Consider the following 51,923-nt stretch of genomic DNA (forward strand, 5'->3'; position numbering starts at 1 on the left):
ACTCCCTGGGCCAGTCAACTGCCGAGGCCGGCTGGCTGATCGGCGAAGGTCTCTTCACCGACCAGGTGCAGGGGGTCGCGCTGCGCTCGCTGAAGGCTCCCGGCACCGCCTACAACGACGATGTACTCGGCAAGGACCCCCAGCCCGCGGACATGACCGGCTACATCGAAACCGAGGACGACAACGGCGGGGTGCACCTGAATTCGGGCATTCCGAACCGGGCGTTCTACCTCGTGGCCACAGCTCTCGGCGGAAACGCCTGGGAGACGGCCGGCCAGATCTGGTTCGACACCCTCACCTCTGGCACGCTGGGCCGCACCGTGGACTTCGCCGGGTTCGCGCGGGCGACCTCGCGGGCGGCGGTCACGCGCCACGGCGCCGGGTCCCGAGAACACGAGGCCGTGATCGCCGGCTGGACCGCCGTCGGCCTCGGCGGCGGGCTCGGCACCGGATCCCGGCCCCGGTCCGGCACGAGACCAGGAACCGGCGTCCGTCGCGCCACCGTCGTTCCTGCCCCTCGGCCGGAGTAATGTCGGCCCCATGAAGGTCGTCGTTTCGCGCAGCGGTGGCTTCGCCGGCATCCGCACCACCTGGGAGGTCCAGGTGGAGGAACAACCCGATCGGTCCGCCTGGACGGAACTTCTCCGTGGGCTGCCCTGGGACGAGGTGTCCGCGACTGCTCCGCAGCCGGACCGCTACGTCTACCGCATCCGTTGCGCACCCCACGAGGTCGTGCTCGGCGAGCAGCAGGTCTCTGGGCCGTGGAAAGATCTTATTGACCGGGTCAGAGGCGTGAACGAAGGGCGTTGACCCGTTCCTCGTCGTTCGCACCCGAGAATGCCCTGTTAGAGTTGCCCTAATAAGGGGGCCTCCATCGCAAATCTGCCGGCTGTTACAACTTCACGTACATTCTTTCGCTCGACGGCACTGAACCGTTCGATTGTTCTGGCCCTCGGCCTCCTCCTCTCGGCCTTCGTCCTGACCGCTTCGCCGGCGGTTCCCGCCTCGGCTGCTGCGGTCGACGGCACCGTCGAACAGTGCAACGATGTCGCCGGAGTCGGCGGCGGCACCGGCGCCGTCGAATGCAGCGTCACGGTCGACAATTATCTCAATCTGGCCACCGGCGCGACAAGGTCGACCACCAGCACCGTCGTCAGCATCCACGCGGCAAACACCGAGGTGGAGCCCCCCGCAGCGACGGTCGTGAACTCTTCCAAGCTGATCCACACAATCACCCAGTGCAACGGCTCGATCAACGTCGGCGGCGGTAACACTATCTGCACGGTGACCGTGAACAACCACATCACCGGTGCGACCACGGCAACCCCAGCCACGGTCAACCAGTGCGTCGGCTCCGGAGCCAGCACGGAACTCGACTGCGTGCCCCTTGAGAACACCACCGGCGCGACCGTCACGCAGTGCAACAACGCCGGGAACGGCGGCGGCGCCGATGTGCACTGCCGGGTGAATCCCTCGGCAACGGTGACGACAGACATTCCCGTCACCATCAACCAGTGCAACTATTCCAGCAACGGTGGCGGCTCGACCGTGGAGTGCGCGACCGAACTCAACACGATCGCGCTCCCGGCCGAGGTCACGCCGACGCAGACACCGACCGAGACCCCGACCCCGACCCCGACCGAGACGGCCCTCCCGATCGCCGCCGACACGATCACGGCCGCTCCCGAGCTGGCCGCGACCGGCGTCGACTCGGCTCCCTTGCTGATCTCCGTGGCCGTCGGCACTCTGCTCCTCGGACTCGGCGCGCTCCTCGCTCTGCGACGCACCGTCGAACGCGTCCGTCGGGACTGATCCGACTCGCTGTCAGGCCGAAACGCGCCCACCGCCCCTCGGGGAACGGTGGGCGCGTTTTTCGTTTCCGGCACCTGCTCGCGCCGGACCGGACCGCGTGGGACTATGAGTCATGGAAACCAACGACCTGTATGCGGTTCAGAACCTCAGCGAGGACGACTGCTGGGATCTCCTGATCTCGTCCAGTTTCGGAAGACTCGCGATGAGCATTTCCGGTGAGCCGGACATCTACCCGGTGAACTTCGTCTCCGCAGACCGGCGGCTCGTTTTCCGCACGGCCGAGGGCACGAAGCTCCTCGAGCTCACGGTGAACAACCGGGTCGCCTTCGAGATCGACGGCATCGGCCGTAGCGAGGCGTGGAGCGTCGTGGTGCGAGGCGAGGCCCGAGCTCTCGACAAGCAAGCCGAGATCGAGGCCGCGGATCAACTGCCGCTGCGCCCGCTCATCCCGACCCTGAAGTACATCTACGTCGAGATAACGCCGACCAGGATCACAGGCCGCCGGTTCCAGCTCGGCCCGGAACCCGACCGGTACTAGAAGCCTGACTCACGCACCGGACTCCAGCGTCGTTCTGATCACGGGGACCTCCTCCGGTATCGGACTCCACGCCGCCATCGCCGCGGCCCGCGCCGGCCACACGGTGGTAGCCACCATGCGCAACCTCGAGGGCACCCGCGCTCTGCGGGACGCGGCCGCCGACGCGGAGGTGAGTCTCGACATCCGTCGCCTGGACGTGACTGAACCGCAGGCGGCCATGGATGCCGTGGCCGGGACCATCGACCGGCACGGCCGGCTGGACGCGCTCATCAACAACGCCGGGTCGGGGAGGCTCGGCACCATCGAGAACGAAACGGTCGACGACGTTCGCGCCGTGATGGAGGTGAACTTCTTCGGGGTGGTTGCCCTCACACGGGCCGCGCTCCCTCTTCTTCGGGGCAGCAGGGGCCGGCTGATCACCGTCTCGAGCGTGGGTGGAGCCATCGGGCAGCCCTTCAACGAGGCGTATTGTGCGGCGAAGTTCGCGGTGGAGGGATTCATGGAGAGCCTGGCCCCGGTTGCCGCCACGGCCGGTGTGTGGGTGACGGTGGTCGAACCCGGCGCCGTGGCATCCTCGTTCGTCGCCAACGTCGGCCGCGACCTCAACCAATCCGGCCTGGCCAACGACCCGTACGCCGCGGCACTGGAGGCGTACCTGGCCCGCGCAGCGTCATCCTTCGGCTCGGCCCAGTCGGCCCGGAGCGCCGGCGAGATCGTCGCCGCCCTGCTCGACGGCGACCGCCCCCCGTTTCGGGTGCAGACCTCGGAGGCGGCGCGCCAGTTCGTGGGGGCCAAGCTCGCCGACCTCGACGGCGGAGTCGTGCAGCGGATGACGGCGACCTGGCTGGCCTGACGTCGGTCCCCGGCTGATGAACGTGCGCCCGGTCGGCGAGGTCCACGTCAGCGTGCCGTACGGCAGGTGCACGTAACTCCACCGGGTCTCGGACTTGAGCGCATGGTCGACCGGGCACAGATGCGCGAGGTTGTCGTGCGCGGTGATCCCGTCGAACTAGCACCCCGGACTCCGGATGGGTCAGGATTCGGATGAAGCCGGGTGCCCGAGCGGCGATCTCGCGGGCGGTGTCGGGGTCGATCGGCCCGTACCCCTCGAGGTGGCCGGGTTCCTCGAGGTGGCCGGGTTCCTCGAAGTGGCCGAGGAGCGTCATCACCGGGACGGTGACGTGCACCGAGCCGCGGATGCCCTGGCCGACGCCATTCGCGGTGACCCCATTGAGGATGAGGTCTTCGAACACGTCCGCCCGCAGTTGGGTCAGCGTACGGGTCTCGTTCGGGCCCTGCAGGCTCATCCCCATCACGGTGAGGCGGTCGTACCCGGCCTTCATTTTCTCCGCCGTGGCGTATCAGTGGAGCGACGCCGTTCCGTCGGTCTCCGGCTCGAAGATCACCGTGCGGTCCCCACCGACTTCTGGTGCCGGGCCGTGATCGCCTGCGCCTGCCGGTAGGTGATCGACCCATCCTGCAGGGCCGCCCGGGTGCCGGTTAGTTCATTCATCAGGGTGCGGCTCTCGGCAAGGGGGGTCGGCCGAACGCACGGGCAACCGCAGGGTGTGCTCACTGTAGGAGGGCTTCATGAGACTCACGTTACGGCTGACCACTGACATTCCGTGCTCCAGATCGGCACCCATCAGCACGCATCCGTGTCACGTAACTTCGGAGTTTTTCGCAACACGCCGTCCTGGTGGGCTGGGGTGACCCAGTGTTTCCGGACAGTCCTCCTGACTTCGGGATTGGATAGACAAATGGAACACGAGAAACACCAACACTTCAGCCCGGAGTTTCGGGCTGCCGCGGTGGCCCGCGTCGCGGAGGGCGACAAATCGATCGTGAAAGTCGCCGCAGCGCTCGGGATCAACCACCGGACTCTGTGGACTTGGGTCAACGCCGCGAGGCTGAAGACCATCGATCCTGCTGGTGAGCTCACGCCGCAAGCCCGGAAACGGATCCGGGACCTGGAGAAGGAAAACGCCCTGCTGCGGAGGGATCTCGACTTCGAGAAAAAAGCGAAGGCCCTCTTCCTGGAACTCGATCAAAACGACAACGGTTCGAAATGATCTCCCGGATGAAGGCCGACTTCCCCATCACCTACCTCTGCCGCCGGCTCAGAGTATCAACATCAGGGTTCTCCGACTGGTCGCACCACGTCACCGCGCCCGCGCAGAGGCGGCATGAAGACCTCACCGCGCAGGTGATGATCGCGTTCGCCGAGTCCAAGAGCGCGGCAGAACGCGCCTTCACGATCCGCTACCAGCGGGCCTCCCGACTGGCCGACCCGGTCGATCTGCTCCTGCGGGACTTCACCTCGCTGAGCGTCGGCACGATCCTCGTCGGTGATATCACCTACATCCACACCCAGGAAGGCTGGCTCTATCTCGCCACCGTCATCGACCTAGCCTCCCGCTCCATGGGCGCGAAGATGCAGTGTTGGGACAACGCCGCCGCCGAAACGTTCTTCTCCAAACTCACGAGCGAAAGCCTCAACTGGCAAACCTTCACGACACGGCGCAAGGCCCGCACCGAAGTCATCAACTACATTCACCACTTCAACACCGTTCGCCTGCACCAAACTCTCGGCTACTCAACACCCACCGAACGCCTCATCAAACTCACACTCGCCGCCTAAAATGAAACCAAGGACCCCGTCCGAAAAGACCGGGTCGCCCCAGGCCGGTTGCCCGGCGCGTTCCGAAAAACTTCGGAGCTAGCGACGGTGACGAACGCCGATGGGCGGATTCGAGGGCCCGGTCACCGGGTCTCGGCAGGCTCGGCCACCGGCGGAGCCGGTGAGAGAGTGGGTGTTCAGGCGAGGGAGTCGGCGGACAGGCTGATCAGACGCAGGAGCGCGTTGCCGTAGGCATCCGCGGGGTCGGCGGCGTCGAAGAATTCCGGCGTGCCGTTCAGCTCCACCGTCACCCGGTAGCTGTCCTCGCCCTGACGGGTGAGCGAACGGAACGTGCTCCGCAACAGATCGCGCAGCTGGTCCTCACGCGGCATCCACAGGGCATCCTCGAGGGCCAGTGAATCGAGGGCCCACTCGGTGGTGCCGTTGAACCCGAGGATCGTTCCCGTGTCGAACTCGTGCGGCTCGATCGTCATGTCACTGACCGTGAACACGTCGCTTTCGAAGCCGGAGCGCTCGATGCGGAAGGCGTCACCGGAAACAGGACGCCACTGCAGCCCGGCTTCGGCCAGGGCCCGCGCACTATCGATTGAGATCATGAAGACGACTCCGCCCACTAGCGTTGTGAAGAGAACTATATTCCCGGAGGACCGGCGTGACGCGAACGGTGAACTTGACGGTGCATGTGAAGCCCGGTAGCCGGAAGGGACCGCTGGTCTCCGGGGGAGGGCCGGGTCGGGAGCCGGGCGACGACGCGCCCCGTGCTCCGACGGATGCCGCGCTCACCGTGTTCTTGCAGCAGCGGGCTGTTGAGGGGGCCGCCAACGATGCGCTGGTGAAGCTGCTGGCCAAGCACTTCGGCGTGTCCAAGAGCGCGGTGACCATCGTGCGCGGCCACACCTCCCGGATCAAGCACGTGCGAATCGAACACGATTCGTAGCGATGCGCGACTCGCACGTGCTTCCGGCACTGCGGATTTCTAGCGGGTTCCGAGCAGGTCGATCACGAAGATCAGGGTCTGGCCGGAGAGCTGGTGTCCTCCGCCGGCCGGTCCGTAGGCCAGGTGCGGAGGGACGACCAGCTTGCGGCGTCCGCCGACCTTCATGCCGGGGATGCCCTGCTGCCAGCCCGCGATGAGCTGAGCAAGCGGGAAGTTGATCGACTGCCCGCGGCTCCAGGAGGAGTCGAATTCGTCTCCGGTGTCGTAGGCGACGCCGAGGTAGTGCACGTTGACGGTGGCGCCGGGGGTTGCTTTGGCTCCCTCGCCCACCACGATGTCGGTGATGGTCAGTTCGGTAGGCGCGGGGCCCTCAGGAGCGTCGAGTTCGGGCTTGATGTTTTGATCAGTCATTCCTCTATCCAATCGGATTGCGCGCTCGCCCGCACACCGAAAATTCCCCCTTGCGCGAACGCGGCCGTCGGGCGCACCATGGGAACAGAACTCGCCGCTCCGGGAGAGTCGTCGGCACTGCCACACCACCGGGGCGGCGAGTCCCTGTGCGTCAGGGCATCAGCGTCCGGTGATCACGCCGGCACGGTCGCGCTGGATCAGCCCCAGCAGCTCCGTTTCGTCGGCCCGGTCGACGTTCGCGGCCGTGCCGTTCACCATGCGTTGACGGGCGAAAGCGAGGCGGGTGGAGTTGTGGATGAAGTGGTGCATGGCCCGTTTCCGGGTGTGGGGCTGCCGCGCGGCCCAGGATCGAGCCTGCCGACGGCCATCGCGGGTGGCGAGCATGCCCACCTCGGCCGGGCTGAACCAGCCGGCCGCGGCATACTCGCTCAGCCGGAGCACGGTGACGCGTTCTTCCTGGCGCCGCAGCAGCACGACAACCATGATCGCGCCGAGGAACAAAGGCACCTGCACGGCGAGGTAGTACGCCACCAGCGAGCCACTCTCGACCAGGTAGAACGCCCCGTTCCAGACGAAGTGCAGAAAGATCGCCGAGACGAATCCGAGCAGAATCGTGGCAAAGGCCAGGAACGGCCGGTACCGGACCGCCAGCCCGCACGCCAAGCCGATGCAGGCGGTGAACAAGACATGGGCGAAGGGCGACAACACCCCCCGCACCAGGAACGTGAAGCCCAGGTTCTCGGCGCCGCCCTCCATCATCGCCACACCGAAATATTGGATATTTTCGGTGAAGGCGAATCCGGCGGCGATCGTCGCGGCATAGACCACGCCATCGACCGGGCCGTCGAATCTGCGACGCAGCACCCAGAAGAGCAGCAGCACCCCCGCGCCCTTGGCAGCCTCCTCGACGAGGGGCGCCTGGAAGACGGCGGCGGCGAAACCGTCATCCGTTTCGATGGCTCCGGCGCCGGCCCGGGCCAGCTGCACGCCGAGGTCGAAGAGCAGCGCCGTCACGATGGAGACGCCGGCGCCCCAGAGAAACGCGAACCAGAGGGCCGGGCGGGGTTCGGGCTCCCACCGATCGATCCAGCCCACGGCGAGCAAAATCCCGATCAGCGGGATGAGCGCCAGGATGAGGCCGACCAGCAGTGTGCCGGCACCGAGGAAGGTGGCCAGGTAGACGAACACCAGCAGCAGCGCGGCGCCCCCGATGACGAGGCCGGCGACCGTGAGCGTGACGATGCCCGCCCGGGTGCGACGAACGGGGGCGGTCCAGACGGGCTGCACGGGCTGGGCCGCGGGCTGCACCGGGGCAGGCTGGGCTGCGGGCTGGGTTCCGGCCGGATGAGAATGGGCGGCGGCGGCGGAGTGCTCCGGGGTCGGCTCGTGGGTCATGCCCAACAGACTAGCGGCGCGCTCACGCCTCGAACATGGTGCCCGGGTTGAGGATGCCCAACGGGTCGAACGCCGCCTTGATCCGACGCTGCAAGGCGAAGCCCGTGTCGCCGAGCTCCTCGGCCAGCCAGCGCCGCTTGAGCACGCCGACCCCGTGCTCGCCGGTGAGCGTGCCGCCGAGTTCGAGCGCGGCACGGAAGAGCTCGTCGGCCGCCAGCCAGACCGCCTCCGGCACGACCGGCTCCGCGCCGCCCCGGGCCGGATCGAACGGGATCAGGAAATTGGGGTGCAGATTGCCGTCTCCGGCGTGGGCCACCGTGGGGATGGGCAGGCCCGTGCGGGCGCTGATCTCAGCAATCCGGGCGAACATCTCGGCCAGCCGGGAGCGGGGCACGCAGACATCCTCGATCAGAACCTCGCCGTGGGCGGCCAGCGCCGGGTGCGCGGCCCGCCGCACGGCCAGCAGTCGATCGGCGGATTCGGCGTCGGTGGAGACGCGCACCTCCCCGCCCGCAGCCAGCAGCACGGCCACCACCTGGTCCGCCTCCGCCTGGCTCCCCGGTCCATCCGTCTGCACCAGAAGGAACGCTCTCCCGGCCGGAACTCCCTCGAACAGGTTCGGCCCGAGGTACGCCACGATCAGGGCCAGAGCCACCGGGTCGATGAGTTCCATCACGGCCGGGCGCAGCCGGGCCGCCGTGACGAGACCGGATGCCGCGGCCGCCTGGGCCACGTCGGGGAACGTCGCGCCGATCGTGACGGTCTCGCCCAGGGTGATGGCGCGCGCCCGCACGGTGGCCTCGACGATCACGCCGAGGGTGCCCTCCGAGCCGGTGAGCAGCGCGGTCAAATCGTAGCCGGTGACGCCCTTGACGGTGCGGTGCCCGATCTCCAGCAGGCTCCCGTCGGCGAGCACCACCGTCAACGCCAGCACCGCCTCCCGGGTGACGCCGTACTTCGCGCAGAGCAGCCCACCCGCGTTGGTGGCGATGTTGCCGCCGACCGAGGAGATCGCCCGGCTTGCCGGGTCCGGCGTGAACCACAGCCCGTGCGCGGAGAGGGCCATGTTGAGGTCGCCGTTGAGCACGCCCGGCTCGACCACGGCCAGTTCATCCTCCGGGCGGATCTCGAGGATACGGTTCATCCGTTCCAGGCTCAGCACAATGGCGCCGTCCGTGCCGCACGCTCCCCCGGCAAGGCCCGTTCCGGCTCCGCGGGTGATCACCGGCACGCGAAACTCGGTCGCGATGCGCAGCGTGGCCTGCACCTGGTCGACGGATGCGGCGTAGACGACCGCCAGCGGCATCCCTGGGGCAACCCAGCCCGATTTGTCGCCCCGAACGGCCGCGAGCCGGCGCGGATCGACGCTGACGTGGGTGCCGAGTTCGGCCTGCAGACGCTCCAGTGCGGTCATACGCCCAGAGTACCGGGCCGGGTGCCGGAGGGCAGGCCCGAACGCAGGCCGGCATGGCCCGCGGCCGCTGCGGCCGGCACCGGCGATGGCCGATTCCCGCTGGTGCGCCCGAGCTAGCGGTGGCAGGCTGGCCGGGTGACCATCCCTCCTGCCGGGCTCGATCCGGTCTTCTTCGAGCGCTACCGGGCCATGTCCTCCCGAGACTCCCGCTTCGACGGTCAGTTCATCACGGGCGTGCACTCCACCGGAATCTACTGCCGCCCCAGCTGCCCGGCGGCCACACCGAAGCCGGCCAATGTGTCGTTCTATCTCACCAGCGCGGCCGCGCACGAGGCCGGCCTGCGGGCGTGCAAACGCTGCCTTCCTGATGCCGTCCCCGGGTCGCCGGACTGGAACATCCGTGACGACCTCGCCGCCCGCGCCATGCGCCTGATCAGCGACGGCACGGTTGAGCGGGAGGGCGTGCCCGGCCTCGCCCGCCGCCTCGGCTACAGCGAACGGCACCTGACCCGCGTGCTCGTGACCGAGCTGGGCGCCGGCCCGCTCGCGCTCGCCCGGGCGCATCGAGCGCAGACCGCCCGCGTGCTGCTGGCGAGCACGGATGTCCCGATCACCGAGGTCGCATTCGCCGCCGGTTTCGGCAGCGTGCGCCAGTTCAACGACACCATCGCCGCCGTCTACGAGCGCACCCCCACCGAGCTGCGCCGCGCCCGTCCCGCCCGCGCCCAGCCCCGCGCCCAGCCCCTCAGCGTCGGCGGGATCGGGGAGGCCGTCTTCGGGCTCGTCGACGGGACGGGCATCGACCTGCTGCTGCCGGCGCGCGCGCCGTTCGACGGGGTGGGGGTACTGCGGTTCCTCGCCGCGCGAGGCCTCGCGGGGGTGGAGCAGGCGACGGATGCTCGTTACGCGCGCACGCTGCGCCTGCCACACGGACCCGCGACGGTGGAACTGACCCTGTCGGGAACGGCGGCCGCGCCAGGCGTCGCCTGCCGCGCCCGCCTGGCCAGCCTCGCCGACCTCGCGCCGCTCGTCAGCCGGGTGCGGCGCCTGCTTGACCTGGACGCGGACTCCCGGGCGATCGACCTGGCGCTCGGGCGGGACCCGCAACTCGCGGCCGGAATCGCGGCCACCCCCGGCATACGCGTGCCGGGCAGCGTGGACCCCGAGGAGACCCTGTTCCGCGCGCTCATCGGCCAGCAGGTCTCGGTGGCTTCCGCCCGAACGGCACTCACCCGGCTGGCCGCTGCGCTCGGCGACGACGTGTACCCGGGTGCGGGCGACAGCGAAAGCGCCAGCGCCACCACCGGCACCAGCCCCTTCATCCACGACCCCACCACCGCTCCCCTGACCCGGCTGTTCCCCACCGCCCAGCGGATCGCGACCGAGGGCCGCGGCGTGCTTCGCGGCCCGGCCGCACGCATCAACGCGATCATCGGCGTGGCGGAGGCGCTCTGCTCCGGCGATCTGGTGCTCTCTTACGGGCAGACCCGGGAGGATCTCGAGTCCCGTCTGACCGCCCTGGCCGGGATCGGACCGTGGACGGCCGGATACGTGGCTCTGCGCGTGCTGGGCAGCCCGGACATCCTGCTGACCAGCGACCTGGCCCTGTTGCAGGGCGCCGGGCGGCTCGGCCTGCCCGCGGAGGCCCGGCAACTCGCCCGCCACGGTGCCGCCTGGGCGCCGTGGCGCAGCTACGCCGGCATGCACCTGTGGCGCGCGGCAGGCGCCGCGGCTGCCCCGCGCACCGCGACCGCTCCCGGGCCAGATAGCCTAAACAGGTGAAATTCGCCCACCTGAGAGTTGAAGGTCAAACCACTCCGCGGCTCGCCGCCGTCTTCGACGACGCAGCGCTGTTCCTCGACGAGATCATGGACGACGCCCCCCGCGATCTGCAGGACCTGATCGAGAAGGACTCTGACGAGTACGACCGGGTGCGCGCCCTGAGCCAGAACGCCGCCGCGCAGGGAGCAACGCTCACCCCGCTGGGCGAGCTGCGCTACTCGTCGGCCGTGCTGCGTCCGCCTCAGATCATCGCGATCGGCGCCAACTACGCCGCCCACTCCTCCGAGCTCGAACTGCGCGTCGAAACGGCCGCGACCGTGTTCTCGCTCTGGCCCAACTCGCTCACCGGGCACGAGTCCACGATCACCTGGCCGACCGATCTGACCAGCCAGGTCGACTACGAGGCGGAGCTCGGCGTGATCATCGGCACGGCCGCACACCACGTGTCGGTGGCGGACGCTCTCGACCATGTCTTCGGCTACACGGTCGTCAACGACATCACGGCGCGCGACCTGCAATTCTCCGAGGCGCAGTGGTCGCGCTGCAAGTCCTTCGACGGTTTCACGCCCACCGGGCCGGTCGTCATCACGGCAGACCAGATCGCCGACCCGCAGGACCTGTGGCTGACCACCCACGTCGACGGCCGCATCCTGCAGGATGCCTCGAGCGGCGACATGGTGCGCTCGGTCGCCGAGATTATCTCCTACCTCTCCAGAACCTCGACCCTGATGCCGGGCACGCTCATCTCCACCGGCAGCCCGGGCGGCGCCGGCTACAGCCGCAAACCGCCGGTATTCCTGCGCGACGGTTCGACGGTCACGATCACCATCGACAAGATCGGGTTCCTCACCACGCACTGCCGCGCGATCTGACCGTGACCGCCAGATGGAGGATCAACGCGACAGCTCACTGCGCGCGGGAAAGGACGCAGCGATGATGACGATCTCGGTCGTGATCCCCTGCTACAACGACGCCGCCTTTCTCCAAGCCTGCCTCACGGCTCTGGCCCGGCAGCAGCGGGTGCCCGACGAGGTGATCGTCGTCGACAACGCGAGCACGGATGCTTCGGCAGAGGTCGCTCTCTCCGGGGGTGCGCGGGTCGTGCGGGCGACCCAGCGGGGCATCTGGCCGGCGGCTGCGGCCGGCTACGACGCGGCATCCGGTGACGTGATCGCCCGACTCGACGCCGACTCCGTGCCGCCGGCCGACTGGCTGGCGCGGATCGAGTCCGCGCTGGCGGAGTCCCCCGGGAGCGACATGGTCACCGGCCCCGGCGATTTCTACGGCTGCAGCCCCCTCGTGGCCTGGTTGGGCGGGACCTTCTACATCGGCGGTTATTTCTTCTGGATGCCGTTCTGGTTGGGGCACCGCCCGGTCTTCGGCTCGAATTTCGCCATGCACCGGGCGGTCTGGCTGGAGGCCCGCCTCCGGGTGCACCGCGACCGCGACGACATCCACGACGACCTCGACCTGAGTATGAACCTGAGCCCCGCGGTGCGCGTGCGCTACGACCCGACCCTGCGGGTGGCCATCTCCGGCCGGCCCTTCGATTCCTGGAGCGCCATCGCCCGCCGGGCGCGGTGGGGCGGGCGCACCCTGCTGCAGGGCTGGCCGGAGAACAACCCGTGGCGCCGGCATGCCGCCCGGTACGCGGTGCGGCGGCGCCGGGCCGGGCGTCCCACGATCGGGCGCTGACCTGTCTCGCGGAGGCGTCGGATCAGCCCGGCGGTCTCCGGTTCAGCCGGCCGCGCGGTAAAGCGCGGGCATATCGCGCGCCAGCTGGTTCGGGGTGGTCTCGCACGGGCTGTGGCCGGTGCGGTACACCCGGATTTTGGCCCCAATCTGACGGGCGAACTCCCGGTGGAGTGCCGTGGGCCAGACGTCTCGGTCGCCGACTGCAACGAGACACGGGATCGGCGCGCGCCGAAGCAGGGCACGTTGGGCGGGCATCCGTTTCATCAGCCCGACGATCTCGTCGACGCTGTGCCGGTTCGTGACGCCGAACCGGCGCCGCACGAAAGCGAGTCGGCCCAGGGGCACCCGGTTCACGTTGGAGACGATGGCCCAGATGGTCAGTCCCGCGATCTGCCTCGGCGGGAGCACCCGGCTCAGCGGGCCAATCCAGCGCACCCGCCGGAACGCCTGGCCGGGCTGTGGCGGCACACCCAGCAGCACCAGGCTCGCGAACAGCTCGGGGCGTTCGGCTAGGGCCAGCTCGGCGACGATCCCAGCGAACGAGTAGCCGAGCACGTGCACCGGGGTGGACCCTGCGTCGAGGAACGCGATCAGATCGGCCACGAACAGGGCCTAGTCCCAGGGCTCGGAGCGGCCGGGTCGCCCAGCTCGAAGGTGGCGAGGTTCCCGCTCGGCACCGGGAACCAGAAGGCGCGGCTGCCTGCGGGCAGCACCGTCCAGTCCCGGTCGGGGAGGGTGTGGTCGCGCAGCACCATCACATCGGCCGGGTTCCCTACCGGCCGAGCGGCCGGCGCGGAACCCGGTCGGCCGCGGGAACGCCGCTGCCAGACGCACATGGCGTCACAGTAGCGCTCCCGCCCCGCAGCCCGAGCGAATTCAACGGAGATTTCGCCGAAAACGGACCTCACCACGGCGAACTGAGTGTTTTCCTCGAGAATCTCCGTCGAATTGGTTCAACACCGGCCGGTCGCTCGGCCGGTGCTGAACAGCGTCCACGCGGGTGCGTCAGCTCTGACCGGCGGAGGGCGACCCAACCAAGCGATCGAAAATCGCTCGGCTACTGTGCGCGCTGGTCGTCCCGGCCGTCGAGAGCGAGCAGTTGCTCCTCCACGGCGCCGCCGTAGCCCTCCTTCTGCGGGTCGCCGTGCAGGCCGCCGGACACCGCGTATTCTTCCTCCGGGGAGAGCACGAGGCGCTTGCGCCCGTAGAGCGCGAAGATCAGCAGCATGACCACGTAGACCACGGCGATGGCCGCGATCGCCGGGCGGGCCGGCTCGTTGATGAAAAACCCGAAGAAGATCGCCAGCGAGAGGATGCCCGCGATCACCGCCCCGGGTACGCCCCACGGGCTGCGGTAGGGCCGGTTCGCGTTCGGGTACTTTCGGCGCAACACGACGAACGAGATCATCTGCAGGATGTAGGCGATCACGGCTCCCCATACGGCGATGTTGAGCACAATCGCCCCGGCCACGCCGCCGGCGCCGCCGAGCGAGTCGACGAGGATCAGGGCCACGAAGCCGATCAGGGCCCCCACCAGCAGCGCCACAGCCGGAGTCTGGCGGCGGCCGGTCAGGGAGAGGAATTTCGGGTAGTAGCCGGCCCGCGACAGGGAGTACATGTTGCGCCCGTACGCGAACATGATTCCCTGCAGGGAGGCCAGCAGCCCGACCAGGGCGAACAGGGCCAGCACAGCGGCCGCCTCGTCGCCGACCATCGCCCGAAAGCCGTCGAGCAGAGGCTCCCCGGCGGTGGCGATGTTCGAGGCCCCGACTATCCCGGTGTTGAGCACCAGCACCAGGAGCCCGGTCACGATCAGGGTCGTGCGGGCGATCAGACCCGCTCGCGGGATGTCCCGCACCGGGTCGTGAGATTCCTCCGCGGCCAGCGGCAGCTCCTCAATTCCGAGGAAGAACCACATGGCGTAGGGCAGGGCGAACAGGATCGGCACCACGCCGAAGGGCAGGAACTCGGACTGGCCGGCCTCCGGGGCGATATCGAAGAGGTTGTCCACACTGAAGAGCCCGGAGAAGGCCGCCATGGCCGAGAACACCAGCAGGATGCCGATGGAGATGATCGAGACCACGATCGCGAATTTGAATGAGATCGCGGCGCCGGCCGAGTTCAGGCCGATGAATACGGCGTAGAGGATGGCCCACCATGCCCAGGCGGGCAGTGAGACTCCGAGCAGTTCACTCGTGATGCCGTCGGCGTAGGACGCCGAGAAGTACACGATCACCGCGGTGGTCGCGACATACTCGATGGTCTCGGCCAGGCCGGTGACGAAACCGCCCCAGGGCCCGAGCGCCGCCCGGGCGAACGAATAGGCGCCGCCCGTGTGCGGCATGGCCGACGCCATCTCCCCGATCGCGAAGATCATGCCGTAGTACATGACGATCAAGAGGGCGAAGGCGATCAGCATTCCGCCGAACCCGGCGAAATCGATGCCGAAGTTCCAGCCCGAGAAATCGCCGGAGATGACCGCGGCGACGGCGAGGCCCCACAGCCCCCAGATCCCGGCGCTGCGGCGGAGCTTGCGTTTCTCGAAGTACCCTGCCTCTGCCGTCGTGTAGGTCACGCCCGAGACGTTCAAGGTGTCTTTGGACATCCTGGATTCCTTTGCGCTCTGGTTGCACACCTCAGCGAACGAGCGGCAACTCCGGGAGTTTACGTTGGCATGACTATAGGGCTCCAATGGTGGCTTGTACATACCTTTACGTCCCGATTACTGAGTCGAGCGGAACAAAAATTGGCCGTTACGCCGCGCTCGATCTGTGGTCTAATGGTCGAATGTTCACCCTTTGACCGGCTCGATGAGGAGAAGTTGATGACACCCCGCTCCGGAAATCTCTCGCTCGAGGACCTCACCTCCCTGGTTCGCGGCGGCGACATCGACACGGTCGTCGTCGCATTCACCGATATGCAGGGGCGGCTGGTGGGCAAGCGGGTCTCCGCGCGGCTCTTCCTGGAAGACGTGGCCGGCCACGGCGCGGAGTGCTGCAACTATCTGCTGGCCGTCGACGTGGAGATGAACACGGTGGACGGCTATGAGATGTCGAGCTGGCGACGCGGCTACGGCGACATGGCCATGATCCCCGACCTTGCCACGCTGCGACGCGCGCCCTGGCTGCCCGGGGCCGCCCTCGTCACCGCGGACCTGCAGTGGCTCGACAAGACACCCGTCGTGGCGTCGCCGCGCCAGATCCTGAAAACCCAGCTGGCCCGGCTGGCCGACCGCGGGCTGGTGCCCTATGTCGGCACCGAGCTGGAGTTCATCGTCTTCGACGACGGCTATCGGGAGGCGTGGAAGAAGGGCTACCGCGACCTGACCCCCGCCAGCGACTACAACATCGACTATGCGCTGCTCGCCTCCACCCGGATGGAACCGTTACTGCGGGACATCCGTAACGCCATGGACGGCGCCGGAATGTACTGCGAGGGCGTCAAGGGCGAGTGCAACCTGGGCCAGCAGGAGATCGCGTTCCGCTACACCGACGCCCTGGCCACCTGCGACAACCACTCCATCTACAAGAACGGCGCCAAGGAGATCGCGGATGCCCACGGCAAGAGCCTGACCTTCATGGCCAAGTTCAACGAGCGGGAGGGCAACAGCTGCCACATCCATATCAGCCTGCGCGACACCGACGGATCCGCGGTCTTCGCCGACAAGGACGCCGATTACGGTATGTCGACGCTGTTCCGTCACTTCCTCGCCGGCCAGCTCGCGGTGATGCGCGAGCTGACCCTGTTCTCGGCGCCGAACATCAACTCCTATAAGCGCTATGTCAGCGGCAGTTTCGCGCCGACAGCGATCGCCTGGGGGCTCGATAACCGCACGTGCGCCCTGCGCGTGGTGGGGGCCGGCCTCGGCCTGCGGGTGGAGAACCGAGTGCCCGGCGGCGACGTGAACCAGTACCTGGCCGTGGCCGCGCTGATCGCGGCCGGCCTCTACGGCATCGAGAACGAACTCGAACTGGACGATGTCTTCGTCGGCAACGCCTACGAGAGCGGCGCCGAGCGGGTTCCGGCCTCGCTGCGGGAGGCCACCGCACTGTTCGCGACATCCACGGTCGCCCGGGAGGCGTTCGGCGACGAGGTCGTCGATCACTACCTCAACAACGCGCGGATCGAGCTGGAAGCCTATGACGCGGCGGTGACCGACTGGGAGCGGGTGCGCGGCTTTGAGCGCCTCTGACCCCGGAACCTCACCGCGCCCCGGTGCCGACCTGCGCCCCGTGATCGGCCTGACCACCTATCTCGAGCAGTCCCAGACCGGTGTCTGGGACGTGCCGGCCGCCTTCCTGCCCCAGGCCTATTTCGACTCGGTCATCCGCGCGGGCGGCATCGCCGTGCTGCTGCCGCCGCAGCCCGTGGACGCGGCCATTGCCGACCGGGTGCTCGACGGCCTCGACGGCCTGGTCATCACCGGCGGCAAGGACGTCGATCCCGCGCGTTACGGTCAGGCCGCCCACACGGAAACCGACGAGCCTCGGCGGGACCGCGACGCCTGGGAGCATGAGCTGATCCACCGGGCCATCGACCGGGAGCTGCCGCTGCTAGGCATCTGCCGCGGCGCCCAGATGCTCAACATCGCACAGGGCGGCACCCTGCACCAGCACCTGCCCGACGTCGTGGGCCACGGCGGTTACCAGGCCGGCGGCGGCGTCTTCACGATCGTGGACGTGCACGTGGAACCCGAGTCGCGGCTGCACGGGCTGCTCGACGCCCTGGACGTGCCGCTTCCCGTTCCCGTCTACCACCACCAGTCCATCGACCGGATCGGCGCCGGACTCACCGTGTCCGCACGCACTCACGACGGGGTAGTGCAGGCCGTGGAACTCACCGACGTCCCGTTCGGGCTGGCCGTGCAGTGGCATCCGGAACAGCACGACGACCTACGTCTCTTCGCGGGCCTGGTCGACGCGGCCGCCCGCTACCGGGCGACCCATGACCACGAGCACGACCAGGAAAGGGCGACCCTGTGAGCAGCTACACCGTGATCAACCCGGCCGACGAGACCACAGTATCCGTGGTCGAACACCTCGACACGGATGCGACCGATGAGGCCGTCTCCCGGGCGGTGGCCGCGCAGCGGCTCTGGTCCCGGGTGGCGCCGGCCGACAAGGCTGCCGTTCTGCGCCGCTTCGCGGAGGCCGTGGACGGGGACCGGGAGAACCTGGCCCGCATCGAGATGGCCAACTCGGGGCATCCGATCATGCAGGCGCGCTGGGAGGCCGGCCATGTGCGCGACGTGTTGACCTACTACTCGGCCGCCCCCGAGCGACTCTTCGGGCGGCAGATCCCGGTATCCGGCGGTCTCGACGTGACCTTCCAGGAACCGCTGGGTGTGGTCGGCATCATCACCCCGTGGAACTTCCCGATGACGATCGCGGCCTGGGGTTTCGCTCCCGCCCTAGCGGCTGGCAACGCGGTGTTGCTGAAACCGGCGGAGTGGACGCCACTCTCCAGCATCCAACTGGGCGTACTCGCCCGGGAGGCCGGCCTGCCCGAGGGGCTGTTCCAGGTGCTGCCCGGCCGCGGATCGGTGGTCGGCGAGCGGTTCGTGACGCACCCCCAGGTGCGGAAGGTCGTCTTCACCGGGTCGACGGATGTCGGCAAGCGGATCATGGCCGGCTGCGCCGCCCAGGTCAAACGGGTCACCCTGGAACTCGGCGGCAAGAGCGCCAACATCGTGTTCGCCGACTCCAACCTGGAGAAGGCCGCCGCCACCGCACCCTCCGGGGTGTTCGAGAACGCCGGTCAGGACTGCTGCGCCCGCAGCCGCATACTGGTGGAGCGGAGCGTCTACGACCGGTTTCTCGAGCTGCTCGAGCCGGCCGTCGCCGGTGTGCGGGTGGGCGATCCCGCCGACGAGAGCACCGAGATGGGCCCGCTCGTCTCGGCCGCGCACCACGCCGCGGTCTCGGCCTATGTGCCGGAGGGCTCCCCCGTGGCCTTTCGGGGCAGCGCTCCGACCGGACCGGGTTTCTGGTTCCCGCCGACCGTGCTCACCCCGGACTCCCGCACGGACCGCTCTGTCACCGACGAGATCTTCGGACCCGTCGTCACCGTGCTGCCGTTCGACGGTGAGGACGACGCCGTGAACCTCGCCAACGACACCGACTACGGCCTCTCCGGATCGATCTGGACCCGCGACGTGGGCCGGGCGATCCGAGTGGCGCGGGCCGTGGAATCCGGCAATCTGTCCGTCAACTCGCACTCCTCCGTGCGCTACTCGACTCCGTTCGGCGGCTTCAAGCAGTCGGGCCTTGGCCGGGAACTGGGCCCGGACGCCCCATTGTCGTTCACCGAGACCAAGAACGTCTTCATCGCAGTCGACTAGACGCCACACCCCCCGACGAACCCCAAGGAGCCAGCATGAGCACCCTCACCCCCATCGACCTCACCCAGCGGCTCGCGGGCCGGGTCGCCGTGATCACCGGCGGCGCCAGCGGCATCGGCCTGGCCACGGCGAAACGGTTCGCCGCGGAAGGAGCAACGGTCGTGATCGGCGACCTCGACGAAGCGGCGGGACTCGCGGCCGCCGACCAGCTCGATTGCCTCTACGTCAAGGTTGATGTCACCGACGAGGACGAGGTCAACGCCCTCTTCGACACCGCCTATCTCACCTACGGCTCCGTCGACATCGCGTTCAACAATGCCGGGATCTCCCCGCCCGACGACGATTCGATCGAGACGACCGAGCTGCCGGCCTGGCAACGGGTGCAGGACGTCAACCTGAAGTCGGTGTACCTGTGCTGCCGGTCCGCCCTGCGCTACATGGTGAAGCAGGGCCGCGGGTCGATCATCAACACGGCCTCGTTCGTGGCCGTGCTCGGCTCCGCGACCAGTCAGATCTCCTACACCGCCTCGAAAGGCGGCGTGCTCGCTCTCAGCCGCGAGCTGGGCGTGCAGTTCGCGCGCCAGGGCATCCGGGTCAACGCACTGTGCCCCGGCCCGGTGAACACCCCGCTCCTGCAAGAGCTATTCGCGAAGGACCCGGAGCGCGCGGCCCGGCGGCTGGTGCACATCCCAGTCGGCCGGTTCGCGGAACCCGAGGAGCTCGCGGCCGCTGTCGCGTTCCTGGCCAGCGATGACTCCTCGTTCATCACGGGCTCCACGTTCCTGGTCGACGGCGGCATCAGCTCGGCCTACGTGACGCCGATGTAGCGGTGCGGGAGGGTGCGGAAACCGTGATGGACTGGAAGTCCGACCAGGAGCCAGGACCAGAACAGTGATCGACGACGAACAGCCCCGGCTCGACAGTGGCCTGCTGCTGCGCCCCGTGCACAGTGGCAACGCCTTCGAGGAGACCGTGCAGCGGCTGCTGCAGACCGTGCGGCTGGGGCTGATCGCGCCCGGCGCACGACTGCCGGCCGAACGTGAACTTGCCGCCATGCTCGCCGTGAGTCGGGACACGCTGCGGGATGCGATCGCGTCCCTGGCCGAGGCCGGCTATCTGGTCTCCCGACGCGGCCGCTACGGCGGCACCTTCGTCAACGATTCGTTGCCCCAGCAGACGCCCGGCCGAGGCCACGAGCGTGGACTACCGGCGCGCCGGGACATCTCCGTGGCAGAGATCGAGGACGCGCTCGCGCTCCGGGAAATCCTGGAGGAGGGCGCCGCCCGGCATGCCGCCGCGCGCACTCTGTCGCCCGGCGAACGGGAAGTGCTGTGGAACAGCCTTGCCGACTCGATCGGCGCCACCGGCGAGGACTACCGCCGGCTGGACTCCAGGCTGCACCTCACCATCGGCGAGCTGGCCGGCTCACCGTCGCTCGTGCCGCTGCTGGCTGAAGTGCGGATGCGGGTCAACGAACTGCTCGACAACATCCCGTCACTCGGCCCGAACATCGCACACTCGGACCGGCAGCACGAGCAGATCGTGACCGCGATCCTGACCGGTCGGCCCGACGCCGCCGCGCAGGCGATGGCCGAGCACCTGGCCGGCACCGCCCTGCTCCTGCGCGGCTTCCTGGAGTAGCGCGAGGCCACGCCGGGCCAGATCGAGGTCAGATCAAGAACGCGAACGGCAGCGCCAGCAGGCCGAGGGCCAGCGCCAGCAGCACGAGCAGCAGCGAGCCGGCCAGCAGCACGGCGTTGAGCACGATGCCCCAGATCGCCAGGGTGCGCGCCTGCGGTTCCCGTCCGAGGGCGAGGATGCCGACGACCAGGCCGGCAATGGGCACGAGAAAGGTCCAGCCGGCGACGATCGACACGAGGCCGAGCACGAGGCTCGACACGGCCAGGGTGCTGCTCCGCGGGGGTACGGGCTCGGCAGTGTAGACCGTGGCCTGGTCGGGAGCGATGGTTGACATGGGTGGTTCTCCGTTTCGATGGGGAGCGACGGATGCCGCTCTCCCCACGACACTACGGAGCATCCGTTCTGGCACCCATGGGGTTAGCCCCCGAATCGGGCCGGGGGCGGTCACGCGCTCACGCGCCGAACAGAACCTCGATCGGGCCGCGCACGAAGAAGACCAGGAAGCCGGCCGCGACCACCCAGAGCAACGGGCTGATCTCGCGCGCCTTCCCCGAGAACGAACGCACCAGCACCCAGGTGATGAAGCCGGCCCCGATTCCGTTGGCGATCGAGTAGGTCAGCGGCATCACGATGATCGTGAGGAACACCGGTAGCACGATGGAGAACTCCGTGAAGTCGATGAACCGGATCTGGGACACCATCATCGCGCCGACGATCACGAGGGCGGCCGCGGCCACCTCGAGCGGCACGATCTGGGTGAGCGGGGTGAAGAACATGGCCGCGAGGAACAGCAGTCCCGTGACGATGTTGGCCAGTCCCGTGCGAGCACCCTCGCCGATGCCGGCACCGGACTCGATGAACACCGTGTTCGATGAGGCAGAGGTTGCCCCGCCGACGACGGCGCCGACGCCCTCGACGATCAGGGCGGATTTCAGGCGCGGGAAGTTGCCCTTCGCGTCGGCCAGATCGGCCTCGCTGGCCAGGCCGGTCATGGTGCCCATGGCGTCGAAGAAGTTCGTGAAGACGAGCGTGAAAACGAGCATCGACGCGGCCAGCATGCCGATCCGGTCGAAGGCGCCGAAGCTGACCTGTCCGACGAGGCTCAAATCGGGCAGCGAGACGATGGAGGTCGGCAGTACCGGCGCGTTCAGGTTCCAACCGTCGGGGTTCTGCCCGAATGACGGCCCGACCTTGAAAATCGCCTCGAGGACCACCGCGATCAGCGTGGTGGCGACGATTCCGATCAGGAGGGCCGCCTTCACCTTTCGGGCGACCAGAATGCCGAGAATGATCAGGCCGAGCACGAACACGGCGGTCGGCAGGCTCACGACGGAGCCGTTGTCGCCGAGCTGCACGGGCGGCGACGCGGCGCCGCTCGCGCGAACGAAGCCGGAGTCGACCAGGCCGATGAAGGCGATGAACAGGCCGATGCCGACCGTGATGGCGATCTTCAACTGGCGCGGCACGGCGTTGAAAATGAGCTCGCGTAGGCCGGTGGAGGCGAGCAGCACGATGATGAGCCCGTTGATGACCACGAGGCCCATGGCCTCCGGCCAGGTCACCTGGCCGACGACGCTCACGGCCAGGAAGGAGTTGATGCCCAGGCCCGCGGCGAAACCGAATGGAAGCCGGGCGACGGCGCCGAACAGGATGGTCATGACGCCGGCGGTGAGGGCGGTGACCGCGGCAACCTGGCCGTTGGGCAGCCATCCGCCGGCCACGTCGACCGCGGCCTGGTCGGCGCTGAAGCCGCCGAGGATGAGCGGGTTGAGGATCACGATGTAGGCCATCGTGACGAACGTCACCAGACCGCCGCGGACCTCCCGGCCGTAGGTGGAGCCGCGCCGGGTGATTTCGAAGTACCGATCGATCCGGGCTTTGACCCCTGGGTTCGTGCCCGCCGGGGTGTCCGGCTTCGGGGCAGGCGTGGATGACGTGTGGGTCTCTGTTTCAGAAATGGGGTGCTCCTGGTGTCCGACTCAGCTGATTCTCAGTTCCTCAGTTTACGGCCCCGGAGCGCGCGCCGATTCCGCGGGGCTGCGCGGGGACGGCCGGCGGAGGCAACCGGCGGGCTGCCGGGCTGTGGCACGCCGGGCTCAGATGTGCGGCACGAAGGCGTCCCAGGCCCGGCGGCGGTCCCCACGCGGGTCGGACTCGACACGGTCGACGGCGTCGATGACCAGGGTCAGGCGCTCGGCCTCGTCGTAGAGCGGCCAGGCCGCATCCGGCACCCCGGAGGCGGCGAAACTGAGCCACCAACCCTGCATCCGGACACCGATCCTCTGGAAGTCGCGGCGACCGCCGAGCGCGGTCATGCCGCGGCCGAACCAGCCGTCGAGCCGGTCGAACAGCGGGAACAGCTCGAGGCCGTGCGTGGCGTCGAGCCCCATCAAGCGCACCAGGCGCGGCGCGGCATCGAAGCGGTAGAAGCGCACCGGGGCATACCGGGAGTGCCGTTCGCCCACGCGCACGCTCGGGTACCAGAACGAAAAATCGCCACCGAAATCGAGTGCGGGCCGCAGCGCGGGTATCCCGGGGTACTGCGCCCGCAGGCGCGTTCGAGCTTTCTTTTTGGTGTTCGCGAACACGGCGCGGATGCGCCCGGGCGTCGTGGCGAGGATGTCGATGCGCCCGCTGAACAGCGACCCTTCCCGCGAGTTGGTGCCGATGATCAGCGGAATCCGGTGGGCGCGGCCGTCGCGGAAGGCGTCGAGAGGTCGTTCGGGCAGGAAGTCGCCGTCGATCACAGGCGAGAGCGGGATCGTCCCGGGGTACCGGTCCGGGGCGCGCCGGGTCAGGTCGCTCGTGGCCTCGGCCAGATGTGCCGGGTCGGCCTGCAGAAGCAGGGCAGCGGCATCCGCCGCCGTGTTGGTCGAGTTCGTCGGGTCGGCCTGCCCGGTGCGCCGGGCGAGGAGCCGCACGAAGTCCGCTGCCCACTCGGTGGTGACATCGGGGGCATAGACGGCGTTCGGCGGGGCGCTCTGCGCGATCGCGCGCTGGAAGAGTCCGGTGGCGGCCGGGACGGTCATCAGGGTGGTCACGGCGTTGCCTCCGGCCGATTCGCCGAAGAGTGTGACGGCATCCGGGTTGCCGCCGAACGCGCGGATGTTGCGCCGCACCCAGCCGAGCGCAGCCACCTGGTCGCGCAGCCCGAGGTTGCTCTCGAACGCATGCTCCGCGGTCGAGTACCGGCTGAAGTCGAGGTAGCCGAGAGCCCCCAGCCGGTAGTTGAAGCTGACGTAGACGATGCCGCCGCGCCGCACGAGCCCCTCACCCTGCCGGGGCACCTCCCGCGAGGACCCGACACTGTAGGCGCCGCCGTGGATGAAGACCATGACGGGCCGCAGCATCCGCGGGTCGACCGGTTCGTCGGGAGCGATCACGTTGAGGTTGAGGCAGTCCTCACCCTGCGGGATCGTCGGTTTCGCGCCGATGAACTGGCCGCGGTGGCTCTGAGTGGCGACCGGGCCGAAAGTGCTTGCATCCCGTTCGCCCGGCCAAGGCGCGGCCGGCTGCGGGGCACGGAATCGGAGCTCGTCCACGGGGGCGGCCGCGTAAGGAATCCCGCGCCACTGGCGCACCCCGCGCACCCGGATTCCGTGCAGCAAGCCGGTCTCAATCCGCACCGAGAGTGGCTCTGCTTGGGCAGGCTGAACGGATGGTCTCACCGTCCGATCTTAATTGTTCACTACCATCGGGATTACGTACGACACGGAAACGAGATACACATGGCTCTGCCCTGGACCCTGCACGGTGACGGAAAAACGGTCGGAGCCACGGATGTCGTCGGCCCCGGCGAGCGCCTGAACTGGCCGCTGACCATCGGGATCGGCACCCAGCACGTCGTCGCCATGTTCGGTGCCACCTTCCTGGTACCGCTGCTCACGGGATTCCCGCCCAGCACGACGCTGCTCTTCTCGGGCATCGGCACCCTGCTTTTCCTGGTCATCACGCGCAACAAGCTGCCCAGCTACCTCGGCTCCTCGTTCGCGTTCATCGCGCCGATCACCGCCGCGACCGCGAGCGCGGGCATGGGCAGCGCCCTGTTCGGCATCATCATCGTCGGCCTACTCCTGGCCCTGATCGGTTTGATCGTGCAGCTCACCGGCACCGGCTGGATCGACGCTTTGATGCCACCCGTCGTCTCCGGGGCCATCGTCGCCCTGATCGGCCTCAACCTTGCACCCGTCGCCAAGTCGAACTTCGAGCTGGCCCCGCTCACCGCGATGATCACCCTGCTTGCCGTGATCCTCTCGACCGTGGTGTTCCGCGGCATCCTGGGCCGGCTGTCCATCTTCATCGGCGTGATCGTGGGCTATGTGGCTGCCGTGGTGGCCGGCGAGGTCGACTTCAGCGAGGTGGGCGGGGCGGCCTGGATCGGCCTGCCCCCGTTCACCGCGGCGATGAACCCGTTCGCGGATCCGTCCGCCGCTCTGGGCGTGCTGCCGGCCTTCCTGCCGGTCGTGCTCGTGCTGGTGGCCGAGAATGTGGGCCACATCAAGGGCGTTGCCCAGATGACGGATGTGAAGGTGAACCGCTTCACGGGTCGCGCCCTGATGGCCGACGGCCTGGCCACGATGCTCGCCGGCTTCAGCGGCGGATCGGGCACCACCACCTACGGCGAGAACATCGGCGTCATGGCGGCCACCCGCATCTACTCCACGGCCGCCTACTGGGTCGCGGGCATCACCGCCGTGCTGCTCGGGCTCTCCCCCAAGATCGGTGCGGTCATCAACACGATCCCGGCGGGCGTGCTCGGCGGTGTCACCACGGCCCTCTACGGCCTGATCGGCATCATCGGCGTGAAGATCTGGCTCGACAACAAGGTCGACTTCAGCAAGCCAGTCAACCAGTTCACCGCGGCCACCGCGCTGATCATCGGCATCGCCGACTACACCTTCTCGGCCGGCACCCTCAGCTTCAACGGCATCGCGCTCGGCACGGTCGCCGCCATTGTGATCTACCACCTGATGACGTGGGTGGCCCGGGTGCGCGGCACCGCACGGTAGCATCCGCGGCCCTCCGCGGCGGCGCACGTTCTGGCTCGCAAAGCACGTAGTGGCTCGCGGCGCACGTTCCACCGTGCGCCCCGCTCCACAGGGTGCGCCGCCAACCTGACGGACTGGGTCGCGCAGGCATCCGGCGTTGCGCGCGTGCAGCGCCACCAGCGCAGCGGCGCGGCTACCGCGCGGCGACCGAGAGCGCACGTTACGGCTCGGAACGCTGCGAGGGAAGCGGAATTGGGGCGCTGCCGGTCAGCGGTGCAGGGCCGGCACAATCAGGTAGACACCTGAGAGCACGGCCGCACTGCAGAGCCCGAAACAGGCGTAGGCACCCACCAGGGCGATCTGCTTCTGCAGGGGGCTCAGTGGACCGGCGGCGGCCTTGCGCGCGCGCTTGGCCTCCTTGGCCGCGCGCTTGGGGGTGAGCACGGTGATGGCTCCCGTGAATTCGGCCGGTTCGACCACGGGAACGCGGCCTGCGGTGGTGAGCAACCGCAGGCCAAGCGAATACAGGCTCACCACGACCGCGGACGAGACGAGCGAAGCGAGCGCGACGACCAGGAACGCAGACCAATCGATCACAGCGCGACCTTCTTCCGATCCTTGTGAGAGGCCGTGCGGGCGGCCTTGCGGGGAGTCTTCCGGATCTTCACGACCCGCCCGGCGTCGTCGATGTCATGCAGGTTGTCGTGCGTGACCCGGCTCTGGCGGGACCGGCGAAACAGCACGGCGACGACGAGGGAACCGATCACCAGGTCGAGCACGATGCCCATCGGTCCGATCAGGGCGAGTCCGGCCGCGAAGGCACCCATGATGGCCGCCGCCGGCAGGGTGAGCACCCAGCCGAGCGCGATCTGGCCGGCCATGCCCCAGCGCACGGTCGAGCCGCGGCGGCCCAGACCCGAGCCGATCACCGACCCGGACGCGACCTGCGTGGTGGAGAGCGCGAAGCCGAGTTGGCTGGACGCGAGGATGGTGGCCGCGGTGCTGGTCTCCGCAGCAAAGCCCTGGGCCGGCTTGATGTCGGTGAGGCCGCGACCCATGGTCCGGATGATTCGCCAGCCGCCGGTGTACGTGCCGATCGCGATCGCGATCGCGCAGGTGGTGATGACCCACAGCTGCGGGCCGGTGCCCACGGCCTGCATCCCGCCGGCGATCAGGGTGAGGGTGATGACGCCCATGGTCTTCTGGGCGTCATTGGTGCCGTGTGCGAGGGCAACGAGCGACGAGGAGACGATCTGCGCGTAGCGGAAGCCGCCCCGGCCATCCGCCTTGCCGGAGTCCCGGCGGGTGATGAAGTAGGCGAGCCGGGTGGCGAGGTAGGCGACGATACCCACCGTGAGCGGGGCGATCAGGGCCGGCAGGATGACCTTGGCCAGCACGACGTCGTAGGCGACCGCCTGCGAGCCGACGCCGATGATCGTCGCGCCGATGAGTCCGCCGAACAGGGCGTGGCTCGAGCTGGACGGCAGGCCACGCAGCCAGGTGATGAGGTTCCAGACGATGGCGCCGATCAGGCCCGCGAAGATGATCTCGGGAGTGATCTGAACTCCGGCGTCATCCGTGTTGATAATGCCGCCGGAAATGGTCCTGGCGACCTCAGTGGAGAGGAAAGCCCCGACCAGGTTCAGGATGGCGGCGAGTCCCACCGCGACCTTCGGGCGCATGGCGCCGGTCGCAATGGGGGTTGCCATCGCGTTCGCGGTGTCGTGGAAGCCGTTGGTGAAGTCGAAAATCAGTGCGAGCGCAATCACAAGCGCTACGATCAGGGTGAAATCCACCGGGGTCTTCCTCTGGGTGTACGACAGCCGGGGTTATCTCAAGCTGCACCGCGGTGATAAGCCTGACACTCTTGGGGAAGCAAATCAATTCAAACCGGGTCGACCACCTTGGCCAAGTCGGGGCCGAAGGTGTAGGTGGCCCGCACCGGAATGCCGGCGAGCACCCCCGGCAGCCAGTGCCGGGCGTCGTCCCACATCTCGTCCACCGGTAGTGCGGCCACGTCGAACCAGACCGGGTTCAGCTCGTCGGACTCGCGCGGGGTACCGCTCCACTGCGTGCAGACGAACACGCTCGATTCCTGGCTCCAGGCCTCCCGGTGCGGAAACAGGTACGTCAGCAGACCCAACGGCGTCAGGGCGGATGCCGCCACGACCAGGCCGGACTCCTCCTCGATCTCCCGCACCATCGCTTCCACGGCGGACTCCCCCGGCTCGAGCTTGCCGCCCAGGCCGACGATGTTGCCCCGACCCAGTCCTTTCTTCTTGCGGCCGAGCAGCACTTGCAGGTCCCCCGATGGAGAACGGCGGGTGAGGTAGCCCACGCAGACCTGGGGAAGAGACATGCACCAATGGTAACGAGGTACGGTCCGGCTCCCGTCCAGGCCGGTTTGTTAGGCTCCAGTTATGAACTTTGTGCCGGAATCCGGAACCATAACCATGTTCACGACGACCTGGTGCGGCTATTGCACCCGCCTGAAGACCCAGCTGGTCAAGGCCGGCATCGCCTACACCGAGATCAACGTGGAGGAGGTCGACGGCACGTCCGAGCTAGTGATGAGCCTGAACAACGGCAACCGCACGGTTCCGACAGTCCTTTTCCCGGACGGCTCCAGCGCTACGAACCCGTCGCTGGCGCAGGTTCAGGCCAAACTCGCCTGAGTCGGTCCGGGAACGAGCGGAGGGGTTCCGGTTCAACCTCCGCCCATCGGCGGAAATCGATCCGGAACCCCTCCGCTCTTGGTGCGGGTTTAGCCGAACAGCACCGCGGCCTCGTCGTAGCGCGCCTGCGGCACGGTCTTCAGACCGATGGTCGCGTCCGCGATGCTGACGATTTCCATGTCGGTGCCACGCAGGGAAACCATGGAGCCCCACTGGCCGGCGTAGACGGCGTCGACGGCCGCCATGCCGAGGCGGGTTGCGAGCACCCGGTCGTAGGCCGACGGAGCGCCGCCGCGCTGGGTGTGGCCGAGGACGGTGGCGCGGGACTCGATGCCCGTTCGCTCCTCGATCATCGGAGCGATCATCTCGCTGATGCCGCCGAGGCGGGGGCGGTTGAACGCGTCGAGGCCCTTGGTCGAGAGCGCCTCCTCCATGCCGGCGAGCTTGAAGCCCTCGGAGACGACGAGCACGGGTGCGCGGCCGCGGTCGCGCACGTGCATGACCCAGTCGCAGATCTGCTTGATGGTCTGGGGCTGCTCCGGGATCAGGATGGCGTGGGCGCCGCCGGCCATGCCGGAGTGCAGGGCAATCCAGCCCACGTGGCGACCCATGACCTCGACGATCATGCAGCGGCCGTGGGATTCGGCCGTGGTGCGCAGTCGGTCGATGGCCTCGGTGGCGATCTCGACGGCGGTGTTGAAGCCGAATGAGTAGTCGGTGGCTTCGAGGTCGTTGTCAATGGTCTTGGGAACGCCGACGATCTGGAGTCCGGCATCCGTCAGTCGGCGTGCCGCGGTGAGGGTGCCTTCGCCGCCAATGGCGATGATCGCGTCGATTCCTTCCGCGTCCATCGTCTTCTGAATGTTAATGGGGCCGCCGTTTTCACCCTCGAACGGGTTCGTGCGGGAGCTGCCGAGGATGGTGCCACCCTGACGCGAGAGACCGCGCACACTGTGCCGGTCCAGAGTCATAAAGTCGCCCTCGACCAGGCCTTTCCAGCCGTTGCGAATGCCGACGAATTCGGCATCGAGGACGCGGATGCCTTTAAGGACGGAACCGCGAATAACCGCGTTCAGGCCGGGGCAGTCTCCGCCGCTGGTGAGGATACCAATTTTCATTTGTCGTTGCTCCTTGTTGCACAAGTGATCAGATTGGCGCCCACACCGCCGCCACTCAATGATGGACCCCAAACGAGGCCCGGTTCAAATCCACGCCGGTGAGGGGCGCGTTCTACAACTCCCCGTCGAGCGCCAGGGTCAGCAGGTAGATCAGGGCGCTGGCCTGCACGGAATCTGCGGACGAGATCTCGTCGACGGCGCCGTCCAGGGCGCGGGCCGCGAGGCCCTGCTTGCTGCCGATGAGTTCGGCGATGCGCGCGTCAATGGTGTGGGCGGCGATGATCCGCCACGCGGTGACCGGCTCGTCCTGGCCGATGCGGTGCACCCGGTCGATGGCCTGTGTCTGCTCGGCGGCAGTCCAGCTGAGCTCGGCGAGCACGACGTTGGAGGCGGCCTGGAGGTTGACGCCGACTCCGGCGGCAGAGAGGGAACAGACCACCACGGCCACCCCCTGGTCATCGTTGAAGGAGTCGATGGCGGCCTGGCGGGCCAGTGCGCTTTGGTCGCCGCGTAGGGAGACCGTGCGCAGGCCGCGCTTGGCGAAGATGTCTTCGGCGGCATCCATCACGTCGATGTGCTTGGCGAAGAACACGACCTTGCCCACCGAGTGCGCCAGCTGCACGGCGTAGTCCGCCGCGAGGGCGGCCTTGGCCTGGCCGATCTTGCGCACCATGGTGAAGACGTTCTCACCGGTCGTCTGCCCCTTCGACTCCTCGAGTTCGGCGTGGGCAACCGCGCGGATGAAGGCGGCCCGCTGCTCGCCGTCGAGGACGGGCGGCGTCTGGCCCTGATGGCGGGCGGCGACGAGGGAGTGGTACCGGGTGACCAGGCGGGCGGCGAGCTCCCGCTCGGCCTGGCGGATGGAGCGACCGAGGTCGTCGTCCAGCTCGACCGGGATGTCGGCGATGCGCTTGGCCGGCAGGTCGGCGGCGACGTCGACCTTGCGACGGCGCACGATGCCGAGGTCGATCACCGCGGCTCGCGCGGCGCTGTAGAACCCGGAGTCGGCCGGGGTCAGCCCGATCGCTTCGAGCTTCTGCATGAGTCTGGGGGCTGGCTTGTCGCCGTCGAGCCAACCGAGGAACTGCCAGATCGCCCGGAAGTCGTCGACGTCGTTGATCAGCGGGGTTCCGGTCAGAGCCATCAGCAGCGGGTTGCCGCCGGGCGTGCGGCGCCGGATCTGCTCAGCCAGGGCCAGCACGTGCTTGGAGCGCTGCGACTGCAGGTTCTTGATGAAGTGCGCCTCGTCGACGACCATGCCCTTGAAGCCCAGGGTGCCCAGCCAGGTGCGGTGCCGGTCGAGCACGTCGTAGTTGACGATGACCACATCGGCGAAGGCGTCGAGCGTGTCGCCGTCGCCGTGGATGACGGTGGCTCGGCGGTTCGGCGTCCACAGTTCGACCTCGCGCACCCAGTTCATCTTGACGACGTTGGGAACGATGGCCAGCAGCGGGTAGGCCCCGCTAACGGATGCCGCGAGCAGGCTCTGCGCCGTCTTCCCGAGCCCCGGCTCGTCGGCGAGCAGGTAGCTGCGGTGGCCCAGGCGCGCGCTTTCGACGAACCGGGCCTGGTGGCGCATCAGCTCCATGCCGCGAGGCGAGAGCCGGTCGACGCGGGGTGCCTCGGGCAGGTCCATGCTGGCGGCCTGACCGCCGGAACCATACTCGAAGGATTTGAACAGCGGGCCGATGAGTTCCCAGTTGGCCAGGCGACGGCCGGAGACGACCGGCTGGGCCGTCGCGGCGCTGAAATCGGGCGCGAGGAACGGGTTGGCGAGCTGGCGGGCCTTGACCGACTGAGGGATGACCTGATTGACCGGAATTTCCGGTTTGGCCTCGGGCTCGCGGGTGATGATCAGTTCGTCGGGGGTGAGTTCGGCACCGGACTCAAGCAGCCAGTCGCGGCGGAACCGCTGCGCGACCGTGGACACGCCGGCATCCGGTTCCAGCAGGGTGATCAGGCTGGTGTCGCGGGCCGCGGTCTTCGCCAGGATCTGGGCGATGCCGTCGAGGCGTTTCAGCAGCTCCGCGCGGTTCGCGTCGGTGAGGTCCTTGTCGCCCTTGACCCGGGCGCGTTCCTCACGCATGAGCAGCGCGATGACCTGGTACTTGGTGCGGTTGGTCGGGCCCAGCTTGGCGCCGATCTGCGCCTTCGCCTCCACCTCGCGCACCTTGCGGGCGAGGATGGGAATGATGGGGGCGTCATCGTCGCGGGAACGAGGTCGCTGCCGAGCGCGACCTCCGGCGGCAACACGGTTGTTCGAACCAGCGGCCTGGTGGCGGGTGTAAGCCATTCTTCTCCAACTTCACAGCAGCACAGCAGACAAAGGCCGTGCTCGACGTGGTGCGGCATCCGTGGACACCGGTGCGATCGATACGTCGAAGCCTGAATCGAGCAACGTGCCAACCCTATTTGCGCCACCGGCATTTGGGATGCAGCGGCACGGTCAAGACGGTAATCGGGCTTTTTCGGCGCGAATCCAGTCTACGCCCGCTGGTCAATCCCGATGCACCGGCACCTTGGTGACGACCCCGACGAGGATGAAGACCAGCGCAGCGATGAACTGGGCGGACACCCAGCCCTGGCCGGACAGGTCGATGACCACGATCGGGTTCCACAGCACCGCGATCGGCACGAGACCGATCAGCCACAGCCAGGCTCTCGCCTGGATGGCGAAGACGCAGAGGATCATCGCGAGGATACTGACCGCGTAACGGATGATGATGAAGCTTTCGGAGTCCAGCAGCGCGAGCCCGCCGAGTAGGATGACCGCCCCGAGCAGACCGGGGGCCAGAGCGGAACGTGTGACTGTGGGTTCGACCGGGGTGCCCATCAGACTCCTCCTCCTCCGCCGCCGCCGCCACCGCCGCCGACCGAGCCACCTCCACCCGAACCGGAACTGGAGGAACTCGACGCGCTTCCCGACCAGGAGGCCGAGGTGGAGCTCGTGAACGAGCTCAGCCCGGCGGCGAACCAGACCGGGTTGAACGGAGCGGACTCAGCGTACCAGTCAGGCTGCGCGTCACTCCGGGCGTAGTAGTCACCGAGAACCTGGGCCCACTCCTTCTCCTGACCGAACAGCACCGCGAACGGCAGCAGGTCCTCATACAGCTTCAGCACCTGCCCCGGCTGCCCCGGGAACAGCAGCCGGAGCACCGCCTCTTCGGCCGGGTCGAGGTCTCGAGTGTGCAGCAGCTCAAGCAGGTAGTGCTTTGTGCCCTCCCCCTCCAGGACCCGCACATTGCCACGCACAGCGAAGCTGAGCAACTGGGCGGTCATGGCCCTGGCGCTCGTGCGCATCACGTTTCCCGCCACGAGCAGGTTGACACCCCGCGGCCGCAGATACTCGGCGACGACAGTCGGACGACCCGGTGCGTTCCGCCAGCGGGTGGCCCGGGAGACGACGGCGAGACCGGCGCCGAGCAGGCCGATCAGGGCCGCTGCGAGGCCGATACCCGGGAACGGGTTCGCCGTGAACGACTGGTCGCGGGGCACGAAGGTACCGGGCTCGAACCCGACGGCCAGAGTGAGCCCCTCGGCCGGGCCGAGTGCCCCGGCGGTGACGTCGATCGTGACGGCCTCGCCCACGGCATCCGTCGTCAGCGAGGCGCAGGGTTCCGACGAATCGCCGGTGCCCTGATGGCAGGCGGCATCCCCGGTGAGCCGAGGCGCAACCACCGAGTCGACGGTGAGGGTGGCGGACACAGCGCCGAACGACTGGGCCCAGCCGGTGCCGTTGACCTCGCGGTAGAACTCCTGGATCGAGGCATCCTCCGGGTCGAGCGTGACGTCGACCTGTTCGTAGGTGATGACATAGGTCTGCGCGCCATGCACGGAGCCATCGGTGGCGATCGTCACCGCCAGGAACTGGTCTCCGCCGTCTTCGCTGGTGGTTTCGGTCTCGACGTCGCGCTGCCGCCCGTTCTCGTCGGTGACGCTGACCAGTTCCAGGTCGGTCGGATGTCCGTCGTAATGGGTGGGGCTGGCACGCAGGATGCCGCGGTTCTGGTCGGTCTCCGGGAACCGGGCCACGATCGTCTCGGTGGTGGTGAGGCGCGAGTGCCCGTCGCCGGTGAGCAACAGCCGGAAGTCCGAGTGCCACGAGTCGAAGGTGAAGTCCTCGACGCCCGCCGACACTGCGGACGGCGCCCGCACCGGGCCGGCTACCGCGAAGGCGGGCCGGACAGGCCGAGCAGCGCGAATGCTCCGAGTGTGGCTGTGAGCATGAGGATGAGCGCACGACGCATGCGTTCACTCTACTCAGCGTCGGGACAGCCGGATGACGTCGGGCATGGTGCCGAGGTGGTCGCACACGATAGTGACGTCGCCGACAGAAGGAAGAGTACCCCTCCGGGGTATTCGAAATTGCGGTACTCTAAACCCATGATTGACGACATCAAACGGCGTGCCCTGCACCGTGCCCGCATCCTCCAGGGTCAGATGCGCGGTTTGGAGAAGATGATCGAGAACGAGGATTACTGCATCGACATCCTCACGCAGTCCTTGTCGATCCAGAAGTCGCTCGGCTCGCTCAACAAGCTCCTGGTGGACAATCACCTGCAAACACACGTGACGGAGATGTTCGAGGCCGGGGGCGAGGCTCGGGAGACCGCCATCGCGGAGCTGCTCAAGGTCTTCGAACTCAACAACAACCGAGGCTGACGCCGGCGGCACCCGCCGCGTTGACATCACCGGTGGAATCAATTAGCGTCTCTGAATGCTCCAAATCCGGGCATCGGTCGTTCCCCCCGAGACGAATTGGTTTTCCCATTGACTTCAGAATCTGCATCCCTCCCGAACCTCCCCGGCCACAACGAACACCACGACATCACGAGCCTGGTCGGCGAATACCGCCAGCGCCAGCTCAATCTCTTCCGTGAGCGCCAGCCGGAACTCGAGCCCGACGAGCAGATCTCTGCGCACCTTCCCACGCACTAGCCACTGCGCACGAGTCACTGCGCACGCGTCACTGCGCACGAGCCATCGCGCACGAGCAGGTCCGAGGGCACCGAGTGCACGCGGGTCAGCACCGGCGGGGCGGCGGGTGCCCCGGCCAGGGCCCGAGCCGCACAAGACACGCGGCGCCTCGGGCAATCACCGTTTGATATCCGGCAGATGTTGTGGCCAACTCAGGAGATCCGCTCGGGGCATGCCGGGCATCCGCGCAGGTTCCGCACTGGTCTGCGGCGGCTGGCGGACCCAGGCGGCGGATGTCCTGAGTTGGCCACACGCGCGGGCTCAGCCGGGCCTGACCGACGTACGTGTCCGGGGCGCCAGAATCGCCGTGGACTTCGTTCCGGGCTGAGTGGCTGCAGGGTGTCGGACTCGGAAAACCTGGGCGGTTGAACGCGGATTCATCCCGCGTCGCAGTCCCGGTCTTCACCGGTGCGGTCAGGGCCCGATCAGGTCAGGCCCGATCAGGTCAGGCCCGGTCGAGTCACGCCCGGTCGAGTCAGCCTCGGTCGACTCACCGCTCAGGCGGCGCCCTCGGCGACCGGCCGGCCCGATCCGGGGGCATTCGGGGCAGTCGTGGCGTTCGCGTTCGTCACGGCCGCCTCCCCGACGGCCGCCTCCCCGACGGCGGCCGCCGTGATCCGGTTGGCCATGCCGGTGAAGATGACGCCGTGGAAGGGCAGGATCGCGAACCAGTACAGCCGACCGCCCAGTCCCCGTGGGAAGAAGACGGCGCGCTGACGGTACACGGAGCCGCCGCCGGGCGCCGGATCCGCCGTCATCTCCAGCCACGCCCGGCCGGGAACGCGCATCTCGGCACGGAGACGCAGGAACCGGCCGGTGTCGATGCGTTCGACCCGCCAGAAATCCAGTACGTCGCCCGTATGCAGGTGGTCGGGGTTGCGACGGCCGCGGCGCAGGCCGACCCCGCCGACGAGCTTGTCCATCCAGCCGCGGATAGCCCAGGCCAGCGGGAATGAGTACCAGCCGTTGTCACCGCCGATGCTCTCGATCACGCGCCACAGGTCTTCCGGCTTCGCGGCGGTGTGCTTTTCCTTGAGGTCGGTGTAGACGAGGTGCCCGGCCCATTCGGGGTCGCTGGGCAGCGGGTTGCTCGACGCGCCCGCGATCGACGCGTTCCGCCAGCTGGTCTCGACGTCGCCGTCGCGCATGCGGCCGAGGGCCAGGCGCACGGCGGTGCGATAACCGGTGAGGCCCTCTTTCGGCTGGGGAATGTACTGATCGATGTCGCGCTCGTGCACCACACAGTCGTTCTGCAGACTGGCGATGATCGGCACGGCCAGGCTGCGCGGGATGGGCGTGACCAAATTGACCCACTGCGATGCGAGCCAGGGCGTGAACACGGGCAGGGACGCGATGGGGCGCTGGCGCAGGCCGGCCTCGAGGGCGTAGCCGTTCATCATCTGGCCGTAACGCAGCACGTCGGGGCCGCCGATGTCGAAGGTGCGGTTGACGTCGGCGGGAAGCTCCGCCGACGCGACGAGGTAGTAGAGCACGTCACGCACGGCGATCGGTTGGATCTTGTTGCGCACCCACTGCGGCGCCGGCATGTACGGCAAAACGTCGGTCAGGTGCCGGATCATCTCGAAGGACGTGGAGCCGGAGCCGATGACCACCCCGGCCTGGAGGGCTGCTGTCGGCACACCGGACTCCACCAGGATGCGGCCGACCTCTGCCCGGGAGCGCAGGTGCTGGGACAGCTCCTCGGTGTCCGGGTGCAACCCGCCCAGGTAGACGATGCGGGAGACGCCGGCCGCGGCGGCGGCCGTAGCCACGTTCGTGGCCGCGAGGCGTTCCGTGCTCTCGAAGTCGCCGCGGGTGCCCATCGAGTGCACCAGGTAGTAGAGCACATCGACCCCGGCGACGGCGGACCGCACACTGGCCAGGTCCCCGAGGTCACCCTCGGCGACCTCCACCTGTTCGACCCACGGGACATCCTTCAACTTCTGGGGTGTGCGCACGAGCACGCGCACGTCGTAGCCGGCTTCCAGCAGCAGGGGAACGAGCCGGCCGCCGATATACCCGGTAGCGCCGGTCACAAGTACACGTCGTTGCGTCGTCATGGCGAAAGCCTAGGGGCGGATGCTGGACTGACGCCGAGGATCGGGCAAACGGCCGCGCCGTGCTGAGCGGCGGCTGTGGGACGGGGCTGTGGATGACTCGCGCGGGCCCGCGCCGAGTGCGGCATCATCGCCGAATGACACTTCGACTCGACCCTCGGTATCCGGTCGTCTGGCGCACGCCCGACATTATCCAGGTCGGCGTCGACCGCCCGTTGGTCCTGATCACCGCCCTGAGCCCGGGACTCGAACGGGTGCTCGCGGCCCTGTTCGTGGGGGTGCCCCGCTCCGGAGCCCTGATGATCGGGCGTGAGGGCGGGGCCTCCGACGAGGCCGTCCTGGCGATGCTCCGCGCCCTGCGGCCGGCTCTTCTGGTCACCGCGGAGACTGGTCCGGGCCCGGCCCGGATTCCCGAACCGGTCGCCGTGACACCGCCGCCCAGAATCTGCGTCGACGGGCGCGGGCTCACGGCGGACCTGATCCGCACCCTGATCGGCACCCTGGGTCTGACCCTGGCCAAGGCCGACGACCCCGGCACCGGGCTGGCCGTGGTACTGGGTCACTACGCCCTAGAACCGGAGCGGCACGGGCGCTGGCTGCGCCGGGACATCCCGCACCTGCCCGTGGTCTTCAGCGACAGCGAGGTGCGGATCGGACCGCTGGTCGAGCCGGGGGTCGGCCCCTGCCTGTACTGCCTCGAGCTGGCGCACATGGATTCCGACCCGTCGTGGGCCGCCCTGGCCTGCCAGCTGCTCAGCCGCCGGGCACCCACGGAAACCCCCCGGGCCGGCATCGATGTGGCCGCCCTCGTCGCCGGGATCGGCCACGACCGGCTGGTCCTCGGGCGGTCCACCCTCACGGAGACCGCGCTCGTCTTCGACGCGGCGTCCGGCTCGCTCAAACGTCGTGGCTACCGGCCGCATGAGCGGTGCGGCTGCCGCACCGTTCCCGGGAACGTGACCGCGCTGCCCGGGGCCGGGCGCCCCGCCCGGGACTGACCGGACAGGTCCAGGTCAGACCCGGTCGCAGACCGGGGCCCAGATCAGGCTCGGGCGAGCCGGATCTCATGGTCGACTTTCCCGATCCCGGGGCACCGCTCAGGCCATCCAGGGAACGGAGCAGGGCCATCAGGTGCTCTCAGCCGACCGGGCCGTCGAGTCGGAGGCCGGGCGCTGAGTCGAAGACGAACCGGGCCCAGAGGCGGTAGCCGAGCGCGCTCGGGTGGAACTCGTCGCTGGCGAAGAAGCCCTCGACGTAGGGCGGCGGGGTCGGGATCGCGACGACCCCGTCGAGGCCGTCGACGGCCAGGCGGGCGCCGGTGTCGAGGCTCGCGGCGTGCCGCGCGAGGGTGGCGCGCAGGGGTTCGGGCAACAGCGCGAAGCGGTCGAAGCGCGGCATCAGCGACACGAGCACGGCCGCCTGCGGCGCCGCGGCCCGCAGGGCGAGCACGATTCGGCGCACATCGTTCGTAAAGGCGTTTCGGGAGCGCAGCCCCAGCGCATCGTTCGCACCGATGGTCAGCAGGGCCAGGTCGAAGGGCACGGCGGCGGCGTCCGTCACAAAGCGCGCGCGCACGTCCCGGGCCGTGGCGCCGTTCTCACCGATCGCCCGCCAGGTGCTGCCGCGGCCCCAGCGCTCGGCAACCTCGTGGGCGATCCAGCCCGGCAGGGCCTCGCTTTGGGTCTCGGCGCCCACGCCGGCAGCGGTCGAGTCGCCGAGCACGAGGATGCGCAGCGGGTCGGGGCCGGGCCGGAAACCGGTCCACGGGAGGGCGGCGTCGGGCAGCCGGGGCGTGTCGCGGCGCAGTCGGCGTGCCTGCGTCACCAGCAACGGCGCGTAGGGCACCGCAGCCAGGCGGGTGAACGGAAAAGTAGGCACGCCCCGAGGCTACCCCGCGCCGGTCTCAGGTACCGCGGACGGTGGGCGCACGCACGCCGCGGGCGCCGATCTCGGACAGGAACCGGGAACGCTCCCGGGGGCTGCGCTGCTGGTGGCCCGCGGCAGACCAGCTCAGGGACAGCCGTTTGCGTGCCCGGGTGATGCCCACGTAGAGCAGCCGGCGTTCCTCGTCGATCTGCTCGAAGGTGCCTGCGTAGCTGATCGGCACGAGTCCCTCGGACAGACCGATCAGGAAGACGGCGTCCCATTCGAGGCCCTTCGCCGAGTGCAGCGTCGCCAGGGTCACCGCGGACACCGTGGGTTCGTGCTGGCCGGCCTGGCGCTCCATCAGCTCGTCGGTGAACTGGCGGAATGTGGTCTCCGGGGCTGCCTGGTCGACGAGGCCCATGATCGCGTTCAGCGACTCCCACCGGTCGCGCACCGCGCCCTGGGCCTCCGGCGCACTCTGGCTCCAACCGAGGGAGCGCAGCACGTCGCTGACGGATTTGAACAGCGGTTCGCCGATGATCGAGACGGATGCCGCGCGCAGCTGCATCACCGCCTGCTTGACCTCGGCCAGGTCGAAGAAGCGCTTCGACCCGCGGATCTGATAGCTCACCCCGACGTCGCCGAGGGCCGTTTCGAGGAAGGCGGCCTGCACGTTCACCCGGAACAGCACGGCGATGTCCTCCGGGCGGGTGCCGCCCTCGATCAGCTCGACGATGTTCTGGGCGACGCCGCGGGCCTCGGCCATGTCGTTCGGGTACTCGCGCACGCCCGGCTCGGTGCCGATTTCGCTGGCGTGGGCGCGCAGGGTGAGGGCGCCGGTCCGCCCGCGCATGAGCTGGTTGGCGGTGGCGACGATCGACCCCGTCGACCGGTAGTTCTGCTCGAGGCGCACGACGGTGGCGTCCTCCCACCGCTTGGGGAAGTCGAGCAGGTAGTCGCTGCGGGCGCCCGCGAAGGAGTAGATGGTCTGGCTGGCGTCCCCGACGACGCAGAGGTCACGGCGCTGGCCCAGCCAGAGCGAGAGCAGGTCGTGCTGAAGCGGGGAGACGTCCTGGTATTCGTCGACGACGAAGAACCGGTACTGCTCGCGCACCTGCAGGGCGACGGATGGCTCGGCCTCGATCATCCCGGCCATCGCCAGGAGCACATCCTCGAAGTCGATCTGCTTGCGGTCGTCCTTGAGGCGCTCGTAGGACTCCATCATGGCCAGCACCTGGTCCACGTCGAGCCGGCCGGGCAGGCTGCGCTTGGCGATGCCGGCCCCATACGCCTCAATGCCGATTCCGGAGGTCTTTCGCCACTCGATCTCCGCGGCCAGGTCGCGCAGGGTTGCCGTGTCCAGCTTGAGCTTCAGGGTTTCGGCGGCGTGCCCGAGCAGGCGACCCTTGCCGTCGAGGATGCGGGGAGCCTGGCCGCCGACGACGTGCGGCCAGAAATAGTTCAGCTGCGACAGGGCCGCCGAGTGGAACGTGCGGGCGGCGACGCCCCCGGCGCCGAGTTGGCGCAGCCGGCCGCGCAGCTCCGCGGCGGCGCGGGCCGTAAAGGTGAGGGCCATCACCCGGTTCGGCGAGTACGCGCCGGTCATCACGCCGTAGGCGATGCGGTGGGTGATGGCCCGGGTCTTGCCGGTGCCGGCGCCGGCGAGCATGCACACCGGACCCACGAGCGCCTCGGCCGCCACCCGTTGCTGGTCGTCGAGGCCGGCCAGCAGGGAACCGGCGGTCAGCGCCATCCGTGCACCGTGTCGGGGCCGAAGTCGAGGGGTTCGCCGAGCCAGTGCTCGATGATCGCCCGGGCGATCGAGGAACGGCCGGGCAGGATGATGACGTCGCCGGAGGCCCGTAGCTCGTCGCGGCTGAACCAGCGCAGGTCAAGGATCTCCTCCCCGTCGGGGCGCAGAGCCGCCGGGGTCTGGCCGTCGGCGAGCCGGGCCGTGAAGCCGAACATGACCGAGGCCGGGAACGGCCACGGCTGGGAGCCGAGGTAGACCGGGTCGGCCACGCGCAGGCCGGATTCCTCGAACATCTCCCGGATGACGGCCGCCTCGAGCGACTCGCCCGGTTCGACGAAACCGGCCAGGAGCGCGTAGCGGTTGCCCTCCCAGAGGGCGTTCGAGCCGAGCAGGATGCGGTCGTCGGCGTCGGTGATCAGCACGATCACGGCCGGGTCGGTGCGCGGGAACACCTGGCCGCCGCAGTCGGGGCAGCGCCTCGTCCAACCGGCGTTCTCGACCAGGGTGGCCGTGCCGCAGCGCGGGCAGTGGGCGTGGGAGTCGTGCCAGTTCACGACGCCGAGCGTCTCGGTGAACAGTCCCGCGTCGCGGTCGGATAGGGCGGTCGCCACGGAGCGCAGGGACACCCAGAGGGACTCGTCGGGTTCGAGCGCCAGGGCCTCCTCGTCGGTCAGCACGGCCGCGACCAGCGGGGTGCCCACGGGCTCCGGCGCATCTTCGGCCAGGGAACGGCCGAGGTAGAGCCGGAACTCGCCGGCGGGAACTCGGTCGGGAGCCAGCAGGCGCAGTCGGGCGGGGGCGGCGGCCTCCATCAGCGCGGAGCCACGCCACAGCACGAGCAGGCGCGTGCCGGCATCCGTCTGCAGCGTGTTGAGCAACCCGGGGGTGGCGCGCGCCTCGCCGTCACGGTCGACCGCGTGACGGGAAAGCGGCAGACGGGAGGTGAACGCAAACGACATGGTGCTCCTCGGTCTCGGACAGACTGCCGAAGTTGTGTCGAGGCGTGGCGAACAACCGCGCCGAGGGGAAGTCGACCTAACCTAGTAGGTATGGTCAGATCCCCTCTCACTCTAGCCGCGCTGGCCACTGCCGCCGTCCCCGGTCTCGACGTCGTCCAGGTCCGTCTGCACGGCACCGTCGCGCGTTCTCGAGGAGCCAGCGGCGCGTTCGAATCCGCACTGCTGATCGACCGCGACGACCGTGCCCTCATCATCCGGGTCCCCGCCTCACAGGCCGCCGAAACCGAGCAGTCCGCCGATCTGGTAGCCCTGCGCGCGCTCACCGTCGGCAACCGCAGCCGGCTCCCCTTCGACGTGCCGCAATTCGTGGGCCAGGCGCCGCTCAGCGGCACCCGGGCCGTCGTCTACGAGTTTTTGGAGGGCGATTCCTTCGACGCGGATGCCCTCACCGGCCACGCGGGCGTGTCCGGTTCGATCGGCCGCGCCATCGCCGCGGTGCACTCACTGCCGACGGCCTTCGTCGGCACCGCCGGGTTGCCGCAGCAGAGCGCTCAGGAATGCCGTACCGGTACCATCGCCTTGATCGACCGGGCGGCCACCACCGGCTACCTGCCCGCCGCGATTCTGCGCCGCTGGGAACAGGCCACCGACGACGACGGGCTCTGGCAGTTCGCGCCCTGCGTGGTGCACGGGTCGTTGTCGGCCGACTCGTTCCTGATCACCGACGACTCCGTCTCCGGGGTTCTCGGCTGGTCCGCCCTGAGCGTGGGCGACCCGGCCCGCGACCTGCACTGGCTGCTTGCCTCCCGCGGGACGTCCGGCGAGACCGCCGTCGCGTCGTACGCGTCGGCTCGCCAGGGCAACGACCCGAGGATCACGCAGCGCGCGATGCTCTACGCCGAGCTGGAGCTGGCCCGCTGGCTACTGCACGGCACGGACACACGCAGCCAGAGGATCGTCGACGACGCCGTGGCCATGCTCGACGGTCTGGTGGACAACGTGCACCAGGCTACGTCGCATCCGTTGTCACCGGCCACCGGCCCGATCCTCGATGTTGCCGCGGTGGAGAGCATGCTCAAGTCCACACCGCGCGGCATCCCCCGCCGCGACCTGGGCGGTTCCATGCACACCGACGCCTACAACCTGTCGGAGTTCGGCGGCGAGTTCGAGGACGACGACGAGACCGGCTCCGGTTCGGGTCCAGGCTCGTCGTCCTCGTCATCGTCATCGTCATCGTCATCGTCATCGTCATCGTCCGACGATGCCACCACCGGCGCGATCGACACCGTGGGCGAAACCGTGGGCGACACCGCCCTCAGGCGAACGGACGACCAGGCCCGCACCAGGTCCTCCTCGGAGTAGAGCCGGTCCGGGGCGACGATCGTGTCGTCCGCGACGAAGTAGAACACCGCATCGACGATCTCCGGGTCGATGCCTTTCCAGCGCGCATAGGCGAGCCGGTACAGGGCCAGCTGGGTCTGCTTAAGCTCGAGGTCCACGGCGCTCGAAGGCGCCCGTCCGGTCTTCCAGTCGACGACCTGGTAGCCCGTCACGGTGCGGTAGACCGCGTCGAGCTTGCACACGAAGACCTGCCCGGCCAGCACGTGGTGGATCTCGATCTCGACCTCTTCGGGCTGCACCGACGCCCACGGCGACTGCTCGAAGGTGCGCTGCAGCCGTTCGAGCTGGGCCTGCTCCAGCGGCTGGTTCTGGTCGAGGTCGAGGTCGAAGGCGTCGGGGCCCTGGTCACCCAGATCCAGTTCGCTCTCGTCCGCGTCGATCAGGTCGCCGCCCGACGCCCCGCCGGCGCGCTGTTCCACCCAGGAGTGGAACAGAGTGCCCAGCCGGGTGGCCCGGTACGGTCGCTCGGGCATGGGGCGGCGCAGGGCGGCGGCCACCCCCACCGGGTCGTCGATGTAGTCCTTGAACCGCGAAGCCGGAATGCGCGTGGGCAGCGGGACGGGGCCCGCGCCGGCAAGGCGAAGCATCCGTTCCTCGAGCAGCAGGGTGACCGCGTGGGACCACCGGGTGTCGCGCTCGGTCTGTGCTTCGGCGCGCACCCGGGCGGCTGCGGCCTCGACGAGGGGCCGCCGCGTGCCGAGCGGGTCGAAGGGCCAGTGCTCATCGACGCGCTCCCCGGTGTCGGGTTTCTCACCGTACTCGCTGCCCTCCGGCAGCGCGGCGATCAGCCCGGCCTCGGCGAGCTCTTCAAGGTACCGACTGGGGGCGCGCACGGTGCTGCCGCCGCCCCAGTATGAACCGGTGAGCAGCAGCTCCTGCTGGGCGCGGGTCGTGGCCACATAGATCAGGCGCCGCTCCTCGTCGTCGTGGCGGGCGGCGAGCTGCACTTTATAGGCGTGAAATTCGGTGTCGAACGACAGCTGGGTCTCATGCTCCTGCCAGGCGAGCTCGGGCAGCTCGGCCCGGTCGCCGCGGAACGGGTAGGGCAGCTCACCGAACTTCAGCCAGCCGGCCCCGTCCCGGGTCTGCGCCGGCAGGCTCTTCTCGGTCAGGTTGGGGATGGCCACATAGTCCCACTCGAGCCCCTTGGCCCCGTGGATGGTGAGCAGTTGCACGGTGCCGCTCTCGCCCGGCTCGACCCGCGGGCCCAGGTCGTCGGAGGCGGCGGCCCTGCCCAGCCAGCGCAGGAAACCGGCGAGGCTGCCGACCTCGTCGCTGGCAAGGAAGGCGGTGACCGTGTCGTGGAAAGCGTAGAGGTTCGCGAGGCCCAGGCTGTTGGCCTCGTTGGCGACGAGTTCCACGTCGAGCAGGAGCTCCTGCTCGATCAGCCGCACGAAGTCCAGCAGCGGCAGGCCGGCCCGCGCGCGCAGCCAGGCCAGCTGGCGGCCGGCGGCCCGCACCCGGGCCCGGCCGGTGTCGCTGAAGCCCGCGAGCTGCCCGTGGGTCTCGGGGGCGGCAGCCACGAAGTCGAGGGCGTCGACGAGCGACGCGCCCTCGTCGACGGCGACGGATGCCCGCATCTTGTCTTTGAGTTCCCGCGTCACCGCCTGCTGGGCCCAGTCGTGTGCCGCCAGCCAGCGCGCCACGGCCGCGAGGTGCTGCAGGTCGCGGGGGCCGACCCGGTAGCGACCGCTGGCGAGCAGTCGCACCAGTTCGCTGCCGGCGGCGGGATCGTGCACGACCCGCAGCACACAGATGACGTCGGTGACCTCCGGGGTGGAGAGCAGGCCGCCGAGGCCGAGCACGTGGGCGCGGACGCCGTGCTCCCGCAGCACCTCGGCGAAGAACTCCATCTCGCGCCGGGCCCGGAAGAGCATCGCGCCGGTCTTGTCGGTGCCGCTGGTGAGGCGCTGGGCGAACCAGTCCGCCACGACCCGGGCCTCGTCGGCGATAGTCTCCAGCATCGACGCCTCGACCCGCCCGTTCGCCTTGCCGGCCGGCACCGCGAGGGTGCCGACCTGGATGCCGTCGGGCCGGGCCCGGAGCGCCTCGCTCAGCGGCGCCACCAGCGCGTTCGCGGTGTCGAGCACCGTGACCGGGTTGCGCCAGGTGACGGAGAGGCTCATCGACGGCGACTGGCGGTTGGAGAGTCCGGCGAAGCTCTGCGAGAAACCCAGCAGGTTCGCCGAACTGGCCCCGCGCCAGCCGTAAATGGACTGATGCGGGTCACCGACGGCCATCACCGGATGCCGGCTGAAGAGGGTGTGCAGCAGCTCGGTCTGCAGCACCGACGTGTCCTGGTATTCGTCGAGCAGCACCACCCGGTACTGGTCGCGGTAGCGAGCGACGACCTGCAGGGCCTTCTGGCTGACCTGCAGTGCGAGAGCCACCTGGTCGGAGAACTCGATCAGCCCGAGCCGGCGCTTCTCCACTGCGAAACGTTCGGCGAGCTCGAACAAAACCGGCAGCGGCTCCACCGCCGCGAGCGACTCGGCGACCGAGGCATACGGGATCTTCTTGCGCGGGTTGCCGTAGGGCAGGTCTCGCAGATAGCCGAAGCCGGCGGAGAGGCCGGTCAGGTCGTGCGGCGCGGCCGGAACGCCCGGAACGACGGGCGGGGGATTCTCGGCGAGGGAACGGCTGAAGGCGAGCACGGCATCCGTCACCGCGTCGATCTTCTTGCCGAAGGGTACGAGCCGGCTGTCGCCGTGCTCGATCACCACCCGGCGGGCCAGCAGCCAGGCGCTGGTCTCGCTGAGCAGCACCGACTCGGGTTCACGCCCGAGGAGCAGGGCGTTGTCGGTGAACAGGCGGCTGGCGAACGAGTTGTACGTCGACACCGTGGGCATGTTGAACAGGTCGGAGGAATCGATCGTGACCGCCCCCGCCGCGGGCGCCGGCGGCTTCGGCAGCAGCCCCTGCGCGTCGAGCTGGTCGATGCGGTCGCGGATGCGCTCGGACAGTTCGCCGGCGGCCTTGCGGGTGAAGGTGAGGCCGAGGATCTGGTCGGGCCGGGCGTGCCCGTTGGCGAGCAGCCAGAGCACCCGATTGGCCATGGTCTCGGTCTTGCCGCTGCCGGCCCCGGCCACCACGAGGGTGGGCGCCAACGGCGCCTCGATCACGGCCTGCTGTTCGTCCGTGGGGGGGAACATGCCCAGCGTCGTGGCGATCTGGCGGGCCGAGATGGGCGGCGGGGTGACGGACTGGTTCATGAGCTGACCTGCTTGATGACGTGGATTCGGCAGGACCCGTGCGAGCGCGGGTCGAGGCAGTGGGAACTGATTTCGGCGAGGAAGGTGGCGGCGCCCATGCCGGCGGCGTCCCAACCGACCCGGCTGCGGAATGCCGCAAGCTCCTCAGGGCTGAAGGTGGGCTGGGTGGGATTTCGGTAATTCTGCTTGACCGTGCCGCTGGACACGATCAGGAGGCGAGCGCCGGCGAGCGGCATTCCGGCGGGGATGCCCTCGATGGCACCCTCGCTGAACGCGAGCTGGTAGGCGCCGAGCTGCGGATGCAGGGCCACCCCGGCGTCGCTGATCGGGTCGCCGCGGCCCGTCTTCAGGTCGACGATGACCGCCCGCCCGTCGCCGAGCCGCTCGACCCGGTCGACCGTGCCGGACAGCACGGCGCCGTCGACGTCGAGCTGGAAGGTGCCCTCCGCGCTGAGCAGGCTGCCACCGCCGCGTTCGAAGTCGAGCAGGTAGGAGGCCAGCCGGTCGGTCAACGCGCGCGCCTCGACCTTCTGCACCCGGGACTGCCAGTCGGCGTCGAACTGAAGCTCACCCCAGCGCGCCTCGACGCCCTTCCAGAGCGCGTCGGGGCTATGAGTGGTGGAGTCCTCCATCACCTTGTGGATGATCGTGCCGAGGTTCGCGGCGGTGTTGGACGTGCCGCCGCCGACCTGCCCGATCACCCAGTGCAGCGGGCAGGTCTCGAAGGCCGCCATCCGCGACGGCGAGACGCGCACCGGGGCGTCGCCGACCTCCGGGTCGTTGAGCGGGCGCACGGTGCTGGGCTCGTTCAGGCCGTACCACTGGTCGGGAGCGGCACCGACCACGTTCTCCCGGGCCAGCCGGGCCAGGGTCGCTGCGGCATCCGTGGCCCGGCTCGCGGCCTCGTCGCCGTGGGCCGCGGTGCCCCGGGTCAAATCCCGGCGGAGCCGGCCCACCAGGCCGCGCAGGGAGAGCGGGTAGCGGCTGATGTCGCCGGTCTCCGGAGCCGTGTGCGGTACGGGCTTCGGCAGCAGCCGCAAAAAGACCGACGGCTGGTTCTCCTCGTTGTCGATGGCAGTCACCAGCAGTTCGCTGCGGGCGCGGCTGGCCGCCTGGGCGAACATGCGCAGCTCGTCGTGCAGAACGGTGGTGCGGGCGCCGGCCTCCTCCGGGCGCCGGCCGGCGGCGAGCGCGGCCAGGTCGCCGGCTCCGAGCAGCGAACCACGGATGCGCAGGTCGGGCCAGACGTTCTCCTGCACCCCGGCGATGACGACGACGTCGAATTCACGGCCGATCAGGCCGCTCGGGGTCGACACCACGACCGCGTCGCCCAGCGCGCGCGGGGCGAGGGTGTCTTCGGGCACGTCGGTGTCGACAAGGTGTTCGAGGAACAAAACCGGCGGGGCGGTCGGGGTGCGCTCCACGTAGCGCTGCGCGGCGGAGAAGAGCTCCACCACGGCGTCGAGGTTGTGGTTGGCCTCGTCGGCGACAATGCCCGTGCCGGTGGACTGGTCCTTCCACTCCCGGGCGAGGCCGCTTCGTTGCCAAAGACCCCAGAGCAGTTCCTCGATCGTGGCGCCGGCAGCGTATTCCACGGCGGCCGCCCGGAGGCTCTCCCCGCAGCTGGCGGCCCGGCGGGCCGTGCGGTTGTCGATGGCGGCGAACAGGCCGGGGTCGCCGAGGGCCTCCACCAGGAGCTCGTCGGCGGAGCGATTCCGGTCACTGCTGAGTTCCTGTTGGCGCAGCGCGGCACGCAGGCGCCGCAGGGTGATCGGGTCGAGGCCGCCGAGCGGGCCGCGGAGCAGCAGGGTCGCCTCCTCGGGCCCCAGGGGTGTGCGGCCCAGGGTCAGTTCGAGCGCGAGGATGAAGGCCCGCACGGCGTAATCGTCGCGGAGCGCGGTCTGCGCCGACGACACCTGGGTGGGCACCTCGAGCGCGGCGAGCCCCTTGGACAGGGCGGGCACGAGCGAGCCGCTGCGCACGACGACCGCCATCTGACCCCACGGAATGCCGCCGAGCACGTGCCGCTCCCGCAGCCGGCGGGCGATCACGGCGAGCTGGTCGGCGGGGCTGTCCGCGAGCATGGTCTGCACGGGGTTCGGCTCCCCGGCAGGCTCGGCCTGGTCCGCCTGCCCTCCAGGCTGGACTGCCTGCGCGGCCGGGTCGGCCACGCCGACGGCGAACCGTTGAGTGCCGGCCGAGGCCGCGCCGATGCGATGCGTGATCCCCCGCACCACCCCGCGGATGGCCGCGTCGTGCCGGTACACCGTGCTGAGAACCAGGGTCGGCAGTACGGCGCCGGACAGGTACGCGCCCAGTCGGCCGAGGGCATCCGGGTGGGCGCCGTGGAAGGAACCGGTGCTGATATCGGGGTCGCCGAACGCAATGACGCCCACGCCGCGCGCCGCGAACTGCGCGAGCAGGGTCAGGTTGGCCTGGGTAAGTTCCTGCGCATCGTCGAGCAGGATCAGGCGCAGGCCGCCGAGCGAGCCGAGCGCCGCGGAACCGGCCGGGGCCCGGGCCACGATGGCCGCGGCGAACTGGGCCAGTTCGGTGGAGTCGTACTGGCCGGGGCGGGACTGGTCTTTCACGTCGTCGTAGCCGCGGATGAACTCGGCCGCGGCCACCCACTCCGGGCGTTGCTCGCTGCGGCCGAGAGCCGCGAGCGCCTCCGGGGTGACGCCGTATTCGACGGCGCGCATCATCAGGTCGCGCAGCTGCGTGCGGAACCCGCGCAGGCTGCGCACCTCGGCGCCGAGGGTGTCGGGCCAGTCCGGTGCGGCGTGCCGCGACTCAGGGTGCGACTCGATGTGCTGCGACTCGCCCTGCACTTCGGCCTGCTGCGCTTCGGCGTGGTCCTGTCGGTGCCCCTCGAGCAGCTCGGCGATGATCTGGTCTTGTTCGCCGCCGGTGAGCAGGGTGGGAGCCGCGCCTCCCTCCCGGGCCACGGCATCCCGCACGATCTGGAACGCGACCGAGTTCGCGGTGCGGGCCAGCGGGCCGTTGGTGGGCACGCCGAGGCGCAGCGCGAGCCGGTCGCGCAGGGCCGTCGCCCCCGTGCGAGTGGGCACCAGCACAAGCACCTCGTTGGGCGAATACCCGTGGTCGCGCACGCACTCGGCGACGAGTTCGACCAGCGTGGTGGTCTTGCCGGTGCCGGGTGCGCCGATCACGGCGGCGCCGACTCCCGGGATGTGGCGTCGACCACCGGGCAGGGCAGGCTGCGCTACCAGCGCCAGAACGGCGCGTTGCGAGTCGTCGAGAACGACCGGTTCTTGCTCGGTGCGAAGCGGGAATCCCAGGGTTGTCACGTTTTCAAACGTAACGGGTTGCGCCGACAGTGAACGATGTCGGCCCGGTACGCGGTTCTGTCGTAATCTGGGCGCTTAGGCAACGAAAGGCGCATCTGGTGGATATCCGCATTGGCATCTTCAATTCTCCCCGTGAGATTGGCTTCGAGACCTCACAGCCCGCGAACGAGGTCGAGGAAACGGTCGCTGCCGCCCTCGCCGGACAGACCGGGTACCTGAAGCTCTCCGACAGCAAGGGCAAGGTCTACATCGTTCCGACCGTCGGGCTCGCGTACGTGGAGCTGGGCTCCGAGGAGTCCCGCCGCGTCGGCTTCGTCGCCTGACCAACCGTGGAACTGCTCTTCATCGCCCTCGGCGGTGCGGTTCTGGGGATTGCCGCACGGTATGCCATTCCGGGGCGCCGCGCACACGGCGCTGTCCTCGTCCCGGCGATCGGCACCATGGTCGCGTCCGTCGTCTGGGTGGCGCTGACCTGGCTCGGCGTGCCCTGGGACGGTGGCTGGATCTGGTGGGTCACCCTCGGGGTGACCGCACTGGCATCCGTCGCAGCCGACCTGGCCCTGGTGCGCACGCGCACCGCCGGGGATGAGCGGATGCTGCACACCCTGATGCGCGACGGGCACCCGGCCGGCGCGTGACGACGGCTCCCGGGCGGCGGGGGCCGGCGGTCAGGCGGTCAGGCCGAGCCCGTCCATTCGCCGCGTGTGCGCGGCGATGAGCTCGGTGAACACGGGTTCGATCCGGGACTCGGCGGCGGTGATGCCCTCCATCGGCAGAGCCGAGCGTGCGACCAGCAGGGTGTCCCCGACCAAGCGTCGTCCCCACAGGGCCAGGTGCGACCCAAGCGCCGGGGCGGCCCCGATGGCGGCCTTCAGATGGGTGACGAGAACCTCCGTGCCGGCATCCTGGCCGAGCAGGTGCGCCACCCGCGGGCCCACGTCGCCGGGCAGCCCGTCGGACAGCCGGATGAAGAAGTCGTCGAGCAGTCCCCCGGCGAGATAGCAGCTGAGCAGCAGCTCGTTCCAGTCGGCGCCGGCCGTCTGCCCGCGGAACGCGTCGAGGTGGGGCGCGAACGGGGCCATCACCTCGGACGGCTCACCGCCGCGGCGACGGATCTCGGCCACGAGCCCCTGGTGCTTGGCGAGGGCCCGGCCGGCGGCGACGCTCAGCGCCTCCTTCGCGGTGAGGTCCGGAGCGATCGCGATGGCCAGGGCGAGGTTCTCGAACATGCCGAGTTGGAAGTACGCCGCCTGGCCGAGGTAGGGCAGCAACTCCGGCGTGAAACCGGCGATGTCCATTTTCGTGGTCGACTGGCGTGCCCGCCGCGCCGGTTGCCGGGGTGCCTCCACGCGCTTCCCGCGTCGACCAGTCCACATGATCACAGGCCCAGCTTAGGACAGTGTCGCGCCGGCACCGCGGGTTCCGGCCCACGCTGGGCGAATCGGCGCGTCCGGGTCCGGTATAAGAGACTTCACAGGGCCGCCCGATAGGCTGGGACCACGCCATCGGCATGGATCGATGGCCAGGTGCCCGAAGCAAAAGACGGGCGCATCCCGCTTCCAGCTAATGACAAGGCAATAATTCGTGACTTTCTCCGAACTCAACATCGACCAGGACATGGTTCAGGCTCTCGCTGATAAAGGCATCATCGAGCCCTTCCCCATCCAGGTGCAGACCATCCCCCTCGCCCTGAGCGGCCAGGACATCATCGGTCAGGCCAAGACCGGCACCGGCAAGACCCTCGGCTTCGGCCTTCCGATCATCCAGCGACTCGGGCTCGACCCCGCCCCCGGCGTGCAGGTACTCGTCGTCGTCCCGACCCGCGAGCTGTGCGTGCAGGTCTCCGAAGACCTCGAGATGGCATCCAGCAACCGCAACACCAAGGTTGTCTCCATCTACGGCGGCAAGGCGTACGAAGGTCAGATCGAGGCTCTCAAGGCCGGCGCGCAGATCGTCGTCGGCACCCCCGGCCGACTCCTCGATCTCGCCAGCCAGCGTCTGCTCAGCCTCGCCAACGTGAGCGAGATGGTGCTCGACGAGGCCGACAAGATGCTCGACCTCGGCTTCCTCGCCGACATCGAGAAGCTGTTCTCGCAGACGCCGTCCACCCGCCACACGATGCTGTTCTCGGCCACGATGCCGGGCCCGATCGTGGCCCTCGCGCGCCGATTCATGAACCGCCCGATCCACATCCGTGCGTCCGACCCCGACGAGGGCCTGATGCAGGCCAGCATCGAGCACCTTGTCTACCGCGCGCACAACATGGACAAGGACGAGGTGATCGGCCGCATCCTGATGGCCGAAGGGCGCGGCAAGACCGTGATCTTCACCCGCACCAAGCGCGCCGCCGCCAAGCTGGTCGAGGAGCTCGGCGATCGCGGCTTCAACGCCACGGCCGTGCACGGTGACCTCAACCAGGAACAGCGTGAACGCGCCATGGCCTCCTTCAAGGCCGGCAAGAAGGACATCCTGATCGCCACGGATGTCGCCGCGCGCGGCATCGACGTAGACGACGTCACCCACGTGATCAACCACACCATCCCCGAGGACGAGAAGGCCTACCTGCACCGCGTGGGACGCACCGGCCGTGCGGGCAAGACCGGCATTGCGGTCACGTTCGTCGACTGGGACGACATGCACAAGTGGACGCTGATCAACACCGCGCTCGACTTCGGCACGCCGGTTCCGATGGAGACCTACTCGTCGTCGCCGCACCTCTACGCCGACCTGAACATCCCGGTCGGGTCGAAGGGGCGCCTCCGCGCCTCCCCCATCCGAGAGACCGCCGCCTCGGCTGCACGCACGGGTGGCGCAGGCCGCACCGGCGGCTCCGGCCGCTCCGACTCGGGCCGCTCTGACTCCGGCCGTTCCGGCGGGGGCCGCGCCGGTGGCGAATCCGGTCGCTCGGGCGCCGGTCGCTCCGGCGCCGGTCACACCGACGCCGCACGCTCGGGCGCGAGCCACTCCGGCGAGCAGGCCGGCAGTCGCCCGCCGCGCTCG

The 51,923-nt window shown here is 69.1% G+C and carries 50 protein-coding genes and 1 pseudogene (1 of these 51 cut by a window edge); 26 read left to right on the forward strand and 25 right to left on the reverse strand.

The annotated features are described in order from the left end of the window. Positions 1-530 carry the 3' end of a M4 family metallopeptidase gene (locus tag E3O18_RS15685; RefSeq protein ID WP_134394724.1) on the forward strand. Its footprint begins 652 nt before the window's first position, so the window shows 530 of its 1,182 coding nt (coding positions 653-1,182); its start codon lies beyond the left edge, outside the window; its stop codon occupies positions 528-530. A 10-nt stretch (positions 531-540) separates the two neighbouring features. Beyond that, the gene (locus E3O18_RS15690; protein WP_134394726.1) at positions 541-810 is read left to right on the forward strand and encodes a protealysin inhibitor emfourin; all 270 of its coding nucleotides are present in this window, start codon (positions 541-543) and stop codon (positions 808-810) included. 293 nt (positions 811-1,103) lie between these two features. On the opposite strand, the gene E3O18_RS15695 is transcribed toward E3O18_RS15690, so the two are convergent. After that, positions 1,104-1,496 carry a hypothetical protein gene (locus tag E3O18_RS15695; protein WP_134394728.1) on the reverse strand — a complete coding sequence of 131 codons (393 nt, stop codon included), beginning with the start codon at positions 1,494-1,496 and terminating at the stop codon, positions 1,104-1,106. On the opposite strand from E3O18_RS15695, the gene E3O18_RS16210 reads away from it, so the two are divergent. The 6 genes from E3O18_RS16210 to E3O18_RS15725 all read left to right on the forward strand — a co-directional run bounded on the left by E3O18_RS16210 (position 1,483) and on the right by E3O18_RS15725 (position 4,991). Beyond that, positions 1,483-1,812 carry an LPXTG cell wall anchor domain-containing protein gene (locus E3O18_RS16210; protein ID WP_166784949.1) on the forward strand — a complete coding sequence of 110 codons (330 nt, stop codon included), beginning with the start codon at positions 1,483-1,485 and terminating at the stop codon, positions 1,810-1,812. The two genes, E3O18_RS15695 and E3O18_RS16210, sit on opposite strands and share 14 nt — an antisense overlap. 112 nt (positions 1,813-1,924) lie before the next feature. Beyond that, on the forward strand, positions 1,925-2,350 hold the full coding sequence (locus E3O18_RS15705) for a pyridoxamine 5'-phosphate oxidase family protein (RefSeq protein ID WP_134394732.1): 426 nt from the start codon (positions 1,925-1,927) through the stop codon (positions 2,348-2,350). Positions 2,351-2,387: 37 nt separating this feature from the next. Next, complete coding sequence (locus E3O18_RS15710) at positions 2,388-3,203, forward strand: SDR family NAD(P)-dependent oxidoreductase (RefSeq protein ID WP_255570057.1); 816 nt, start codon at positions 2,388-2,390, stop codon at positions 3,201-3,203. Positions 3,204-3,378: 175 nt separating this feature from the next. Then, on the forward strand, positions 3,379-3,813 hold the full coding sequence (locus E3O18_RS15715) for a hypothetical protein (protein WP_134394736.1): 435 nt from the start codon (positions 3,379-3,381) through the stop codon (positions 3,811-3,813). A 297-nt stretch (positions 3,814-4,110) separates the two neighbouring features. Beyond that, a complete protein-coding gene (locus E3O18_RS15720; RefSeq protein WP_134394738.1) occupies positions 4,111-4,422 on the forward strand; it encodes a transposase in 312 nt (103 codons plus the stop codon). 8 nt (positions 4,423-4,430) lie between these two features. Then, positions 4,431-4,991, forward strand: coding sequence for an integrase core domain-containing protein (locus tag E3O18_RS15725; RefSeq protein WP_134418477.1), 561 nt, complete (start codon positions 4,431-4,433; stop codon positions 4,989-4,991). A 176-nt stretch (positions 4,992-5,167) separates the two neighbouring features. Here the strand turns inward: E3O18_RS15725 and E3O18_RS15730 are convergent, their stop codons facing one another. After that, on the reverse strand, positions 5,168-5,587 hold the full coding sequence (locus E3O18_RS15730; RefSeq protein ID WP_134394742.1) for a hypothetical protein: 420 nt from the start codon (positions 5,585-5,587) through the stop codon (positions 5,168-5,170). 56 nt (positions 5,588-5,643) lie between these two features. On the opposite strand from E3O18_RS15730, the gene E3O18_RS15735 reads away from it, so the two are divergent. After that, positions 5,644-5,928 (forward strand): DUF167 domain-containing protein, encoded by a 285-nt coding sequence (locus E3O18_RS15735; RefSeq protein WP_241976653.1) that lies wholly within the window; start codon positions 5,644-5,646, stop codon positions 5,926-5,928. Positions 5,929-5,967: 39 nt separating this feature from the next. Here E3O18_RS15735 and E3O18_RS15740 read toward each other — a convergent pair whose 3' ends face one another. From E3O18_RS15740 to E3O18_RS15750, 3 genes are all read right to left on the reverse strand, one after another. Beyond that, positions 5,968-6,339, reverse strand: a complete 372-nt coding sequence (locus E3O18_RS15740; RefSeq protein WP_134418478.1) for an FKBP-type peptidyl-prolyl cis-trans isomerase — start codon at positions 6,337-6,339, stop codon at positions 5,968-5,970. A gap of 159 nt (positions 6,340-6,498) precedes the next feature. Further along, complete coding sequence (locus E3O18_RS15745; RefSeq protein WP_134394746.1) at positions 6,499-7,734, reverse strand: PrsW family intramembrane metalloprotease; 1,236 nt, start codon at positions 7,732-7,734, stop codon at positions 6,499-6,501. Positions 7,735-7,756: 22 nt separating this feature from the next. Further along, positions 7,757-9,148 carry an FAD-linked oxidase C-terminal domain-containing protein gene (locus E3O18_RS15750; RefSeq protein WP_134418479.1) on the reverse strand — a complete coding sequence of 464 codons (1,392 nt, stop codon included), beginning with the start codon at positions 9,146-9,148 and terminating at the stop codon, positions 7,757-7,759. A 135-nt stretch (positions 9,149-9,283) separates the two neighbouring features. Between E3O18_RS15750 and E3O18_RS15755 the strand changes: the two genes are divergently transcribed. The 3 genes from E3O18_RS15755 (at position 9,284) to E3O18_RS15765 (ending at position 12,625) form a co-directional block, all read left to right on the forward strand. Next, entirely contained in the window at positions 9,284-10,930 is a 1,647-nt protein-coding gene (locus tag E3O18_RS15755; RefSeq protein ID WP_277870899.1) for an AlkA N-terminal domain-containing protein, read from the forward strand. After that, positions 10,927-11,802, forward strand: a complete 876-nt coding sequence (locus E3O18_RS15760) for a fumarylacetoacetate hydrolase family protein (protein WP_241973279.1) — start codon at positions 10,927-10,929, stop codon at positions 11,800-11,802. Before E3O18_RS15755 ends, E3O18_RS15760 begins: the two co-directional genes overlap by 4 nt. A 61-nt stretch (positions 11,803-11,863) precedes the next feature. Continuing rightward, positions 11,864-12,625 carry a glycosyltransferase family A protein gene (locus E3O18_RS15765; protein ID WP_166784655.1) on the forward strand — a complete coding sequence of 254 codons (762 nt, stop codon included), beginning with the start codon at positions 11,864-11,866 and terminating at the stop codon, positions 12,623-12,625. 42 nt (positions 12,626-12,667) lie between these two features. On the opposite strand, the gene E3O18_RS15770 is transcribed toward E3O18_RS15765, so the two are convergent. From E3O18_RS15770 to E3O18_RS15775, 3 genes are all read right to left on the reverse strand, one after another. Continuing rightward, the gene (locus tag E3O18_RS15770) at positions 12,668-13,228 is read right to left on the reverse strand and encodes an alpha/beta hydrolase (RefSeq protein WP_241978216.1); all 561 of its coding nucleotides are present in this window, start codon (positions 13,226-13,228) and stop codon (positions 12,668-12,670) included. Then, positions 13,216-13,461 carry a hypothetical protein gene (locus tag E3O18_RS16685; RefSeq protein WP_241978217.1) on the reverse strand — a complete coding sequence of 82 codons (246 nt, stop codon included), beginning with the start codon at positions 13,459-13,461 and terminating at the stop codon, positions 13,216-13,218. The genes E3O18_RS15770 and E3O18_RS16685 overlap by 13 nt, the downstream gene beginning before the upstream one ends. Before the next feature lie 221 nt (positions 13,462-13,682). Next, complete coding sequence (locus E3O18_RS15775) at positions 13,683-15,230, reverse strand: amino acid permease (RefSeq protein WP_134394751.1); 1,548 nt, start codon at positions 15,228-15,230, stop codon at positions 13,683-13,685. A 219-nt stretch (positions 15,231-15,449) separates the two neighbouring features. Between E3O18_RS15775 and E3O18_RS15780 the strand changes: the two genes are divergently transcribed. The 5 genes from E3O18_RS15780 (at position 15,450) to E3O18_RS15800 (ending at position 20,606) form a co-directional block, all read left to right on the forward strand. Beyond that, complete coding sequence (locus tag E3O18_RS15780; protein WP_134394752.1) at positions 15,450-16,817, forward strand: glutamine synthetase family protein; 1,368 nt, start codon at positions 15,450-15,452, stop codon at positions 16,815-16,817. Beyond that, the gene (locus tag E3O18_RS15785; protein WP_241976656.1) at positions 16,804-17,607 is read left to right on the forward strand and encodes a gamma-glutamyl-gamma-aminobutyrate hydrolase family protein; all 804 of its coding nucleotides are present in this window, start codon (positions 16,804-16,806) and stop codon (positions 17,605-17,607) included. The genes E3O18_RS15780 and E3O18_RS15785 overlap by 14 nt, the downstream gene beginning before the upstream one ends. Continuing rightward, positions 17,604-18,965 carry an aldehyde dehydrogenase family protein gene (locus E3O18_RS15790; protein ID WP_134394753.1) on the forward strand — a complete coding sequence of 454 codons (1,362 nt, stop codon included), beginning with the start codon at positions 17,604-17,606 and terminating at the stop codon, positions 18,963-18,965. Before E3O18_RS15785 ends, E3O18_RS15790 begins: the two co-directional genes overlap by 4 nt. 35 nt (positions 18,966-19,000) lie before the next feature. Continuing rightward, on the forward strand, positions 19,001-19,792 hold the full coding sequence (locus tag E3O18_RS15795; protein ID WP_166784656.1) for a 3-oxoacyl-ACP reductase: 792 nt from the start codon (positions 19,001-19,003) through the stop codon (positions 19,790-19,792). 67 nt (positions 19,793-19,859) lie between these two features. After that, positions 19,860-20,606: an FCD domain-containing protein gene (locus E3O18_RS15800; RefSeq protein ID WP_134394787.1), complete on the forward strand. Its 747-nt coding sequence runs from the start codon at positions 19,860-19,862 to the stop codon at positions 20,604-20,606. Positions 20,607-20,634: 28 nt separating this feature from the next. Here E3O18_RS15800 and E3O18_RS15805 read toward each other — a convergent pair whose 3' ends face one another. The 3 genes from E3O18_RS15805 to E3O18_RS15815 all read right to left on the reverse strand — a co-directional run bounded on the left by E3O18_RS15805 (position 20,635) and on the right by E3O18_RS15815 (position 24,274). Continuing rightward, positions 20,635-20,940, reverse strand: a complete 306-nt coding sequence (locus E3O18_RS15805) for a hypothetical protein (protein ID WP_233194207.1) — start codon at positions 20,938-20,940, stop codon at positions 20,635-20,637. A gap of 118 nt (positions 20,941-21,058) precedes the next feature. Beyond that, positions 21,059-22,477, reverse strand: a complete 1,419-nt coding sequence (locus E3O18_RS15810; protein ID WP_241976661.1) for an NCS2 family permease — start codon at positions 22,475-22,477, stop codon at positions 21,059-21,061. Positions 22,478-22,702: 225 nt separating this feature from the next. Further along, positions 22,703-24,274 carry a carboxylesterase/lipase family protein gene (locus tag E3O18_RS15815; protein WP_134394755.1) on the reverse strand — a complete coding sequence of 524 codons (1,572 nt, stop codon included), beginning with the start codon at positions 24,272-24,274 and terminating at the stop codon, positions 22,703-22,705. 60 nt (positions 24,275-24,334) lie between these two features. Between E3O18_RS15815 and E3O18_RS15820 the strand changes: the two genes are divergently transcribed. Then, a complete protein-coding gene (locus E3O18_RS15820) occupies positions 24,335-25,615 on the forward strand; it encodes a solute carrier family 23 protein (protein WP_134394756.1) in 1,281 nt (426 codons plus the stop codon). A 246-nt stretch (positions 25,616-25,861) separates the two neighbouring features. On the opposite strand, the gene E3O18_RS15825 is transcribed toward E3O18_RS15820, so the two are convergent. From E3O18_RS15825 to E3O18_RS15835, 3 genes are all read right to left on the reverse strand, one after another. Next, positions 25,862-26,191 carry a peptidase gene (locus E3O18_RS15825; RefSeq protein ID WP_134394757.1) on the reverse strand — a complete coding sequence of 110 codons (330 nt, stop codon included), beginning with the start codon at positions 26,189-26,191 and terminating at the stop codon, positions 25,862-25,864. Then, positions 26,188-27,390, reverse strand: a complete 1,203-nt coding sequence (locus tag E3O18_RS15830) for an inorganic phosphate transporter (RefSeq protein ID WP_134394758.1) — start codon at positions 27,388-27,390, stop codon at positions 26,188-26,190. The genes E3O18_RS15825 and E3O18_RS15830 overlap by 4 nt, the downstream gene beginning before the upstream one ends. Before the next feature lie 89 nt (positions 27,391-27,479). After that, a complete protein-coding gene (locus tag E3O18_RS15835) occupies positions 27,480-27,953 on the reverse strand; it encodes an 8-oxo-dGTP diphosphatase (RefSeq protein WP_134418480.1) in 474 nt (157 codons plus the stop codon). A 61-nt stretch (positions 27,954-28,014) separates the two neighbouring features. On the opposite strand from E3O18_RS15835, the gene E3O18_RS15840 reads away from it, so the two are divergent. Continuing rightward, positions 28,015-28,269 (forward strand): mycoredoxin, encoded by a 255-nt coding sequence (locus E3O18_RS15840; protein WP_104101065.1) that lies wholly within the window; start codon positions 28,015-28,017, stop codon positions 28,267-28,269. A gap of 89 nt (positions 28,270-28,358) precedes the next feature. Here the strand turns inward: E3O18_RS15840 and E3O18_RS15845 are convergent, their stop codons facing one another. The 4 genes from E3O18_RS15845 to E3O18_RS15860 all read right to left on the reverse strand — a co-directional run bounded on the left by E3O18_RS15845 (position 28,359) and on the right by E3O18_RS15860 (position 33,542). Then, the gene (locus E3O18_RS15845; RefSeq protein WP_134394759.1) at positions 28,359-29,387 is read right to left on the reverse strand and encodes a 6-phosphofructokinase; all 1,029 of its coding nucleotides are present in this window, start codon (positions 29,385-29,387) and stop codon (positions 28,359-28,361) included. Between the two features lie 112 nt (positions 29,388-29,499). Continuing rightward, a complete protein-coding gene (locus E3O18_RS15850) occupies positions 29,500-31,680 on the reverse strand; it encodes a DEAD/DEAH box helicase (protein ID WP_134394760.1) in 2,181 nt (726 codons plus the stop codon). 204 nt (positions 31,681-31,884) lie between these two features. Continuing rightward, entirely contained in the window at positions 31,885-32,220 is a 336-nt protein-coding gene (locus E3O18_RS15855; protein ID WP_134394761.1) for a DUF6804 family protein, read from the reverse strand. Next, positions 32,220-33,542 carry a DUF2207 domain-containing protein gene (locus E3O18_RS15860; RefSeq protein WP_166784950.1) on the reverse strand — a complete coding sequence of 441 codons (1,323 nt, stop codon included), beginning with the start codon at positions 33,540-33,542 and terminating at the stop codon, positions 32,220-32,222. Before E3O18_RS15860 ends, E3O18_RS15855 begins: the two co-directional genes overlap by 1 nt. Before the next feature lie 228 nt (positions 33,543-33,770). On the opposite strand from E3O18_RS15860, the gene E3O18_RS15865 reads away from it, so the two are divergent. Continuing rightward, complete coding sequence (locus tag E3O18_RS15865) at positions 33,771-34,049, forward strand: metal-sensitive transcriptional regulator (protein ID WP_134394763.1); 279 nt, start codon at positions 33,771-33,773, stop codon at positions 34,047-34,049. A gap of 108 nt (positions 34,050-34,157) precedes the next feature. Next, complete coding sequence (locus E3O18_RS16215) at positions 34,158-34,325, forward strand: hypothetical protein (RefSeq protein WP_166784951.1); 168 nt, start codon at positions 34,158-34,160, stop codon at positions 34,323-34,325. 536 nt (positions 34,326-34,861) lie between these two features. On the opposite strand, the gene E3O18_RS15870 is transcribed toward E3O18_RS16215, so the two are convergent. Next, the gene (locus E3O18_RS15870; RefSeq protein ID WP_134394764.1) at positions 34,862-36,424 is read right to left on the reverse strand and encodes an SDR family oxidoreductase; all 1,563 of its coding nucleotides are present in this window, start codon (positions 36,422-36,424) and stop codon (positions 34,862-34,864) included. Between the two features lie 134 nt (positions 36,425-36,558). On the opposite strand from E3O18_RS15870, the gene E3O18_RS15875 reads away from it, so the two are divergent. Further along, a complete protein-coding gene (locus E3O18_RS15875; RefSeq protein WP_134394765.1) occupies positions 36,559-37,419 on the forward strand; it encodes a hypothetical protein in 861 nt (286 codons plus the stop codon). A gap of 139 nt (positions 37,420-37,558) precedes the next feature. Here E3O18_RS15875 and E3O18_RS15880 read toward each other — a convergent pair whose 3' ends face one another. The 3 genes from E3O18_RS15880 to nudC are packed head-to-tail and all read right to left on the reverse strand — an operon-like array spanning position 37,559 to position 40,999. Continuing rightward, complete coding sequence (locus E3O18_RS15880) at positions 37,559-38,299, reverse strand: SGNH/GDSL hydrolase family protein (protein ID WP_134394766.1); 741 nt, start codon at positions 38,297-38,299, stop codon at positions 37,559-37,561. 25 nt (positions 38,300-38,324) lie between these two features. Next, positions 38,325-40,040 (reverse strand): ATP-dependent helicase, encoded by a 1,716-nt coding sequence (locus E3O18_RS15885; protein ID WP_134394767.1) that lies wholly within the window; start codon positions 40,038-40,040, stop codon positions 38,325-38,327. After that, positions 40,031-40,999, reverse strand: coding sequence for an NAD(+) diphosphatase (gene nudC, locus E3O18_RS15890; RefSeq protein WP_134418482.1), 969 nt, complete (start codon positions 40,997-40,999; stop codon positions 40,031-40,033). Before nudC ends, E3O18_RS15885 begins: the two co-directional genes overlap by 10 nt. Before the next feature lie 90 nt (positions 41,000-41,089). Here nudC and E3O18_RS16690 point away from each other — a divergent pair. Further along, positions 41,090-41,845 (forward strand): annotated as a pseudogene (locus tag E3O18_RS16690) (phosphotransferase); the annotation flags it as partial. Positions 41,846-42,135: 290 nt separating this feature from the next. On the opposite strand, the gene E3O18_RS15900 reads toward E3O18_RS16690, so the two are convergent. Next, the gene (locus E3O18_RS15900; protein ID WP_134394770.1) at positions 42,136-45,612 is read right to left on the reverse strand and encodes an ATP-dependent DNA helicase; all 3,477 of its coding nucleotides are present in this window, start codon (positions 45,610-45,612) and stop codon (positions 42,136-42,138) included. Then, positions 45,609-48,923 carry an ATP-dependent DNA helicase gene (locus E3O18_RS15905; RefSeq protein WP_134418484.1) on the reverse strand — a complete coding sequence of 1,105 codons (3,315 nt, stop codon included), beginning with the start codon at positions 48,921-48,923 and terminating at the stop codon, positions 45,609-45,611. Before E3O18_RS15905 ends, E3O18_RS15900 begins: the two co-directional genes overlap by 4 nt. Before the next feature lie 98 nt (positions 48,924-49,021). Between E3O18_RS15905 and E3O18_RS15910 the strand changes: the two genes are divergently transcribed. Beyond that, positions 49,022-49,246 (forward strand): DUF3107 domain-containing protein, encoded by a 225-nt coding sequence (locus E3O18_RS15910; protein WP_104101050.1) that lies wholly within the window; start codon positions 49,022-49,024, stop codon positions 49,244-49,246. Positions 49,247-49,252: 6 nt separating this feature from the next. After that, a complete protein-coding gene (locus tag E3O18_RS15915) occupies positions 49,253-49,561 on the forward strand; it encodes a hypothetical protein (protein ID WP_134394772.1) in 309 nt (102 codons plus the stop codon). Positions 49,562-49,591: 30 nt separating this feature from the next. Here E3O18_RS15915 and E3O18_RS15920 read toward each other — a convergent pair whose 3' ends face one another. Beyond that, a complete protein-coding gene (locus E3O18_RS15920; RefSeq protein WP_174720100.1) occupies positions 49,592-50,221 on the reverse strand; it encodes a ferritin-like fold-containing protein in 630 nt (209 codons plus the stop codon). 286 nt (positions 50,222-50,507) lie between these two features. Between E3O18_RS15920 and E3O18_RS15925 the strand changes: the two genes are divergently transcribed. Beyond that, positions 50,508-51,923: DEAD/DEAH box helicase (locus E3O18_RS15925; RefSeq protein ID WP_174722123.1), on the forward strand; the 1,416-nt coding region annotated here is incomplete at its 3' end.

Source organism: Cryobacterium sp. TMT2-42-4 (assembly GCF_004402645.1).
In the GTDB taxonomy this organism is placed as follows: domain Bacteria; phylum Actinomycetota; class Actinomycetes; order Actinomycetales; family Microbacteriaceae; genus Cryobacterium; species Cryobacterium sandaracinum.

Excerpts from the sequence above, each read along its gene's own strand:
- E3O18_RS15690 (WP_134394726.1), top strand. The coding sequence starts at position 541 with ATGAAGGTCGTCGTTTCGCGCAGCGGTGGCTTCGCCGGCATCCGCACC.
- E3O18_RS15695 (WP_134394728.1), bottom strand. The coding sequence starts at position 1,496 with ATGTCTGTCGTCACCGTTGCCGAGGGATTCACCCGGCAGTGCACATCG.
- E3O18_RS15705 (WP_134394732.1), top strand. The coding sequence starts at position 1,925 with ATGGAAACCAACGACCTGTATGCGGTTCAGAACCTCAGCGAGGACGAC.
- E3O18_RS15715 (WP_134394736.1), top strand. The coding sequence starts at position 3,379 with ATGGGTCAGGATTCGGATGAAGCCGGGTGCCCGAGCGGCGATCTCGCG.
- E3O18_RS15720 (WP_134394738.1), top strand. The coding sequence starts at position 4,111 with ATGGAACACGAGAAACACCAACACTTCAGCCCGGAGTTTCGGGCTGCC.
- E3O18_RS15725 (WP_134418477.1), top strand. The coding sequence starts at position 4,431 with ATGAAGGCCGACTTCCCCATCACCTACCTCTGCCGCCGGCTCAGAGTA.
- E3O18_RS15730 (WP_134394742.1), bottom strand. The coding sequence starts at position 5,587 with ATGATCTCAATCGATAGTGCGCGGGCCCTGGCCGAAGCCGGGCTGCAG.
- E3O18_RS15740 (WP_134418478.1), bottom strand. The coding sequence starts at position 6,339 with ATGACTGATCAAAACATCAAGCCCGAACTCGACGCTCCTGAGGGCCCC.
- E3O18_RS15745 (WP_134394746.1), bottom strand. The coding sequence starts at position 7,734 with ATGACCCACGAGCCGACCCCGGAGCACTCCGCCGCCGCCGCCCATTCT.
- E3O18_RS15750 (WP_134418479.1), bottom strand. The coding sequence starts at position 9,148 with ATGACCGCACTGGAGCGTCTGCAGGCCGAACTCGGCACCCACGTCAGC.
- E3O18_RS15765 (WP_166784655.1), top strand. The coding sequence starts at position 11,864 with ATGATGACGATCTCGGTCGTGATCCCCTGCTACAACGACGCCGCCTTT.
- E3O18_RS16685 (WP_241978217.1), bottom strand. The coding sequence starts at position 13,461 with ATGTGCGTCTGGCAGCGGCGTTCCCGCGGCCGACCGGGTTCCGCGCCG.
- E3O18_RS15775 (WP_134394751.1), bottom strand. The coding sequence starts at position 15,230 with ATGTCCAAAGACACCTTGAACGTCTCGGGCGTGACCTACACGACGGCA.
- E3O18_RS15780 (WP_134394752.1), top strand. The coding sequence starts at position 15,450 with ATGACACCCCGCTCCGGAAATCTCTCGCTCGAGGACCTCACCTCCCTG.
- E3O18_RS15795 (WP_166784656.1), top strand. The coding sequence starts at position 19,001 with ATGAGCACCCTCACCCCCATCGACCTCACCCAGCGGCTCGCGGGCCGG.
- E3O18_RS15805 (WP_233194207.1), bottom strand. The coding sequence starts at position 20,940 with ATGTCAACCATCGCTCCCGACCAGGCCACGGTCTACACTGCCGAGCCC.
- E3O18_RS15820 (WP_134394756.1), top strand. The coding sequence starts at position 24,335 with ATGGCTCTGCCCTGGACCCTGCACGGTGACGGAAAAACGGTCGGAGCC.
- E3O18_RS15835 (WP_134418480.1), bottom strand. The coding sequence starts at position 27,953 with ATGTCTCTTCCCCAGGTCTGCGTGGGCTACCTCACCCGCCGTTCTCCA.
- E3O18_RS15840 (WP_104101065.1), top strand. The coding sequence starts at position 28,015 with ATGAACTTTGTGCCGGAATCCGGAACCATAACCATGTTCACGACGACC.
- E3O18_RS15845 (WP_134394759.1), bottom strand. The coding sequence starts at position 29,387 with ATGAAAATTGGTATCCTCACCAGCGGCGGAGACTGCCCCGGCCTGAAC.
- E3O18_RS15850 (WP_134394760.1), bottom strand. The coding sequence starts at position 31,680 with ATGGCTTACACCCGCCACCAGGCCGCTGGTTCGAACAACCGTGTTGCC.
- E3O18_RS15855 (WP_134394761.1), bottom strand. The coding sequence starts at position 32,220 with ATGGGCACCCCGGTCGAACCCACAGTCACACGTTCCGCTCTGGCCCCC.
- E3O18_RS15865 (WP_134394763.1), top strand. The coding sequence starts at position 33,771 with ATGATTGACGACATCAAACGGCGTGCCCTGCACCGTGCCCGCATCCTC.
- E3O18_RS15870 (WP_134394764.1), bottom strand. The coding sequence starts at position 36,424 with ATGACGACGCAACGACGTGTACTTGTGACCGGCGCTACCGGGTATATC.
- E3O18_RS15875 (WP_134394765.1), top strand. The coding sequence starts at position 36,559 with ATGACACTTCGACTCGACCCTCGGTATCCGGTCGTCTGGCGCACGCCC.
- E3O18_RS15885 (WP_134394767.1), bottom strand. The coding sequence starts at position 40,040 with ATGGCGCTGACCGCCGGTTCCCTGCTGGCCGGCCTCGACGACCAGCAA.
- nudC (WP_134418482.1), bottom strand. The coding sequence starts at position 40,999 with ATGTCGTTTGCGTTCACCTCCCGTCTGCCGCTTTCCCGTCACGCGGTC.
- E3O18_RS15900 (WP_134394770.1), bottom strand. The coding sequence starts at position 45,612 with ATGAACCAGTCCGTCACCCCGCCGCCCATCTCGGCCCGCCAGATCGCC.
- E3O18_RS15920 (WP_174720100.1), bottom strand. The coding sequence starts at position 50,221 with ATGGACATCGCCGGTTTCACGCCGGAGTTGCTGCCCTACCTCGGCCAG.